Origin of the sequence: Erythrobacter ani, assembly GCF_019204025.1 — a bacterium.
In the GTDB taxonomy this organism is placed as follows: Bacteria; Pseudomonadota; Alphaproteobacteria; order Sphingomonadales; family Sphingomonadaceae; genus Erythrobacter; species Erythrobacter ani.
Genome location: NZ_JAGSPB010000002.1, coordinates 800,730 through 854,382, shown reverse-complemented (window position 1 = coordinate 854,382; position 53,653 = coordinate 800,730). Strand labels below are relative to the sequence as shown.

Sequence of the window (53,653 nt, the reverse complement as noted above, 5' to 3'; positions counted from 1 at the left end):
GAAGCGGGGCCTCCCAACTTGGTTTAGTCGACCACTTCGACGAGATGCGGGATCTTGGCGATCGCGCCGCGAACTTCAGGGGTATCCTGACGCTCGACGACTTTGTGCATCTTGTTGAGCCCAAGACCGATAAGGATCTTGCGCTGGCTTTCGGGACGACGGATCGGCGAACCGATCTGTTTGATTTTGACGGTTTTCTTGGCAGCCATTGGTCTTACTCCACAACTGCTGCGGCATCGGCCTCAGCCTCTGCCTTGTCTGCGCCGCCGCGGCCCAGGAGGTCGGCGACTTTCTTGCCGCGACGCTGTGCAACCGACTTCGGCGAAGTCTGGTTGACGAGCGCGTCAAAGGTGGCGCGGATCATATTGTACGGGTTGGACGTACCGACCGACTTGGTGACCACGTCGGCAACGCCGAGGCTTTCGAACACGGCACGCATCGGACCGCCGGCGATGATGCCGGTTCCCGGAGGCGCGGTACGAACGGTAACCTTGCCGGCACCGAAGCGGCCGTTGGCATCGTGATGCAACGTACGGCCTTCTTTCAGGGCGACGCGGATCATGTGCTTACGTGCAGCAGCGGTTGCCTTGGTGATGGCTTCAGGCACCTCGCGGGCCTTGCCCTTGCCGAAGCCAACCCGACCCTGGCCGTCACCGACGACGACGAGCGCAGCAAAGCCGAAACGTTTACCACCCTTAACCGTCTTGGAAACGCGGTTGATGTGCACCAGCTTTTCGATGATTCCGTCATCTTCCTCTTCGCGGCGACCGCCACGGCGATTGTCACGTCCACCGCGGCCACGGCCTCCGCCGCCACCACGATTGTCACCGCCGCGGCCACGACCACCACGGCCCTGTTGCCTGGGCTGTTCGGTCGGCTGAGCGCTCGGTTCGGCAGCGGCAGACTGATTGTCGGCAGCTTCCGAAGGTGTCTCTGCAACGGCTGGAACCTCGGCATCGGCTTTGGCAGCCGCTGCTTCGGGCGTTTCCGTTACTTCCGGCGCAGCCTGCGCTTCGGTGTTTTCTTCTGGTTTCTTGTCGTCGGCCATCATCAGAACTCCAGCCCGCCTTCGCGAGCGGCATCGGCCAGCGCTTTCACGCGGCCATGGAACAGGAACCCGCCGCGATCGAACACGACAGTGGTCACGCCAGCCTTCTTGGCAGCATCTGCGATGTCCTTGCCAACCTGAACGGCGGCATCGACATTCGCACCCGAGGACTTTGCCCCCAGTGTCGACGCGGCAGCGACGGTGCGGCCTTCGGCATCGTTGATAATCTGCGCATAGATGTGGCGGCCGGTGCGGTGCACCGACAGGCGCGGCTTGCCACCGGAGCGAGCGCGGAGTGCGCTGCGGACACGGCGACGGCGACGTTCAAAGAGAGAGAGCTTTGCCATCTTACTTCTTCTTCCCTTCCTTGCGGAAGACATATTCGCCGCGATACTTGATGCCCTTACCCTTGTAAGGTTCAGGCTTGCGCCAGCGGCGGATTTCCGCGGCAAACTGGCCAACGGCCTGCTTGTCGATGCCGGAAATTTCGACCGTGGTCTGATCGGGCGTTTTCACTTCGATACCTTCGGGCACTTCGAGATCGACATCGTGGCTGAAGCCGAGTTCGAGCTTCAGGGTCTTGCCCTGCGCCTTCGCACGGTAGCCGACGCCGGAAATCTCGAGTGTCTTGGAAAAGCCTTCGGTGACACCTTCGACCAGGTTCGACACCAGCGTGCGCTGCATGCCCCAATAGGAACGCGCCTGCTTGCTGTCGTTGGCCGGATTCACTTGGATCTCGCCCTCTTCGACCTTGTAATCGATGAGGTCGGACAGACCCAGTGTCAGCGTGCCCTTCGGGCCTTTCACGCTGAGCATGCCGTTTTCGATATTGGCCGTCACCCCGTTAGGGATCGCGACCGCTTTTTTACCAATGCGGCTCATCAGAAGACCTCCGCGAGCACTTCACCGCCGACATTGCCCTCACGCGCTTCGTTGTCCGAAAGGACACCGCGCGGGGTGGAGACGATGGTGATGCCAAGGCCATTGCGCACGATCGGGAGTTCTTTCGAACCCGAATAGACGCGGCGGCCCGGCTTGGAAACGCGGCTCACATGCTTGATCGCAGGTTCGCCTTCGAAATATTTCAGTTCGATCCGCAGCGCTTTGTGCTTGCCGGTTTCGTCTTCGCTGTAGCCACGGATGTAGCCTTCGCGCTGAAGTACCTCGAGCACGTTTGCACGGAGTTTCGAAGCGGGCGAAAGGACGCTGTCCTTCTTCGCCTGCTGTCCGTTGCGGATGCGGGTGAGCATATCACCCAGTGGATCGGTCATAGCCATTCGTCAGATCCTCACCAGCTCGACTTGGTCAGGCCTGGAATCAGGCCCTTGTTGCCGAGGTTGCGCAGTTCAATACGGTTGATGCCGAACTTGCGATAATAGCCGCGTGGGCGGCCAGTGGTGGAACAGCGGTTGCGCACGCGGGTTGGGTTCGCGTTGCGCGGAATTTCCGCCATTTTGAGACGCGCGATCAGACGCTCGGCTTCGTCGAGCGACTTGTCGTCGGCGATCGCCTTAAGCTTCTCGTACTTCGCTGCGTACTGCTTAACGAGCTTCTTGCGACGCTCATTCTTGTTGATGGAACTCAGTTTCGCCATTGGACTTAAGCTCTCTTACCTTCTGTTTCGGTCATGAAACGGCTCACGCCGCTTCTTTCTGTTCGCTCTTGGCTTCGCCCTGGAAAGGGAAGCCGAAAAGACGCAGCAATTCGCGCGCCTCTTCATCGGTGTTCGCGGTCGTGGTCACGATGATGTCCATGCCGCGAACTTTTTCGATCTTGTCGTAGCTGATCTCCGGGAACACGATCTGTTCCTTGAGACCCATCGCGTAATTGCCGCGACCGTCGAACGACTTCGGGTTGAGCCCGCGAAAGTCGCGGATGCGTGGCATTGCGATGGTTACGAGACGATCCATGAATTCGTACATGCGGTCGCGGCGCAAGGTAACCTTGCAGCCGATCGGCATGCCTTCGCGCAGCTTGAACTGTGCAATCGACTTCTTCGCCTTGGTGATAACCGGCTTCTGACCGGCGATCAGCGCCATTTCCTCAGCAGCGATCTGGACCTTTTTCTTGTCCTGGCTCGCTTCGCCCACACCCATATTGAGAGTGACCTTCTCGAGGCGCGGGACCTGGAGACGGTTGGTGTAACCGAACTTTTCAGTCATCGCCTTGACGATCTCGTCCTCAAAGCGGGACTTCATGCGTGGAGTGTAATCAGCCATCGATGGTCTCCCCACTCTTTACGGCAACGCGCACCTTCTTGCCGTCCTTCATTTCGAAGCGGACACGGGTGGGCGCATCATCCTTGGGATCGGCCACAGCAACCTTGGCGATGTGCATCGGGGCCGGAAAACGGTCGATGCCACCTTGTGGGTTCTGCTGGCTCGGCTTGCGGTGACGAGCGACGACATTGATGCCTTCGACAACGATCTTGCCATCTTTCGGCAAGACCTGCTGGACGGTGCCGGTGCGGCCCTTGTCCTTGCCCGAAAGCACGACAACCTTGTCGCCCTTCTTGATCTTAGCGGATGCCATCTTAGAGCACCTCCGGTGCGAGCGAGATGATCTTCATGAAGCCGCGGCCGCGCAGTTCGCGCACAACCGGGCCAAAGATACGAGTGCCGATCGGCTCTTCGCTCTTGTTCACGAGGACCGCAGCGTTGCTGTCAAAGCGGATCACGCTGCCATCGGGACGACGAACGTCCTTCTTGGTGCGAACGATCACGGCGCGATGAACATCGCCCTTTTTGACCTTTGCGCGCGGTTGAGCTTCCTTCACGGAAACCACGATCACGTCGCCAACGGAGGCAAACCGGCGCTTCGACCCACCCAGCACTTTAATGCACTGGACGCGCTTTGCGCCGCTGTTGTCCGCGACGTCGAGATTGGATTGCATCTGGATCATTGATCCGTTCCTTCTCTTGGCTTTCCGGGACTTGCTTTGGGCCTTAGAGACCGAAAACCCGCCCGGGAGTTCCTACGTCAAATTACTCGGCACCACCGGGGGTGGCTTCGGCGACTTCGAGATCGGCCTCGACTGCCTGCGTACCGCCGGCAACTACCCGATCCTTCACAGCCCAAGTCTTGGTCTTGGAGATCGGCTTGGTCTCCTCGATCCGGACGATGTCGCCCATGGAAAATTCGTTCTTCTCGTCGTGAGCGTGGTACTTCTTCGAACGGCGAATGATCTTCCCGTAAAGCGGGTGTTTCACCTTCCGTTCGACCAGCACGGTCACGGTCTTGTCGGTCTTGTCGGAGGTGACAGTCCCGACGAGGATACGTTTCGGCATTGTCTGCTCCTTACGCCTTTTCAGCGGCGGCTTTGACCGCACGCTCGTTTTGCAGCGTTTTTATCTGCGCGATATTGCGGCGCACCTCGCGAATACGCGAAGGCTTCTCCAGCTGGTTGGTCGCCGACTGGAAACGCAGGTTGTACTGCTCGCGCTTGAGCTCGGTCAGTTCCGTGCTCAGCTGATCATCGGTCTTCGTGCGAAGATCTTCGATATCGGCCATCATTCGCCTCCCAGGTGGCTGGTGTCACCCAGACGGGCGACGACTTTGGTCTTGATCGGAAGCTTCATCGCGGCGCGCTCGAAAGCGGCTGCTGCGATCGGTCCCGAAACGCCGTCGAGCTCGAACAGGATCCGGCCCGGCTTTACCCGAGCAGCCCAGTATTCGACCGAGCCTTTGCCCTTACCCTGACGAACTTCGGCAGGCTTCTTGGACACGGGCACATCCGGGAACACGCGGATCCAGAGACGACCCTGACGCTTCATGTGACGCGTGATCGCGCGGCGAGCCGCTTCGATCTGGCGTGCGGTGATCCGCTCCGGTTCGAGAGCTTTCAGACCATAGGAGCCAAAGTTCAGCGTGGTGCCGCCCTTTGCGTCGCCCTTGATCCGGCCCTTGAAGGCCTTGCGGTACTTGGTTTTCTTCGGTTGCAGCATGGCTTTTTCCTAATCCTGCAATCAGCGAGCCGGACGAACGCCGGAGGTCTGCGATTCCATCATCAATCGGTCCTGTGCGGTCGGATCGTGAGCGAGAATTTCGCCCTTAAAGACCCAAACCTTGATGCCGATGATGCCGTATGCAGTCAGCGCTTCGGTTTCAGCGTAATCGATGTTGGCGCGCAGCGTATGGAGCGGAACGCGACCTTCGCGGTACTGCTCGACACGGGCGATTTCAGCACCGCCGAGACGGCCGCCGCACACGATCTTGATGCCTTCCGCACCGAGACGCATGGCCGACTGCATGGCGCGCTTCATCGCGCGACGGAAAGCCACACGGCGAACCAGCTGGTCAGCGATACCCTGAGCGACGAGCTTCGCATCGATTTCCGGCTTGCGGATTTCGACGATGTTCAGCTTCACTTCGCTTTCGGTCATCGTGGCAAGCTTCTGACGCAGCTTTTCGATGTCTGCGCCTTTCTTGCCGATGATGACACCGGGGCGAGCCGCGTAGATCGAGATGCGGCACAGCTTGGCCGGACGCTCAATCACAACCTTCGAAATCGCTGCCTGTGTCAGATTCTCGACGATGTACTTGCGGATCTTGATATCTTCGCTGAGCAGCGCGGCATAGTCACGCCCTTCGGCGTACCAGCGGCTGTCCCAGGTGCGGTTGATCTGCAGGCGCAGACCGATCGGATTGCTCTTCTGGCCCATCTTACGCCTCTTCTTCTTCCTGTTCGCGAACCACGATACGCAGCTTGCTGAACGGCTTCAGGATACGGGTCGACTTACCACGGCCACGTGTGTGGAACCGCTTCATGGTGATCGCCTTGCCAACCGAAGCCTCGGCCACGACGAGCGCGTCGACATCGAGATCGTGGTTGTTTTCCGCGTTGGCGATCGCCGATGCGAGAACCTTGCTGGCATCCTTGGCCATCGCCTTCTTGGAGAAGGAAAGGATGTTCAAGGCTTCTTCGGCCTTCTTGCCGCGAATCAGCTGCGCAACGAGATTCAGCTTCTGCGCCGAACCGCGAATCTGCGTACCGACAGCCAGAGCCTCGTTATCCGCAACGCGGCGTGGTGATTTTGCCTTGCTCATTAGCGCTTGCCCTTCTTGTCGGCAGCATGACCGGGGAAGCTGCGCGTTGGCGCGAATTCACCGAGCTTGTGGCCGACCATTTCTTCCGAAACGGAGACGGGAATGAATTTCTGTCCGTTATAAACGTTGAAGGTCAGCCCAACGAACTGCGGCAGGATTGTGGAGCGGCGCGACCAGGTCTTGATCGGCTTGCTGCTGCCAGCTTCCTGTGCGTCCTCTGCCTTTTTGAGCAGGCTGAGCTCGACAAACGGACCTTTCCATACGGAACGTGCCATCGTGTCTTACCTCTTCTTCTTCGCGTGACGCGAACGGATGATCATCTTGTCCGTCTGCTTGTTCTTACGAGTGCGGGCACCCTTGGTCGGTTTGCCCCACGGGGTCACCGGATGACGGCCACCTGACGTACGACCTTCACCACCACCATGGGGGTGATCGACCGGGTTCTTTGCGACACCGCGTGTGAGCGGACGGCGACCCTTCCAGCGGGTGCGACCGGCCTTGCCGAAATTCTGGTTCTGGTTGTCGGGGTTCGAAACCGCGCCAACCGTTCCCATGCAATCGGAACGCAGATAACGCTGCTCGCCCGAGTTCAGGCGGACGATAACCATGCCGCGGTCACGGCCGACGAGCTGGACATAAGTGCCAGCACTGCGAGCGATCTGGCCGCCCTTGCCCGGCTTCATCTCTACATTGTGACAGATGGTGCCGACCGGCATCTGGCCCAGAAGCATGGCATTGCCCGGCTTCGTATCGACCTTCTCGCCGGCAAGAACAGTATCACCGACAGCGAGACGCTGCGGGCAGAGGATGTAAGCCAGTTCGCCGTCTTCGTATTTCAGAAGAGCGATGAAAGCCGTGCGGTTCGGGTCGTATTCGATCCGTTCGACAGTCGCGGGAACATCCCACTTGCGCCGTTTGAAATCGATGAAGCGGTACTTCTGCTTGTGACCGCCGGCGATACCACGCGAGGTGACATGGCCTTTATTGTTACGACCGCCCGTCTTGCGCTTGCCTTCAGTGAGCGACTTGACCGGTCCACCTTTGTGGAGACCGGACTTGTCGATCAGGATGAGGCCGCGGCGCGCGGGGCTCGTTGGTTTATAGTTCTTGAGTGCCATGATCCGCCTCAAATACCGCTGGTGATGTCGATCATCTCGCCATCAGCGAGCCTCACGACAGCCTTTTTGAAATCCGAACGCTTGTAGGGCTTGCCCCTCCAGCGCTTCGTCTTGCCTTTGGTGAGAATGGTGTTCACCGCGACGACCTTCTTGTCGTAGATCGCCTCAACCGCTTCTTTGATCTGCGGCTTAGTCGCGTCATTCGCCACCTTGAAAACCACCGCGTTGTTCTCCGAAGCCATAGTCGACTTTTCGGTGATGTGCGGGGCCAGGATCACGTCGTAGTGACGCGCATCGATGCCATCTTTCTTAGCCATTGAAGCGCGCCTCCAGCTTTTCGACAGCGTCCTTGGTCAGGACCAGCGTGTCGTGGTTGAGAATGTCGTAGACGTTGGCACCCGCTGCCGGGAGCACGTTCACGCCCGGAAGGTTGCCGGCAGCCTTCTTGAAGCCGTCGTCAACACTTTCGCCGTCGATCACGAGCACCTTGCCGGCAAAGCCGTGCTTGGCGAGGTGACCTTTGAGCGTCTGCGTCTTGGCTTCTTTCAGCGTGAGGCTGTCGAGGACAACAAGGCCGTCCTTCGCCTTGCTCGAAAGCGCCATTTTCAGACCGAGTGCGCGGATTTTCTTGTTCAGCGACTGGTTGAAATCACGCTTCCGCGCGCCATGGGCCTTACCGCCGCCGATAAAGATCGGAGCGCCGCGATCGCCGTGACGAGCGCCGCCCGAACCTTTTTGCGGGCCATATTTCTTGCCGGTGCGGGCAACGTCCGAACGCTCACGCGTGGGACGTGCGGTCGCACGGCGGTTTTCGAGCTGCCAGGTGACAACACGGTGCAGGATGTCTGCGCGCGGCTCGACGCCGAATACGGCATCGCTCAGCTCGATGTCACCCGACGCCTTCCCGTCGATTTTCTGGACCTTCACCTTCATGGCTTAGTCTTCCTTCTTCTCGTCGCCGGCGGGAGCGTCGGCTGCCGGGGCGCAATCGCCTGCGGCTGCTTCTTCGCCCTGCGACGGGGTTTCGATGGTCTCGCCTTTCGGAGCCTCGGCTTCGGTCTGCGGCGCAGCCGTTTCGACGAGCGCTGCCGGGAACGGAAGATCGTCAGCGGCGGCAAGCTTGATCGCGTCGCGAACCAGCAGCCAGCCATTCTTCGAACCAGGGACCGAACCCTTTACGAAGATCAGGCCGCGGTCAGCATCGGTACGAACCACTTCGAGGTTCATCTGGGTACGCTGGCGATCACCCATGTGACCGGCCATTTTCTTACCCTTGAACACACGCCCTGGATCCTGACGGTTACCCGTCGAACCGTGCGAACGGTGTGAGATCGAGACGCCGTGCGTTGCGCGAAGACCACCAAAGCCCCAACGCTTCATGGCGCCGGCAAAGCCTTTACCCTGGGTGTGACCGGTGATGTCAACTTTCTGGCCGGCAACGAAGTGATCGGCGCTGATCAGAGCACCGACTGGCGGCAGCCCTTCTTCGCTTTCGACCCGGAATTCTGCAACGCGCTTCTTCAGCCCGACACCGGCCTTGCCGAAATGCTCGCGCTGCGGCTTCGCCACGTTTTTCTGTTTTGCTTCGCCTGCACCCAGCTGGACTGCGAAATAGCCGTCCGTATCTGCGGTGCGGTGCGAGACGACCTGGCAATCTTCCAGAGCGAGAACCGTAACGGGCACGTGCCGTCCGTCCTCCTGAAAGAGGCGGGTCATCCCTACCTTCTTTGCGATCACGCCTGTGCGCATCGTCTAAACTCCTACACAGAGGCACCAAGGGACCATCCCAAGGTGCTTGCCAGCCCAAATTGTCATGCATCGCCCCGTCCGGGCTGAGTGCCGCCCCGCCCTGTCGGGCAGTTTGGCTAGACGGGGGACGCAGCCCGGTTAGAACCGGCGGTATCCCAATGTCTTGCCGATCCGGTTTCAGATCGACGGGGCCGTTGGAGCCCCGAAATCGCCTGGCGGTTTAAGGTCCGTCCAGAAAGACCGGTCGAAAAAGCGGCTTAGGCCAGCTTGATCTCGACGTTGACGCCTGCAGCAAGATCGAGCTTCATCAGCGCATCGACCGTCTGGGCGTTCGGCTGCACGATGTCGAGCAGTCTTTTGTAGGTGCGCACCTCGAACTGCTCGCGCGACTTCTTGTCGATGTGCGGACCGCGGTTCACAGTGAACTTCTCGATACGCGTCGGCATGGGAATGGGGCCACGAATAAGAGCACCCGTACGACGCGCTGTGTCTGCAATCTCTCCAGTAGCCTGGTCGAGAACGCGATGGTCGAACGCCTTGAGGCGAATACGGATATTCTGTGCTTCCATTACCTATACCGATGCGAAAGAGCCAAGGAGCGTTTTACCGCTCCCAAAAATAAAAGGCCCACCCTGTTTCCCCGGTTTCCCGGACGGGAGGCCCCATGAATTTCGTTGCAACGGAAACGAATCCCCGTTGGCTTGGTCGCGCATATACGTAGACGTGGAGATTCTGGCAACCCCGAAAGCCTACGAATTTCGCGCTAATCTTGCGAGGCGCCCGATACCGCTATGGGTAAAACGCGCCTCACATAAATTGGGGCCCGGCTCTCAGGTGAGAACCGGGCCCCGAATTTAATGCGCTCCGAAAGGAACGGCGACTTACTTCGTGATCGAGCTCACAACGCCCGAACCCACGGTACGGCCGCCTTCGCGGATTGCGAAGCGAAGACCTTCGTCCATGGCGATCGGTGCGATAAGCTTGACGTTGATCGTTACGTTGTCGCCCGGCATCACCATCTCGGTACCGTCGGGAAGGATTACTTCGCCGGTCACGTCGGTGGTGCGGAAGTAGAACTGCGGACGGTAGTTCGCGAAGAATGGTGTGTGACGGCCACCTTCGTCTTTCGACAGAACGTACACTTCTGCGCTGAACTCGGTATGCGGATTAACCGAACCTGGTTTCGCGAGAACCTGACCACGCTCGACATCTTCACGGCCGACGCCGCGGATCAGAGCGCCGATGTTGTCGCCAGCTTCACCCGAATCGAGCAGCTTGCGGAACATTTCAACGCCGGTAACGGTCGTTTTCTGCGTGTCCTTGATGCCGACGATTTCAACTTCGTCGCCAACATTGACCTTGCCGGTTTCGACACGGCCGGTGACAACCGTACCACGACCCGAGATCGAGAATACGTCTTCGATCGGCATCAGGAAGTCTTTGTCCACCGGACGATCGGGCTGCGGGATGTGGTTGTCGACAGCATCCATCAGTTCGCGGATCGACTTCTCGCCGATTTCTTCGTCGCGGCCTTCGAGAGCGGCGAGAGCCGAACCCTTGATGATCGGAATGTTGTCGCCATCGAAATCATACGAGCTGAGCAATTCGCGAACTTCGAGTTCAACGAGTTCGAGGATTTCCTCGTCGTCGACCTGGTCAACCTTGTTCATGTAAACGACCAGCGCCGGAACACCGACCTGACGGGCAAGCAGGATGTGCTCGCGGGTCTGCGGCATGGGGCCGTCGGCAGCGTTCACAACCAGGATCGCGCCGTCCATCTGAGCGGCACCGGTGATCATGTTCTTCACGTAGTCGGCGTGACCCGGGCAATCGACGTGCGCATAGTGACGTGCGTCGGTTTCGTATTCGACGTGAGCCGTCGAAATCGTGATGCCGCGCTCGCGCTCTTCGGGAGCCTTGTCGATGTTTGCGAAATCGACAGCCGAACCCATGACCTTGGTGATGGCCGCAGTCAGCGTGGTCTTGCCATGGTCAACGTGACCGATGGTGCCGACGTTTACGTGCGGCTTGTTCCGCTCAAATTTTTCCTTCGCCATTTCGAAAATAACCTCTGTTAGAAAATGAAATCGTGCGGGAGAAAGGCGGTGCCCGCTGAATCAGGCGCCGCCCCTATACCGGCTTGCTCGCTTAAGCAAGCTTCTCCTTAACCTCTTGCGCCACACTTGCCGGGACTTCGTCGTAGTGGCTGAACTGCATCGTGTACTGGGCACGGCCCTGTGTGAACGAACGCAGCTCGTTAACGTAGCCGAACATATTGGCCAGCGGCACGAATGCTTCGACTGCCTGGGCATTGCCGCGGCTGTCCGTACCCTGGATCTGGCCACGACGGCTGTTCAGATCGCCGATGACATCGCCGAGGTAATCCTCAGGCGTGACAACTTCAACCTTCATCACCGGCTCAAGCAGCTTGATACCGGCCTTCTGAGCCGCTTCGCGCATTGCACCACGACCGGTGATCTCGAACGCAACCGTGCTCGAGTCGACGTCGTGGTATTTGCCGTCGATCAGGCGAATGGTGAAATCGATGATCGGGAACCCGACCAGGAAGCCACTTTCAGCCTGCTCGCGCATCCCTTTTTCCACAGACGGGATGTATTCGCGCGGAATGTTACCGCCCTTGATCTCGTCCTCGAAGATGATGCCCTGGCCGCGCTCGCCCGGTGTCACGACAACCTTGGCTTCACCGAACTGACCCGAACCACCCGACTGTTTCTTGTGGGTGTAGGTGAGCTCGACTTCGCGGCCGAGCGATTCACGGTACGCCACCTGAGGTGCACCGACATTGGCTTCGACCTTGAATTCGCGCTTCATACGATCGACCAGGATGTCGAGGTGAAGCTCGCCCATGCCCTTGATGATCGTCTGGCCCGATTCGTGATCGGTCGTGACACGAAAGCTGGGGTCCTCGGCAGCAAGGCGATTGAGCGCGACGCCCATCTTTTCCTGGTCGGCCTTGGTCTTTGGCTCCACGGACAGCTCGATAACCGGATCCGGGAATTCCATCCGCTCGAGGATGATCGGCTTGGACGGATCGCACAGCGTATCACCGGTCGTCGTTTCCTTGAGACCCGCAATCGCGACGATATCACCGGCAAATGCCTCATCGATGTCCTCGCGATTGTTCGAGTGCATCAACAGCATGCGGCCGATCTTTTCCTTCTTGTCCTTTACCGAGTTCAGGACGCCACCCTTGGACAGCTGACCGGAATAGATGCGGGTGAAGGTGAGCGAGCCGACGAACGGGTCGTTCATGATCTTGAACGCGAGTGCGGAGAACGGCGCGTCATCGTTCGATTCACGCGTGTCTTCTTCGTCGCTATCGGGCTTTACACCCTTAATCGCAGGAACGTCGAGCGGGGAAGGCATGTAATCGACCACTGCATCGAGCAGCGGCTGAACGCCCTTGTTCTTGAACGCCGAGCCGCACAGCACCGGCACGAATGCGCGGTCCATTGTGCCTTTGCGGATAAGCCGCTTCAGCGTCGCTGCGTCTGGCTCTTCGCCTTCGAGATAGGCTTCCATGACATCGTCATCCTGCTCGACGACGGTCTCGATCAGCTTTTCGCGATACTCGGCAGCCTTATCGGCAAGGTCGGCCGGGATATCGATGTAGCTGAACTCGGCGCCAAGGCCGTCGTTTTCCCAAACGATGCCGCGATTGTTGACGAGGTCGACCACACCCTTGAGATCTGCTTCCGTACCGATCGGAAGATAAAGGACTAGCGGCGTCGCGCCGAGGCGATCGATGATCGACTGAACGCAGTAATAAAAGTCCGCACCGGTCCGATCCAATTTATTGACAAAGCACATGCGAGGCACGCCGTACTTGTCGGCTTGGCGCCATACGGTTTCGGATTGCGGCTCAACTCCGGCCACGCCGTCAAACACCGCGACCGCGCCGTCGAGTACGCGCAGCGAACGTTCGACTTCGATCGTGAAGTCCACGTGTCCGGGCGTATCGATGATGTTGATGCGGTGCTTTGGACCCTGACCGTCTTCGGCGGACCAGAAAGTCGTGGTCGCAGCCGAGGTGATCGTGATCCCGCGCTCCTGCTCCTGCTCCATCCAGTCCATCGTCGCGGCGCCATCATGCACCTCGCCGATCTTGTAGGACTTTCCGGTGTAGTACAGAATACGCTCTGTCGTGGTGGTCTTGCCGGCATCGATGTGAGCCATGATGCCGATATTGCGATAGCGCTCCAGCGGATACTCGCGGGCCATAATTTATTCCTTAAGCGTCAGTGGGGGCCGCCTGCGAAGCGGGTCGGCTCCCCATATAGTGACGATTGTGACGGGCGAAAGACGTGGCCAGGACCAGCCGCTCGCCCATCCACAATCTTACCAGCGGTAGTGCGAGAACGCGCGGTTCGCATCGGCCATGCGGTGCGTGTCTTCGCGCTTCTTCACGGCGTTGCCGCGGTTGTTGGCGGCATCCATCAGCTCGCCCGAGAGACGCGCGCTCATGGTCGTTTCAGGACGACCGCGCGCGGCACCGATGAGCCAGCGGATGGCGAGAGCCTGGGCACGCTCGGGGCGAACCTCGACCGGCACCTGGTACGTCGCACCACCGACACGGCGGCTGCGCACTTCGACCTGCGGCTTCACATTGTTGAGCGCGTCGTGGAACAGCTGCACCGGATCGGTCTTGGCCTTGGCTTCGACCGTTTCGAACGCGCTGTACACGATACCTTCTGCAACGGCTTTCTTGCCGTCCAGCATCAGGTTGTTCATGAACTTCGAAAGAACCTGATCACCGAACTTGGGATCAGGAAGGATAACCCGCTTTTCGGGCCTACGACGACGTGACATATTTCTAAACTCCTTCGGAGTGTCCGCTCATATCCATGAGCGTCCTGGCTGTGCCGGCCCTCTCCCCCGCCCTTCCACCCGGAGATTATCCGTGATGGCAGAAGGGCGGAGGAGAGGCCCGTCACAGCGCCTCAATTACTTCGGACGCTTGGCGCCGTACTTCGAGCGGGATTGCTTGCGATCCTTGACCCCTTGCGTATCGAGCACGCCGCGAAGGACGTGATAGCGAACGCCGGGAAGGTCGCGAACACGGCCGCCGCGGATGAGCACAACAGAGTGCTCCTGCAGGTTGTGGCCTTCGCCCGGGATGTAGGAGATGACTTCGCGCTGGTTCGTCAGGCGCACCTTGGCGACCTTACGCAGAGCGGAGTTCGGCTTCTTCGGCGTCGTGGTGTAGACGCGCGTGCAGACACCGCGCTTCTGCGGGTTCTGCTCCATCGCAGGGACCTTGGACTTGGCCTTCTGCGGAGTGCGGCCCTTGCGGACCAGCTGGTTGATCGTCGGCATAAGTTACTCTTCACCGTTATATTGGCGGCGACTTGGGAGTGATATGCGTGGAGGAAGCTTGGCAGAAGCGCCCTCGCCTGCACGGGCAAAGCCTGTGCGCGGGGCCATTCGACCAAGCTGAAACGCTCCACCCAGATCGGACCCTTCGGCCACCGGGTTACTTTGACGGATGCCCTACCAAGCGCGCCTTCGTGAGAAGGTTCGCCCCAATAGAAAAGGCTTTGCTTCTATGGGCAAAGCCTGCGGGACAGGACCGGCAATGTTCAGCTCTATTGTCTCAAGGGGACTCGCGAGGGGTCCGCTTGGATTGGGCGCAGATAGGGGAGTGTTGGATTTGGGTCAAGGACCTGGAGGCCAGCTTTTTTCGCGCTGTCACTGCGCAAACCCATGCTAATACACTCCCATGCAGCGACCGCGTGCCCAACCCCTGCAAATCGAAACCCGGCTGGAGAACGGCAGTCCGGTCTGCATCCGCACCATTCGCGAGGAGGACCGCGAGCTGATGCGCGTCGGCATCGAGAAAATGTCGCAGCGGTCGCGCTATCTTCGGTTCTTCTCCGGCGCGCGCTCCGCCCCCGAATGGGTGATAGAGCGCCTTGTCGCAGCCGACGGGCACGATCACATCGCATGGGGCGCGCTCGACATGGCCGGGGATGACAAGCCCGCGATCGGCGCAGTCCACGCGTTTCGCGACGAGGAAGACGACGATTGCGCCGAATTCTCGGTCGCCGTGCTGGACGAGTATCACGGCCTGGGCCTTGGCAAGCTGCTGACGGCGACCATCCTGCTCGATGCACGGGAAGAGGCAATCACCGAATTCGAGGTCAACATACTGGCGGACAATGCCGGCGCAAAGGACTTCACCCGCTCGCTGGGCGGGCGGTTGGTCGACAGCGATCGTGATGTTCTCGAATATGTACTCGACGTGGAAACCGCGATTGTTCGGCTGAAGGCGGATTGCGACCCGCCCGGCATTACAGAGGTCTTCAAGGCTTTTGCGTGAACGGCGGAAAAAGCTTGCCTGCATAGCGCCGCCCGAAAATATGAGGCCTTGCTTGTGACAGCAAGACCTGCGGGACAGGACCGGCAATGTTCAGCTCTATTGTCTCAAGGGGACTCGCAAGGGGTCCGCTTGGGCGGGGCGCAGGTCGGGGAACGGGGGGATCAAGGGTGAAGATCGTCGAGGTCAGTACCAAGTTTCGTTAACAAGTTCTTTGTTTTGGCTATGAAACTATTTCCCAGAGGAACATACTCACCCTTTGCCAGCATTTCTTGAAAGAATCGCTGTATTTGTTTTTTGTTGGGCTTCTTTGTTAGACGAAGGTGATCGCGAATTTTTTCACGCGCACGTTCATCGAGAAGGCTCTCTATATCTTTTGCGCCCGGCACATAATCTTGGATAGTTCTGAGCGCGTCCGACCTTGCTCCAAAATCACTGGAATAGCGCGCCTTTTCCTTGAGTCCTGCCCCATCAGAGTCCAACATGAAAAGGAACTTGGTGCCCCAACCAACGCTGAGGGAGATGAGAGCGCTGAAGGTCCCTGATCCGGTCGCTGGCAAGAGCCTCAAATCGTCAGGACCAAATCTTCTTCGTACATATTCGAGCAAGTGATAATCAGACTTTCCCTCAACAACAATGCTAGGCAGGGAATAATCGAATCGCGACGGAACCACGTCAAGACGATCCTTGATCGGCTGAAAATAGCTCGTGTCACTTGGGTTCTCATTGAGGAAAGCGCGGTACCTTGCAGCTCTAATGTCGAGAGCTTCATCATCAATTAGCGCGTTCCCAATTATGCTGCCATCAGGTGCGTCGGCTCTGTTCGTAACGATGAAGCACTGCTCAAGCCAAGCTGGGTCAATCATATAGTGGCTATGCGTGCTGTAGATGAGCATATTGTTGCCGGTCGCAATTTCAGGGAAGCTCTCTATCAGCTTTTGCTGAGCAGCGGCATGAAGGTTTGATGCGGGCTCATCGAACAAAAATAGGAGAGGGCGGCCGGACGCACTCGACACTCGGAACTGCGTAAAAAGCAAGAATGCGAAGAACCAACGAAATCCAAGCGAGCGATCATTCACCTTAAATCTTCGCGAACCATCCTTGATTTCAAACCAAACATAAATGTCATGTAGATCACTTGGCTCCAATGACTTAGTTTCTGCATTATATTTTCGGCCTTCCTCCAATTCATACTCGACCGCGACTTCTTTGCCGCTTGCATCTTCACCGAAAATCTTATTCCATTTTCCGAGCACCACGTGGGTCATAGATGCAGATGCGCGATCAACGATCTGCTTAACCTTTGCCCTTGAATCGCCCATCGTCCACTTGGGGAGGAACTCACTCCACGCCATAAGCAATTCGGGCGCACGCACGCGTCGAATTATGTCATCAGTCGTGTATCCTTGCCCGTCATTTGATAGAACATCGGCAAAGACTGATTTATAGAATCGACTAAAAGAACCACGCCGAGGAGTGAGGTAAATCCGGTCAGGAAAATCGAATATGAATGTGGGATAGTAAGCAATGGCTGGAACGTATGCATAGAAACAATTCCATATTAGCGATATATCTTCTGGCGTTTGTTTCCTAAAGTTTCTTTGCTTTTTCTTTTTTACCTTCGGAAGAAAGTCCATTTCGACGAAATCACCCTCGAAATCACCGCGGTCGAAGCGGTGGATCTTGTTGATAACGATTCTATCAGGAAAATCCCCTTTCTCAATCTGAAGATCGTATTCATCCAACGCATACTCGCGGATTTTCTCTTCATCGCCATCCTGCAGCACAACCGTTGCCTCAACTGAGACATCACCGGAAAAATTGGCAAGCTTGTGCCTTGGAACTCGAGCCTGGGCTATCGTGGCATCTTCTTCACTTTCCGCAGTAATCAATTTCCCGGATAGATCGTCGGGAGCAAAACTATGGATCGCTTCGAGCAGTGTGGTCTTCCCGCTTTCATTCAAGCCGACTAAGGAAAATACATTCACGTTAGTCAATGAACGAAGATCGACTGTCGTATCTTTGATACCTTTGAAGTTCTTTATCGAAAACTTCTCATAGCGCATACACTAGCTTCTCATATTTTAATTCATCTGCTGGCCAACCCTTATAATTACCCACGCAAACTGCAAATTTCATGGATGAGTTTTCCGCGCATAATTTTGCCTGAAGCAAGTCGCCTATCCGAATGGCAAGCTCGGAGATTGATTTTCCTACTTCACCGGAATGTGCATGTTCCCGCCGAGCCATGACCAAGCTCACCAACCATCGGAAGACCCCCCGCGAGGCCACCTCCGCCGTCGCCTTCTCCGCCGACCCGCCTGCGCCTGACGATCCGCTGCTTGACTTCGCACCGGTTCCGCACAAGCGGCCGCGTCGCAACTCGATCACGCCCGATCTCCAGCGCGAATTCATCGCGCATCTCGCCGCCACCGGGATCGTCACCTCCGCAGCCAGGCATATCGGCAAGTCCAAAGAGGCGATCTACAAGCTTCGCGAGCGGCCCGGGGCAGAAGAGTTCAACGCGGCGTGGGACGAGGCGCTCACCTGGGGCGTGCTGCGGCTGGAGGATTGCGCGATCGAGCGCGCCATGGCCGAGGGGCTTTACAACACCAGGGCGAATTCGATGCTCGCCTTCGTGCTCAGCTACCGGGGCCGCTACCGCGTCGACATGCGCGAGATCGTGCCCGGCCATCCGCTGTACGAGGATATTCGCGAGGAGGTGCTGGAGGACGCGCAGGCGGAGGGCTGGCGCCCCCCGGTCTAACGCGCGGGCGGAGCGGCCTTGTCCCGCTCGCTTCTGAGCAAGCCGTACCAATACACGTCGCACAGCCCGATATGGCTCGTCTCGTGCTCGCGAAAATGCGCCTCGCGGGTGAAGCCGAGGTCGTCGAGCAGGCGGATCGAGGGCCGATTGCGCGTGTCGACCTCTGCGGTGAGCTTGCGTGCGCCGCCTTCGTTTGTGGGAAGCGCGAACAGGTGTGCGACCAGGGCGGCTGTGCACTCGCGCGCGATGCCCTCGCCCTGACGGTCGCGGCACACGATGTAGCCGATCTCCACGAAACCGCTTTCATGCGCAGGGGAAGCGACGAAACGCCCGGCGACGGCGCCGCCTGCATCCTCGGCGATCCAGGTGCGGCCTGGCCATTCGGGATCGGAAAGCCAGCTCCACAGCTCCTCTTCATCGGCAAACGCCTCGCGCGTGAGATACAGGCACTGCTCGGGGTCGGACAGCGTGGGCAGCAGCGCGCCCGCATCCCCGCGCCGCAGCGGGCGCATGGTGAATCGGTCGGTAGTGAGGACAGGAACGTCGGTCATGCCCGCGCTGATACGCGAGGCAAGGCAGAGTGCAAGACTGGCCGGGTGCGGCGAAGCTACGCGGTGAGGAAGGCGACGAGCGCTTTCACCTTCTTGCTGCGCCATTGCGGGGTCGGCGCGACAAGCCAGTATGCGCGGCGGCTCTCTTCCGGATCGCCCTGCGCGAGCAATGTCCCGCTTTCGAGCGCGTGGGCGACCAGCGGCCGGGGCAACACCGTGCGCCCCATCCCGGCGAGCGCAGAGGACAGCGCCTGCCCGGCGCTCCCCGCTTTGATGCACGGCTTCACCCCTTCGGGAAGCGCTGCGCCGGGCCAGTCGATCCACGCATCGCGGTGCTGTGGCGCGGCGACGGTGACGCGCTCTGCCGGGGCGAGCTGGACCCCTTCGAGATCACCCGGCCCATCGACTAGGCGGATCGCGAGATCGAGGTTCGCTTCGGTAAAATCGGCGTTCTCATCCGCTACGAAGCTGTAGAGCACGCCGGGCGTATCGTTCTGGAACACGGCGAGGCGCGGGGCGAGCCATTCGGCGTAGAACTCGCGCGGGGCCGCGATGGTGTAGCGGTCTGAGGATTGCCCAGCCTGCATGGACTGCACGCTCTCTTCGAACCGCAGGAAACCCTCGCGCAAGGCATCGAGCCCGGCTTCGCCTTCCGGCGTCAGTTCCAACCCCTTGCTCGTGCGGCGAAACAGGACCACGCCGAGGTGATCCTCCAAGGCGCGGATTTGCTGCCCCACCGCTGCGGGCGTCACCGCAAGCTCATCCGCCGCGCGGGTGAAGGAGAGGTGACGAGCTGCCGCGTCGTAGACGCGCAGGGCATTCAAGGGGAGGTGCGTGCGTTTCACAGCGGCCTGCTTTAACGCGCTATGCGATCATCGCAAGCCACTGCGATGCGACCGGTCGCCGCGGCGTCCGATCAGCGGCGTAGTCAGCGGTTGTCGTCGGCGGTTTCTGGCGCAGCGAGCGGGAAAAACGGAATGCGCACCTCCAGCGGAGATCCATCGCCCCGCAGGAAAGTGTAGAACCCTTCCATCGAACCGTGCGGTGTCGTCAGCGGGCAACCCGACACGTAATCGTGGCTTTCGCCCGGTTGCAGCATTGGCTGCTCACCGACAACGCCCTCTCCATCGACATGGTTCACCATGCCGCGCGCATCGGTGATACGCCAATGGCGGGTGCGCAGCTGCAACGGTTCATGCGAGCCGTTCTCTATGCGGATATGGTAAACCCAAAACCACTTACCCGCCTCCGGATGGGATTGCTCGGGCAGAAAGTTGACAGCGACCCGAACGGTAACCCCGTCGGTCATGGCAGCGTGTTGGAACAGCTCTTTCATAGCAAACTCAAGGTAACGATTCTCTTTTGCGTAACAAGAGCACCAACCCGGTTAATCCCCGCTGTATTCCCAATCCGTTGAAATTTCGCCGAGGAATGAAGCCATCAATGTCCGCCAAGCCGAAGCGATCTTTTCGCACTGACGGATGCCGTCTGACGGGCTCTACCCCTTGGCCAGTTCTTCTTCGACCTGGCCTAGCCGTTCCTTACCAAAGAACATTTCGTAACTTGCTTCATCCGCGCCGTTCTTGCCGACGAACATGGTGGGTATGCCGAAGGCTCCGCGCTCGACTGCTTTGTCTGTGTTCGCGGCGAGGCCCTGTTTGACTTCGTCCGTTTGCGAGCGGGCGAAAAGGTCAGCCGCGTCGAAACCGGCAGCGGCGATCACCTCGCCCAGAGCCTCGGGATCGGCGATATCGACACCGTCTTCCCAGATTGCAGGCAGCAGGCTCTCTGCGAACTGGACGCCGCGCCCGTCCTGATCGGCGGCGAAAAGCATGCGCTGGAGGAGGATCGAATTGAACGGAAATTGCGGATGAAGCTTGTATTTGCTCAGCCCGTGCGTGGCGATGAAGCGCTGCATTTCGAGCATCGCGTACTCATTCTTGCCCTTCACTTCCGCGTCGCGAACCATTGGCGGCGCGTTGCCTGTAATGCGATGCATCCCGGCGAGAAAGACAGGCACGATATCGAGCTCTGCCCCGGTACGCTTGATTACGTTGCGCAGTGGCCACCAGACGAGGTAGGCGTTTGGGCTGACGAAATCGAAAATCAGCTCGACACGGTCGGCCATTTGCATTTTCTCCCGAATGAGCGCGATGACTTGCACGCGCGGAAGCAAAGAGCAAGGCGGGCGCGGCTCGGTTTAAACGCCAATGGGGTGAGACTCTTATTGGACGTCTGCGTTGAATTCGCCCAGACCGAAAGCGGACTTTCCACTTGCGACCCCAGTGTCAGACGCCAATATCAACAAGCCTACCTGACGAAACCGGACAGAGCTTTTGTGGGTGACATTTCTACATGTTCGTTTTGCATCTTTGGTAACTCTTGCTTGATACGTAGTAGGCCAATCTTGTTTCTTGCTGGGTAGTACGATGACCCGAGCGTACGAGTTCGACATCCGTGTATCTGCGAAAAGCAGAGCCCTGACTCGCTTGTTTATCTCTTCGGTGTTCGCGACGGGACTCATTATCTCTGGTCTCTATTTGCTTCCCAGATTTACGGTCTGGGACTCCTTAGCAAGCGCGCTGGCGACAGGGGACGGATGGGCATTTTTAGGACTCATCATGGTTGCTTTTGGCATTTATGCTGGCGTCAAAGTGGCCGTATTCGCCATAAAAAGCCTAGGTAAATCTGGATATTGGCATTTCCGATTGGCCGACGGCCATTTAAGTTGGGATGTGCCAGACCACATGCATGGCGAAGAAATAGGCTTTCGCTCAGCTTTGTCCGAAATCAGCTCAATCGAGTGCCGTACGATTGAAAGATGGGAGCAGGCAAATATCCGCGAGTATTGGCTTCACTTTCACGACCGCTACTCGATTCAACTCCAATCCTATTCAGGGGTCTCGCTGTCATGGCTGGCATTTCAAATCCGGGATGCCGGAATCGAGTACCGCGATACGACTATAGAAGGCTGACATACGCCCATGGGTTCGTTCAGTACTGAGGTGGGTCATTGGGTTCGCGAAGTTTACCGGAACCGGATAAAACGAAAGCCATCAAAAGCACGAAAAAACTACGTCCGTTTCCACGCTGCACAGCCAAAAACAAGACCGTCCGCTTCCCACCCCTTGTCGGACATATCCCAGCGATGATCGTGGCTCCGAAAGCGGCCGCTTTGAATGCAGCGCTCAGGCATGGACGACCAATCCGCTCAAACCGACTTCATCGGCGCCAGGCCCAGCTCGATCCCCGTGCGGTCCTCCAGCGCGAACCTGTCGAACAGGTCGGCGCTTGCCGAATTCAGGCCCACGACCCGCGTATGGCGGCCGTTGCGGCGCATGCGCTCGATCACCTTTTCCAGCGCGCCAATGGCAGAGATATCCCAGAAATGCGCCTTGCTCACGTCGATAACGACATGGTGCGCGGCATCCTCATAGCGGCTTTCCGGGCCGAGCATCTTCATGAACTTGTCACCGCTGGCGAAGAAAATCTCTCCGGTCACGACATAGACGGCGCTATGCGGGCGGCGGATACGCTCGACCGTGAACATATTGCGGACCTTGCCGGCGAAGAAGATGCCTGAAAGCAGCACACCGACGAGCACACCCAGTGCGAGGTCGTGCGTCCAGACAACCACGATCACCGTCGCGATCATAACCGCAGAACTCGTTGGCGGGTGGCGGCGCAGGTTGGGGATCGAATTCCAGCTGAAAGTGCCGATGCTGACCATGATCATCACGGCAACCAGCGCGGGCATCGGAACCTGGCCAACATAAGGGCCGAGCACCGTAAGCAGGAACAGCAGGAACGCGCCTGCGGTGAAGGTCGACAAACGCCCGCGCCCGCCCGACGCCACGTTGATGACCGACTGGCCGATCATCGCGCAGCCGCCCATCCCGCCAAAGAACGCCGCCGCGATATTGGCGACGCCCTGCCCGGCGCTTTCGCGTTGTTTGTTGCTGTCGGTGTGGGTCATGTCGTCCACGATCTGCGCGGTGAGTAGGCTTTCGAGGAGGCCAACCGCGGCCATGGTCAGCGAGAAAGGGGCAATGATACGGAGCGTTTCCCATGTGAGGGGAACGTCGGGGATTGCGAAGAAAGGCAGGCCATCGGGCAGCTCGCCCTCGCCAGCGACATTGTTGACCGGCAGGCCCCAAACCATCGCGGCGGCTGTCAGCAACACGATCGCGACCAAGGGGCTCGGCACGGCTTTGGTGATGCGCGGCAGCAGATAGATGATACCGAGACCGATTGCGACCATCGCATAGGTATACAGATTGACGCCATCCTGCGACGGATCGAGCTGCGGGATCTGTGCCATGAAAATGAGGATTGCGAGCGCGTTGACGAAACCGGTGATGACACTGCGGCTGACGAACTGCATGAGCAGGTCGAGCCGTAGGATCGCCGCTATGCCCTGGAAAACACCCATCAGGATCGTCGCAGCAAACAGGTATTCGACACCATAATCGCGCACCAGCGGGATCACGACCACGGCCACAGCGGCGGTCGCAGCCGAAATCATTCCCGGACGCCCGCCGGTTAGCGCGATGACCATCGCGATCACGACCGAAGCATAGAGACCAACGCTCGGATCGACACCGGCGATCAGCGCAAATCCGATCGCTTCGGGGATAAGCGCGAGCGCGACGACCACCCCTGCCAGGATGTCCGCCTTCGGTTGGCCGAGCCAGTCACGCCGCAACGTGGCCGCAAAAGAGCGGTCTGCAATCATATTCAAGTTCCAGACTATACCCGTCGAGGGTGTGCAGGACGGGTCCCGCAAGGAGAGTTAAGGTGTCACTAGAGATCAATGCTGCAATGCACAACAACGCAGTTGAGCTACGGCGATCATGGTAAACGCGGCGTTTCCTGCGATTGGACCGGTTCCGTTAGGAAAGGACCGGTATAAACTCACGTGTCTGCGGCGCATAGAGCCCGTAGTCATCGCAATTCAAAGAGGGTGGTCCCTCGCATTGAACCGTTCCGAACGGCCCCCGAGAGAATACGCACGAAGCGGGGCCGATGTGCATGAAGCCGGGTATGCTCCCACAGGAGTGACCCGGCTTTTTGCGTGTTGGGCCAAGCATTAACACATGCGGGTCCCGTGCATGATATGCTCAGATCATGGTAAAGGCGCTCTCCGCATCTGCCTTCAGCGCGATCATCGCGCTAGGACTGGCTTCGATACCGGTATCGGCGGTGATCGCGCACCCCGGCGGACTCAATGCGGAAGGCTGCCACAACAACCGCAAGACCGGCGAATACCATTGCCATCGAAATCCGCGCGCAAGCAGGCCGGTACAAGAAGCCCAGTCGATCCAGGGCGATGTGTATTATCGCAATTGCGATGCCGCGCGAGCGGCTGGGGCGGCGCCGATATATCGCGGACAGCCAGGCTACAGATCGGCGCTCGACCGCGACAATGACGGGGTGGCGTGCGAGCCGTATCGCGGTAGGCGCTAGATCCCTGCCGCAGCCAAGGCCCGGTCCATGTCCTCGGTCAGGTCGGCGATATCTTCTAGTCCGACATTGATCCGCAGCAGCCCTTCGGTCACGCCCATTTCAGCGCGGGCGTCTTCTCCCATATTCGCGTGGGTCGTGCTTGCCGGATGGCACATCAGGCTCTTGGAATCGCCAATATTGTTCGAGATATCGATCAGCTCCATCGCATCGAGGATCGCGAAGGCCCGTTCCCTCGTCCCGACATCGAAGGCAAAGATCGGTCCCGTTGCATCCATTTGCGCGAGCGCAAGATTGTGGCGCGGATGGCTCGCAAGGCCGGGATGGCGCATTTCCCCCCCGACTTTCACGATGCGCGGTTCTAGCAATTCGCCCAGCGCTACAGCGCTTCGGCTCTGGTGATGGGCGCGCAGCGACAGCGTCTCCAGCCCCTTGTGAACAACCCATGCGTTAAACGGTGAAAGCGTCGGCCCGGTGTTGCGCTGGAACGGCATCAGCGTTTCGGTGATCCATTCCTCGGAGCCGCAAATTGCCCCAGCCAGCACCCTGCCCTGCCCATCCATCAGCTTGGTCGCACTGTAGGCGATTATGTCTGCGCCGAATTCCATCGGGCGCTGCAAGGCGGGCGAGGCGAAAGCGTTGTCCACCACGCTTGTAATACCGTGCGCCTTCGCGAGATCGCAAACATGCTTCAGGTCGACGACATCGAGCGTCGGGTTTGCCGGAGTCTCGAAGAAAAACACCTTGGTGTTGGGCCGGATCGCGGCTTCCCATTGAGTGTTGTCGGCGCTGTCGATCACGGTCGTTTCGATTCCGAAGCGCGGCAGCAGGTTATCCACCAGCCAGCGGCACGAACCGAACGCCGCTCTCGCCGCAACGCAGTGATCCCCCGCCGATAGCTGGCAAAGCAGCGCCGCTGTCATCGCTGCCATTCCACTTGCCTGTGCGCGGCACGCCTCTGCGCCTTCGAGCAAGGCAATGCGCTCCTCAAGCATCGCTACCGTCGGGTTCTGAAGGCGTGAATAGGTCATGCCTTCCGCATCGCCCGCGAACCGATCAGCGACCGTCTGCGCGTCGTCATAGGTATAGCCCGAGGTGAGGAACATCGCTTCGCTTGTCTCGCCATGTTCGCTGCGCCAGGTTCCGCCGCGCACCGCCTGTGTGGCGGGACGCCATTTGCGCGTAGCGGCGCGGTCCATTCCGGTGGTTTTCTTCATGCTCGCACGATTAGGGCGGTTAGAGCTGGCCCGCAACCAGCCCGTCGCTCGCCGTGCGCTCGTGCCCGACGACGCCCAGCATCAAGGTGCCTTCGAGCAGCGTCATCAGGAAACGAGCGCCGCCCGCAGGATCGGGATCGTCTGCCGGCATTTGCGTCTCCAGCCAGGCGAGCTGCTTGGTCATCATCTGATCTGCCGCCTCGCGATAGCCAGCTACTCCGCGCGCCGCGCCCGCGACGATTTCCCACCACAGGACAAGAAAATTCTGCATTCCCGGCTGGCGGCCCTGCTCGAGGATTCGCTCGAAGCACTCCTGCCGGGTTTTGGGCCGATCCGGCCCGATGGCCATGTCGAGCGCGGTAGAATACACACCAGCAATGTACTCGAGCAGGTCGATGACGAGCTGCTCCTTGTTGCCGAAATGATAGATCAGCATGCGATCGCTCGTGCCCGCCGCCTTGGCCAGCGGGCGCAGACTCGCTCCGCCTAAGCCATGCTCGAGCACATGCGCCGCCAGCTTGGGCAGCAGGGTTTCGCGGGAGAGAGCAGGATTTGCCATTTTTCCTCTTGTAGCAATTGCTACATTGCGTTACCAGTGTGCGTAGCAACTGCTACACAACGAGCCGGAGAACGATCCATGGACATCCTGCAAACCCTCTTCATCATAACCGCGGCATTCGGCGGAATCGCCCTGATCTATATCCTTGTCGCCAAGCCAACAACCGGGAATGCCACGCTCGCCGCGATGCTTTCCGCCGGATTCGGCGCGTACACCGCTGTGCAGATCTGGCAGGAGGGCGTCGTCATGTTCTGGACCAATCACACCGCCAACCTCACCGGCATCCAAGTTTGGTGGGACCTGATAATGTGCGTGATGATCGCGCTGTTCTTCATCGCGCCTCGCGCGAGAGCGGCCGGTATGAACGTGCTGCCATGGGCGCTGTTCGTTGGCTGCACCGCCAGTATCGGCCTGCTCGCAATGTGCGCCCGGCTCTTCTGGCTGGAGCGCGGCGTCGAGGGACAGGCAAAACCCTCGCCGGCGTAATCGCACTTGCCGCCCGCCACGCGCTTTCCTAAGCGCTGGCGGCATATGTCAGAGGCACCCGCCCAGCCCATTCCTGCACGTTTGCATGAACCCTCAGCGCCGCCCGAGCATCCGCGCGATCCCTGGTTCTGGTGCATTACCATTCCGCTCGTCTTTGGCGCGCTAGCGGCAATACGGCTTACGATTCCCAGCGCGCCATATTTCGACGAGGTGCACTATCTTCCCGCCGCGCGCGAGATCATCGCCATTTGGGGAGATGGCAGCAGGTATATCAACCGCGAGCATCCGTTGCTCGGGAAGGAAATCCTGGCGCTCGGCATTGCCATGTTCGGAGACAATCCGCTCGGCTGGCGGATCATGCCCCTGCTGGCCGGGATCATCACGATTTTCGCAGGCATGCGCGCGATCTGGCATGCAAGCCATGAAAGGTTCGCGACCGCGGCTTTTGGCATCTTGCTGGTGACGGGTTTCCACGTTTTCGTCCACGCCCGCATCGCCATGCTCGATATCTTCATGGCCGCGTTCATTGCACTCGCCGCATGGCAGTTTGCTACCGCGATCCGCGAGCCAGAACGCGGACGGAAGCGATTGGCGCTGACCGGTATCGCGATCGGCTGCGCGATGGCATCGAAATGGAATGCCGTACCGCTCGCCATGTTGCCCGGAGTGGCCTTCTTCGCCGCGCGTCTTTCTGCTGGACGGCGGCGTCTGATCACGAGCAGGCGCGGCATTCCGGTCCCTGGTGTCTCACTGGCCGAGGCGTTCCTCTGGCTCGGTCTGATCCCGGTCATGGTCTACGCACTGACCTTCGCACCGGGATATTGGCTCGGCGATGAATTCCATCCCTCCCCGCTATCGGAAGGCGGACTGTTTGCCTTGCATCAGGAGATCTTGCAGCTGCAAAGACAGGTCATCGCCCCGCATTCGTATCAAAGCAGCTGGCCGCAATGGGTGATGAACATACGCGGCATCTGGTATTTGTACGAGTTCACCGACGGTGCGCAGCGCGGCGTGCTGTTGATCGGCAATCCATTGACGATGCTGCTGGGGCTGCCTGCGCTGCTCTGGTGCACGATAACGGGTTTTTGGAGGAGCGACTGGGCGAAAGTCGCTGTGGTTGCCGGATACGTGATGAGCCTTGGTCTCTGGCTCATCGCACCGAAACCGGTGCAGTTCTATTACCACTATTTCATCCCGAGCTGTTTCCTGCTCGCCGCCTTCGCCCTCACGCTTTCGGATATTCACCGCAGCGAGCAATATCGCTGGATCAGCTATGTCGCATTGGCCGGGTCCGGAGCGGTGTTTGCAGTGTTTTTCACGATCCTGAGCGCTGGTGCGCTCGAGGGGCCGATGAGCTTCGCCAAGTGGACGTGGCTTGCAGGATGGCGCTAAAACCGTCCCCAAACGAACCGGCTCGATAATGCGTAATTCCAGACCGACCCGATGAGGATGCCGGCGAGCGCCGCAAGGGCCCAGAACACGCCCTGGCTTTCGAGCAAGGTGGCGACCGCGACATTGGCGAAACCGCCCACGGCACAGGTGGCGCAGAACCCCACCCATCCTCGCAGGAGAGCTGCGAACCCCTTGAGCCGTTTATCGCGGTAAGTCAGCCAGTTATTCAGCCAGAAATTGAAGCTCATCGCGATGAGCACGGCGAGCGTATGCGCTTTCCAGAAGGTCGCGGTCATTCCCGGAAACAGCGCACCGAGCACTGCGTAGTGAACGATCACGCCCAGTCCGCCGACCGTCCCGAACAGCGCGAAACGCGTTGGGATCACATGCCCAAGTGTCTTGTCGTACAATGCTGCGAGAAAATCGAAGAGGATCGCCCGGTCCAGCTTGCTCTCGCCCTCGCGCCGCGCCGCGAAGTTCAACGGAAACTCTCTGACCCGCAGGGGCGTGGCAGAAGTGGCCAGCAGATCGAACAGGATCTTGAATCCTATGCCGGACAAGCGCGGCGTCATTTCCAGCGCCTGTGATGTGCGAAGCATGAAATACCCGCTCATCGGATCGCTCATCTTCACACCGGTAATCAGACGCGCCGCGCGATTGGCCATTCCGGACAGGCGTTGGCGTTCCGGTTCAGCCCAGTCTTCTGTGCTTGCCCCCTCCGCAAAACGGCTGGCGACGCAGATATCGGCCTCATCCCCCTTGAGCGCACTCAGCATATCCGGCAGCAGCGCGGGATCGTGCTGATGGTCTGCATCCATGACAGCAACGAAAGGCGCGGCGGTCGCGCAAAACCCCTCGATCGCCGCACTGGATAATCCGCGCCGCCCGATCCGCTGGATGATCCGCACCCGGCGGTCGGTCCTCGCCAGATTTCGGCCCTCTTCCGCGGTCCCATCCGTGCTGTTGTCATCGACGATGAGGATTTCCCAACCATCTTCGCCAATGACTGGTCGCAACACATCCGCAATTCGCTGGATCAACGGGCCGAGATTGCCGCGCTCGTTCAGGGTCGGCAGGATGATCGCTAATTCAAGCGGCATGGGCCTTCGCCAGTGTCAAAGGCGTTCGCGGACCGCAGCGCCGATTTCCTTGCAGCCGTGCTCCCCGCCAAGATCACCGCCGCGGATGCCGTCTGCCAACGCCCTGCCTACCGCGGCTTCGATGGCCGCCGCCTCCGCCTCGCGGCCAAAGGAATGGCGGAGCATCATCGCGGCCGAAAGGATCGTCGCCATCGGGTTGGCCCTACCCTGCCCGGCAATGTCGGGCGCGCTGCCGTGGATCGGTTCGTACAGGCCGAAGATACCGTGCGCCGTCTCACGCGCTCCCATCGAAGCACTGGGCAAAAGGCCGATGGAACCAACCGCCGCGCTGGCAAGATCGGACAAAATATCGCCGAACAGATTGCCCGTCAGGATCACGCCGAACTGCGCCGGTTTGCTGATGATCTGCATCGCGGCATTGTCGACATACATATGTGTCAGGTCGATATCGGGATGCGATCCTGCGGCCTCGATCACGGTGTCGCGCCAGACCTGGCTGGTTTCGAGGACGTTCGCCTTGTCCACGCTGCACACGCGGCAATTGCCAGCTCGCGCGGCGCGGAATGCGACCTGCGCAATGCGGCTGACTTCCTTCGCAGAATAGGACATCGTGTCCCAACCTTCCCGGCTGCCGTCGATGCCGATGCGCTCGCCCTTTTCGCCGAAATAGACGTCGCCGGTCAGCTCGCGCACGAACAGGATGTCGAAATCGGCGGCAATCTCGGGCTTGAGCGGGGAGAGATGCTCCAATCCCTTGAAAACCTTGGCGGGTCGCAGGTTAGCAAACAGACCGAGCTCCTTGCGCAGGCCGAGCACCGCCTGTTCGGGCCGCAAATGCCGCTCCAGTCCGTCACATGAGGGATCGCCCACCGCGCCGAACAGAACCGCGTCGCACTCGCGTGCCATTGTCAACGTTTCTTGCGGAAGTGGATGACCGTGGCGGCTATAAGCGACGCCGCCGACATCGCCGTCAAACAGAGTGAGCCCGGGAAGGTCGAGCGCCTCGAGCACCTTTACGGCCTCCCGCGTTACCTCAGGCCCGATCCCGTCGCCGGGTAGTACCGCGATTTTCATCCGCCCATCACTCCACCATCCGCACCAACCGCTCACCGAGCGCAACACGTGCGGCCATAACATCCGTTTTGGCGTCGGCAAGCAAGTAGCGCGCAATCGGGGTGTGAAGATCGCGAAAGGCCTGGATCTGCACCTCGAGGTCGCCCGCCATGTCGGGCTTTGCACCGCCATAGCCGAGCTCGCGCAGCAACATCGCTTCGTAAGTGACCATTGCCGCAAGCCAGCCGCGCGCGGACGGGGCATGGCAGATCGCCGTCAGCAGCGCGTCGAGCGCCTGATAGAGCGAAGGATACGGGTTCCGCTCTGGCAAGGTGCTGGCAGTGAGCGCGCAGCCCCATGTGATCGCAGCTGCGGGTAGCGGCTCTGTCATCCACGGGCCACGGCTTTCTTGTAGTTCTAACCGGGCGAAGGGCAATTGGCTGTCGGATTTTGCGCGCAGATCCATCGCCACGCGGTTGCCGGGAATCATGATAGGTCGAAGCTGGCGTCCACGCCCGCCAGCGACATAACCTGCAACAAGACCGTGTTCTTCAGTGAGAAGCCGCGCGATCGTCCCTGTTTCGCCGTGAGCCCGTGATGCGACGAGTATCGCCGGAGCGCGGATGATCACGGACGCACCCTCATCGGCGCGGCGGTTACTTGCCGGCCAGCTTGGCTTCGAGCTCGGCGACTTTCGCTTCGAGGGCGTCGGCCTGCTCGCGTGCCTTTTGCGCCATCGCTTTTACCGTATCGAATTCTTCACGGCTGACGAAATCCATCCCGCCCATGGCCTCGCGCAAGCGTTCGCGTGCGCCCTCACGGGCTTCGCGCGTCATGCCGGCCATGGTTCCGGCGGCGCTGTTGGCGAGTTTGACGAAGTCGGCGATGATCGGATTTTCGCTTTGCATGGGCGCTATTTGGTCATGCCGCAGCGCTTTGTCCAGACCGATCTCTACAGTGTGATCTCTACTGCGGCGCCGCTTTCATCGTCCACGCCGCCATCCGGGTTTTCAGCGATGAACTGGTAATTGAGCGCGGCCGCGAAACAGACCCAGCAGAAATACGGGACCAGCAGCAGCGCCGCTGTCCGCCGAACCTTCCAGAACAGTACGATCACGATCAGCAAAGTGATCGCAGCGTACATCAAGACGTAAAGCGCACTCGTCATGTCCTGTAGGCCGAAGAATACCGGCGTCCACGCAAGCGTGCCGAGGAAATGAAGCGCAAAAGCGATAAGCGCGATGCCTCTGCCCCGCGCGCCCCAGGCGCTTGCGACCAAGGCGACGGCGAACCCGATCATCAACCACAATACCGTCCATACGACCCCAAAGATCGCGGGCGGCGGGAAAATCGCAGGTTTCGTGAGACCCTGAAACCATTGTGTCGAAGGATTGCCCAATTGGCCTGATATGAAGCCGAGCAATACGATGAGAGGCACGAGAAAGAGGGCCCACCTCAAGAAACTCGCTCGCAATTGCTCTTTCGAAGCCAGAATGTTCATTCGCTCTCCTGCAAGGGACGGGCTGATGCGCGTCGCAGTATTCTGCGCGTGCGATTAAGTCAGATTTGCGTGCGACCCCGTATCTGAGACAGTGCGATTCGTATGAACGTCACTGCATTCGCCCAATACATGCTGTTAACCTGAGTGCCAATTTTCCCACGCTTGGCCTCGAGTCAAGCACTCAAAATCGCAGATTTCAGGCGAATTCAGCTATTCGAGATTAAAGGCGTGTGCGTTTCCCAAGCATTGTGATAGCTTCGCCACATTCTTGCCGCGATTCGGGACGCACCTCGGCAAGATTCATCCACCCGCGCGTCCCACCTTATGTAAGGGCTCGATGGGAGCTCATATTGGGGAACGATTTAATGAAAAAGACCAATTTCGCTTCGATGCTTGCAGTCGCTGGCGGTCTCGCTGTTGCAACCTCCGCTTGCTCGGCCCCCGCTGACGACGCTGGCACCGCTGCTGACGAAACCGCTCTGAGCGCATGTGCCGCTGCTGAAGAAGTTGCAGAAGCTGCTTGCTGCGCCGCTGCTGAAGTCGCTTGCTGTGCCGCTGAAGCTTGCTGCGCCGCTGGTTGCTGTGCAGCTGCTTGCTGTGCCGCTAGCTGCTGTGCCGCAGACGGCTGCTGCGGCGCTGCATAAGCCTCGCACAAACGCTTAAATGCATTCGGCCGATGGCAACACCTGTTGCTGTCGGCCGTTTTGCTTTCTATCTCCAGCATCATGAACCAGATCGAAGCCGCGCAGACCGTCATCGAAACCATCACCGCGATGGCGCAGGAACAGAAACCGCTGATGCTGCGCGTCGTGCCGGAAGACAATGTGACGTTCTGGTCGCATTATCCGCCCAAGGATGCCCGTGATGCCGATTGCCAGTCGCGCTGGTACTATCATGTTCACGCTGCAGGCAGCCGGGACAAGGACGAGCACGGCCATTTCCACCTCTTCCTGCACCGCACCCAACTGCCCGAAGGGTTGGAGCCGAAAGTCTGGCCGCCGCAGGGCGAAGAGGCGAAAGCTCATGTTACGCACCTGATCGGACTATCCATCGACACCGTCGGCATCCCGCGCGCGTGGTTCACGGTGAATCGTTATGTCACGAACGAATTTCTGTATCCGGCAGACGTCATGATTGAGCACTTGCCCGCCTTCAATGTCGACAAGACCAAGGAAGACGGCCTCGTCAATCGGTTCGTCACCGCGATGGTTGCACTTTATCGCGAAGAGATTGCCGAGCTTTTGCGGCAGCGTGACGCCAAGCACGCGGAGCTCATCGCCGAACATGGCGAAAAGGCGTATGAAAAAGAAAGCGGAGTAGAAGTGCTTTCGCAGATTCCGATTGATCTCGACGAAAAGATCAGCAGCCTCGAAATGGCCTGACCATCAGCCGCGAGCTGCGCTGATCAGAAATTCCACATTGCCTTGTGGGCCGGTTATCGGGCTTTGCGCGATACCCTGAATGTCCCAGCCGAGCCTTTCGAGCCATTCGCGAACTTCTTTGCAAACGCGCTCGTGCAAGGCTGCGTCGCGCACCACCCCGCCCTTGCCCACCTCCTCGCGCGCGACCTCGAATTGGGGCTTGATGAGCGCAACCAAACGGCATCGTGGTGCCGCGAGTTCAAGCGGACGCTCGAGCACTTTCGACAGGCTGATGAAGCTTGCATCGCAGACCACCCAGTCGATCGGTCGGTCGAACTGTTCCGGCTTTAGAATGCGGGCACTGGTCTGCTCGTAGACCGTGACCCGGTCATCCTGCCGCAATTTCCAGGCGAGCTGGTTGGTGCCGCTGTCGACCGCGAAGACATGGGAAGCTCCCTTGGTCAGTAGCACATCGGTGAAACCTCCGGTGGAACTGCCGACATCCATAGCCACAGCGCCAACCGGATCGAGCCCAAAATGATCGATCGCGTGAGCCAGCTTTATCCCGCCGCGGCTTACCCACGGATGGTCCCGCCCGCGCACTTCGAGCGGCGCGTCTTCGGCGAGCTGCTGGCCGGGTTTTTCGATCTTGCTCTCGCCGGAAAACACGGTGCCCGCCATGATGAGCGCCTGCGCGCGGGTCCGGCTCTCGACCAAATCACGCTCGACGAGCAGATGGTCGGCGCGTTTCTTTTTCGATGGTTTTTGTGTTTTCGTCATGGACCCAAAAGGCGTTAGCGCGCATTGAAGTCGCATGAAAGCAGTCTACTTCCACGCCGCAGGCGCGATCGCCCTAACCTTTGGCATCGCTGCCTGCATCCCTTCAGTCGATATCCCGACACAGACCGCCAGCACGGCACCTGCGACCTCGATTCCGGCACCGCAGCCCTCACCACGGCCAAGGCCCGAGCAAGCGCCTGCGCCTACTCCCGCTCCGAGAGCTGCACCCGCTCCAACTCCGGCTCCCATGCCGGCAGCGCAGGAGCCGGAATATACGAATTATCTCGACGCTCCGGCGACCAATGGGACCTGGACCTATGTCGACGAGCAAAGCGAATCCCTGGCCATATTCGGTCCGAACACGGCGAATCCTGCTCTTATCATCCGGTGCGACAAGGGGAGCGGAAATATCGGCATCGCCCGTATTGTGGAAACGTCCGAGGCATCGCCGCGTGTCATGCGGATTGAAACGGAGACGACCGAACGATCAATGCAGGCTGACCCGATCGATAGTCGCCGCCCTATGCTCGCCGCGATCCTGTTTGCGGGCGATCCCCTGCTCGATGCGATGGCGATCACCAAGGGACGCTTTGCAGTCCAGACCCAAGGGTTGCCGACGCTCTATGTCCCGGCATGGGTCGAAGTCGGCCGCGTGATCGAAGACTGCCGCTAGATCGCGGCCCCCGGCGAGAGCATCGCCGATTCTTTTTCGGCTTTCCACAGTATCGACAGAAGCGTGCGGCAATCCCGGCCCGGAAACACCAACGCCCGGGGTTTCCCCTCGGGCGCAAAATCGTCGCGGCGGCGCAACGGCGTTCCATACTGACGTGGGAAAAGTTTTTTTCAAGTCTTGTGTTCGTGCCCCATACGACTCAATTATGTGCATGAGGTTAGCGGCGAACGCGAACTTCGGCCCCCGGTGATACGGTGCGGTCTTGGCTTTCAAGCGCGAAAGGAGGTGATCCGATGTCTCATGGTTCAGTAGCGAGGTCGGTGAAGATCCCTACGGAGCATATTCGGTAACATTTTCCTTACCGAGTGAGGTTTCGTGAGCGGCACTTCCGGCCGCTGACCATGAAAGGGCGGTTCTCCTACGGGCGAGAGCCGCCCTTTTCATATCTTGCCCCTTTCCCCGCGCCGCATTATCTGCGCACCCCATGGAATTCACCCGCATCCCTCACCCCTCGCCGACGCCGGACGATGTTCGCGAAGCGAGAATTGCCGATCCCGGATTCGGCACGGTCTTCACCGATCACATGGTCACGATCGATTATGACGAGGCGAAGGGCGGCTGGCAGACACCGCAGATCGGCCCTCGGGAGGCGATCCCGATGGATCCTGCCTCCAGCGTCCTGCATTATGCGCAGGAAATTTTCGAAGGCATGAAAGCCTTCGCGCATGCAGATGGCGGTCTGGCGCTGTTCCGGCCCGAGGCGAATGCAGCGCGTTTCAATGACAGCGCGCGGCGCATGGCGATGCCGGAAATCCCGGAAGAGACCTTCCTCGCCGCCGTGCGCGAGGCGGTCCTGACCGACGCCAAGTGGATGCCCCCGATCGAGGGCGGCTCGCTCTATATCCGGCCCTTCATGTATGCCTCGGAAGCCTTCTTGGGCGTGCGTCCGGCAAAGCAGTACAAGTTTGTCGTGATCCTCGTCTCTTCGGGCAATTACTTCAAAAACGGGGTTAACCCGGTCAAGATCTGGGTCAGTCAGGATTATGTTCGTGCAGCCCCCGGCGGCACCGGCGCGGCCAAGACCGGCGGAAATTACGCCGCGAGCCTGGTTCCGCAAGCCGAGGCCATTTCGAAGGGCTGCGATCAGGTTGTGTTCCTCGACGCCATCGAAAACAAGTGGGTCGAAGAGCTCGGCGGCATGAACCTGTTCTTCGTGCGCGCAGACGGCAGCGTCATCACCCCGCCCCTTACCGGCACAATCCTTCCCGGCATCACGCGCGACAGCCTGATCGCGATGCTGCGCGAGGAAGGCCTCGAGGTGCGCGAAGAGCAATATTCGATAACCCAGTGGCGCGAAGAGGCGGAAAGCGGCGAACTGCTCGAAACGCTCGCCTGCGGAACCGCAGCGGTGGTGACCCCCGTCGGCACGGTCGCTTCACCTTCTGGCGAGTTTACCATCGGCACCGGCGGTATCGGCCAGATGGCCGCGAAGATGCGCGAAAAACTGGTCGGAGTGCAGCACGGCAAGGTCGATGATAAGCACGGCTGGGTCATGCGGATTTGAATGCTGGCCACTGATCCCAATGCCCGCCGGAATGAGGCGACTGGCTACTGGGGCAGAGAGCTTTGCCGCAAAGCAGTTGCGAAGGGGATTTTTCAGCTGCATGAAGCCAACGCGCCGCCAGAGGCAGTGAACCCTCATGGCCACACACATGCCCATATCGTCTTCGTCACCAGCGGGCCTTATGTAACGCCGATCACTGGCGAGAATGGTTTTATCGACCGCCCGGTTGCGGTGCTCAATCCGCCCGGCACCTATCACCGCGATCATTTCGTCACCGGGCGCGGTTCCTTCATGGCAATCGATCTGAACATCGAAGGGCTGGCGGAGAATCATGTGCGGCATGCCCTCTCGGCTCCGGTCCTGCAATTCTGCCACCGGCTCGCCCGCGATCTCAACGCAAAAACCGCGTTCGAACTTGAAGACGACCTGGCCGCGCTCGCGACGCTGTTCGAATGTGAACGCCCACAGGATCTCGACGGGATACCCGCCGGGATTGAGCGTGCCTTCGATGCGATCCGGCAATCGGGCGAGCCGTGGGCGCTGACCATGGCCGATCTCGCACGCATCGCCGACGTTCATCCAAACCACTTGCCGCGCGCCTTTCGCACGCGGTTCGGCTGTTCGCCTTCGCAAATGGCAAATGCGCGGCAGATCGAGCTTTGCGCCGTGGCAGTCACCGCCTGCGACGAGCCGCTCGTCGACCTCGCTGCGCGCTTCGGCTTCTACGATCAGGCGCATATGAGCGCGCGCTTTCGCAAGGCCATGGCCTGCTCGCCCGCGCAATGGCGGCTCCGAAATCGCGGGCAGGGTTAGATTTTTCCAAGACCGGCCCCGCGCGCCGCGCTAAGAGTATTGCATGAACAACACACCATGCCTTGCAGCTTTTGGCTGCGCCGCCGCGCTATCGCTGAGCGCCCATTCCGCAAACGCCGAGCCTGCTGCGAACTGGTCGGCCCTGGACGACATCGTTGCTGCCAACGAATATGGCATGATCAGCAGCATCGTCGTCAGCCGCGATGGCGAGATCCTCCACGAAAATTATTTCGACGATGAACCCGATGCACTTCGCAACACGCGATCGGTGACCAAGACAATCACGGGGGCGTTGATTGGCCTGGCGATCCAAGAAGGTCATATCGGAACGGTAGGGGAGCCGGTGCTCGATCATATCCTTCACACACCGGCCAACCCCGATCCGCGCAAGGACGCAATGACGATCGAAGCGCTGCTCACCATGAGCGGCCCGCTGGAATGCGACGATTCCAATCCCGCATCGCGCGGCAGGGAAGATCGCATGTATATAATCGAGGATTGGGTCGGCTTTTTCCTCGACTTGCCGGTCCGCGGGTTTCCCGCCTGGGTGCCCAAGCCTGAAGACAGCCCTTATGGCCGGTCCTTTTCCTATTGCACCGCGGGAACGGTAGCGCTGGGTGCCGTGATAGAGAGCGCAACGGGTGAGCCAATGGAGGATTTTGCGCGCCGCACCCTGTTCGACCCACTCGGGATAGGCGCGGTAGAATGGCAGTTCAGCCCCTTGGGCCTCGCCATGGGCGGCGGGGGTCTGGGCCTTACAAGCCGCGACTACGAGAAGGTTGGCAGGCTCTACGCCAATGGTGGGTCGTTTGAAGGGCGACAGATTCTCACACCTGACTGGGTGGCGCAATCGATCAGTCCCAAGGCCGACGTCACCGGACAGGACGGGGTGGAATACGGCTATTTATGGTGGCTGCGCGATTACAGCGCCAATGGACAGAGCTATCGCGCCGCGCAGATGAGCGGCTTTGGAGGCAACAAGGTGATCATAGTTCCCGACCTGGGCCTTGTGACCGTGATAACCAAGATCGACTTTGGCCAACGCGGCGCGCACCAGCAGGCGGAGGAGGTGTTCGAGAAGCATGTCTTGCCACTTGCGCTTGCGGATAGCGAATGAGGTGAGAGGAGCCTTCGACGTCGACATTGCCCTTGCCGTGCTGTCACACTAAATCGCGTGACCTATGGTCCGTGAGAATAAGAACAAATCGACGAAGCCTCCCAAGGTCTGCGTGGCCGCGCTTTACCAATTCACGCCATTTGACAATCCTGCCGCGCTTAAAGATCCGCTTGCGAAGCTGTGCAAAGCGAACAGCATCGGCGGCACGTTGCTGCTGGCAAAGGAGGGCATCAATGGCACAATCGCAGGTTCGCGCGCGGAGGTGGACGCTGTACTCGGCCATATCCGGGCCTTGCCCGGTTGCGCTGACCTTGAGGTAAAATTCTCGGCCGCGCAGGAAATGCCTTTCAACCGCATGAAAGTCAGGCTGAAGCGCGAGATTGTCACCATGGGACAGCCCGACATCGATCCGACGTCGAGCGTCGGCCAATATGTTTCTCCGGACGACTGGAACGATCTGATCTCCGATCCGGACACCGTCGTGATCGACACGCGGAATGATTACGAAGTGGCCATTGGCACCTTCAAGGGAGCGGTCGATCCTGAAACGCAGAGCTTTGGCGAGTTTCCTGAATGGTTTCGGGAGCACCGCGAGGCGCTGCTCAGCGGCAAGAAGAAGGTCGCGATGTTTTGCACCGGAGGTATTCGATGCGAGAAATCGACCAGTTTCCTCAAGTCCGAAGGCGTGGAGGATGTCTTTCACCTGAAGGGCGGCATTCTCAAATACCTCGAAACAGTGCCGGAAGACGAAAGCCTGTGGGAAGGCGACTGCTTTGTGTTCGACGAACGCGTTGCGGTGAAACACGACCTCGAAATCGGGGAATATTCGCTGTGCCGCGCGTGCCGCAGGCCGATCAGCGCCGAGGATATTGCCAGCAAGCATTTCGAGGAGGGGATCAGCTGCCCGCATTGCATCGAGGAGCGCACTGATGCGCAGCGCGCCCGATATCGCGAGCGACAGAAGCAGGCCCGCTTGGCGCGCGAGCGCGGCGAAAAGCATGTCGGAACGCTGCCCGCATCGGGCGGTTGATCAGCCGTGAGCGAGATCCCCATCCTCTACAGTTTTCGCCGCTGCCCTTATGCGATGCGCGCGCGAATGGCGCTCTGGATTGCGGGAATCGCTGTGGAACTGCGCGAAGTGAAACTCTCGGACAAGCCGCCCGAACTGGCTGAAACATCACCTAAGGCAACCGTCCCAGTTCTGGCCATGGCTGATGGAACAGTCGTGGACGAGAGTATCGCTGTCATGCGCTGGGCATTGAAAAGGTGTGACCCCGAAGGATGGATGAAGGGCGACGAAAACGCGCTGATCGAGCGCAATGACGGGCCGTTCAAACACCACCTCGACCGCTACAAATATCCAAACCGCTACGAATATGAAGCAGATCACGGCAAGGTCGATCACCGCGCCGAAGGGCTTGCGATACTAGAGGACCTCGACGCGCGGCTGGAGGAGCGCGAGCAGCTCTGTGGTGAGAAGCCTACCCTAGCCGACATCGCGCTATTTCCATTCATCCGGCAATTCGCCAACACCGATCGTGCGTGGTTCGATGCGCAGGACCTTCCGCACCTCCAGACATGGCTTGATGGCCACCTGTCCTCGGACCTGTTCAAATCGATCATGCCGAAATTCGCGCCTTGGAAAGCCGGAGACGAACCCATCGTGTTTGGCCCAGGGTAGGTCAATCTTAAGTATTCGCGCGTATGTCGGTATTCATGTCGACTCTCGCGCCCGTCCATTCAATTTCAGTCGATCTCGACCATGCCGAGCTGCACTTCGCAGTCGGCGGTTTCTGGACGCCGGAGGCCATGGGCCAATTTCTCACGGATCTGGCCAAGGCCGCGTCGCCTTTCCTCAAATCGCGCGAACCCTTCACGGCGCTGGGTGATCTTCGCGAATTCGTGCCGCAGAACCGCGAAACGGCCGCTGCAATCCGTGACAGCCTGCTGATGGGACAGAAAAACGGCCTGACGCGGTTCGCTGTTGTCTCGGCCTCGCCTCTCGTAAAACTGCAATATCAAAGGATTACGGACGGCGTCGAAGTCGAATTCTTCGATGCGCCGAAGGACGCCGAACAGTGGCTACGCGCCTCAGCCTGAAGGCACCCTAATCCTGCAAGCCATCCCTGAAAGCATCGATCAGCCAGCTGGCCGCTGGACCCAGTCGGTCATCGCGGCGCCATAGCGCGCTGAGCGGATAGAGGTCGCCCGGTTTCTCCGGAATGTCGAGTTCGACCAGCCGACCCGCGGCAATGTCCTCCGAAACCTGATGGCGAGGCATATTGCCCCACCCCAGCCCCTCTTTCAGCAGCGAATGCTTCGCACCGAGATCGCCGAGTCGCCACGTTAGCGGGCTCAGCACGGAAAACTCGCGGCCTTCGGTCAGGTCCGACCTGTCAGCGAGAACCAGCTGCAGGTGCTTCCGGCTTTCGCCTGGCTGCACGCCTTCCGCCGCCAGGGGGTGCGTGGGGGCCGCAACTGGCACCAGTTCGATCTCGCCTATCACCTGCCGCTCCAAGGCGGGGTGATCGCCAATGACCGGGCCACCGATTGCTAGCTGTGCGCGATCATCCAACAGGCATTCCGCAACCGCACCAAGCCCCTCGACATTGAGCGTCAGCGCGACAGTTGGAAACATGCGGCGAAATTCGCCGAGAACTTTGGCCGTCAGCTCGCCGGGAACCATCACGTCGATCACGATCCCGACACCGCTTTCCAGTCCCGCATGCAGCGATCGCGTCTTTGCGAGCAGAGCGTCCACGCGGTCCGCTACTCCTCGTGCCTCGGCGACCAAGCCCTCGCCTGCTTCGGTCAGGATCGGCTTGCGTGACCCTTCACGCTCGAACAGCGAAACCGCCAATTGCGCTTCCAACTGTGCGATACCGTAACTGATCGCGGAGACCGCGCGGCCAGATGCTCTCGCGGCGCCGCCGAAACTGCCTTCTTCCACCACGGCGAGGAAGATGCGAAGTTGATCGAGAGTGGGATCACCGAGCCTCATGCTACGATATTCAGATTTTCCGAACATTTTGGCAAGTTTTATCTCACTTATATAAACGAACTGACTGACCTATCTCCTACTCAACAGAGCGACACACCCCTCGGATCGCTCGCACTGGAGATACGAAATGATCGAACTTCGTCCTTTCAACAGCCTCGGCAGCGCCAACCACGGATGGCTGGATGCGCATCATCACTTCTCATTCGCTGGCTATCACGATCCGGCACGGGTCAACTGGGGCAGCCTGCGAGTGTGGAACGATGACACCATCGCCTCCGGAACCGGATTCCCGACACACCCGCACAGCGACATGGAAATCATCACCTACGTCCGCAAAGGCGCCATCACTCACCGCGATAGCATGGGCAATGAAGGCCGCACCGAGGCAGGCGATGTCCAGGTTATGAGCGCGGGCGCAGGAATTGAACATTCTGAGTATAATCTGGAAGACAGCGACACGCAGATCTTCCAGATTTGGATCATCCCCGATGAGCGCGGCGGCAAGCCGACGTGGGGTGCCAAGGAGTTTCCCAAAGGCGAACGTGCCGGGCAATTCGTACCGCTTGCGACCAGTACGGCTAACGACAACGATCGTGATGAAGGCGCACTACCTATCAGGACCGATGCCCGCGTACTGGGCGCGACGATCAAGGCTGGTGAAAGTGTGACCTATACGCCGAGTGCAGCACACCGTCACCTTTACCTCGTCCCGGCGACCGGCGCGGTGAGGATCGATGACGTCGAAGCACATGCGCGTGACGGGGTCGCCATCACCCAGCTCGAAGAGGTGACGATAACCGCAATCGAAGACAGCGAAATCATCCTGGTCGACGCCGCCTGACTTTCACCCCGGGGCCGGCCTCCCCCTCATCCCGGTCGGCCCACCTCATTTGGATTTCTATTTTCTTCAAGGAGTACAATATCATGGCCAACATTCTTCACATCACCGCCTCAATCCGCGGCGCGGAAAGCGTCTCCACCAGCATCGGCACCAAACTGGTCGAAGGCTTGGCCAGCAATGGCGGAGCAAGCGTTACCACCCGCGATCTTGCCAGGAACGACCTTCCGTTCGTCAGCGAAGATCGCTTCGCGGCTAACCTCGCCCCTTATGCCGAACGCTCGCCCGAACAACAGGAGCTCGCCACGATTGCCGACACGCTGATCCAAGAGCTGAAGTCCGCCGATACGATCGTCATCAGCAGCCCGGTCTACAATTTCGGAGTGCCCGCAACCGTGAAGGCATGGGCCGATCTCGTCGCTCGCGCAGGAACGACTTTCAAATATACCGAGAACGGCCCGGTTGGCCTGCTCGAAGGCAAGAAGGCCTATATCGCAGCTGCATCTGGCGGCACGCCGATTGGCAGTGAAATGGATTTCATGTCGAGCTGGCTCACATTCTTCCTCGGCTTTCTGGGGATCAAAGACGTCGAGGTGGTCGCCGCTGACGGCATAATGAGCCAGGATGGCGATGCCAAAATTGCCGCTGCCCACGACCGGGCCGAAAAGATCGCAGCCTGACCGGCACGTCAGTCTTATTCAGGAGAGCACTATGAACACTGTAACTCGCAACGAACTCGGAACCGGGCAATCGGCCGCCATAGGACACGATGGTCTGGCGCTGGTCGCCCGCCTCCTCCTCGCCGCGCTATTCATCCTCGCCGGCGTCAACAAGCTGAGCGGGATGGAAGGAACGGTTGGCTACATCGCATCGGTAGGTATGCCGTTTCCGGAGATCGTATATTTCGGCACGGTCGCGCTTGAACTCATTGGCGGGCTGATGCTCGCAGCAGGTTTCAAGGCTCGCTATGCGGCTGGCGCGCTCGGTATCTTCACGTTGCTGACCGCGGTCGTGTTCCACAACGACTTTTCACAACAGATCGAGATGACCCTGTTCCTGAAAAACCTCGCCATCGCGGGCGGCATGTTCGCCATCGCGGCATTCGGGCCGGGACGGCTGTCGATCGACCGCGGCTGACCAAAACAAGCCCGACAAGGGTCGCATTCGGCCGGAGCTTCAATGAGAGCTCCGGCCGTTTTTCGTCAATCGGAAGGAAGCGTGCCGTCAGGCAGGCTGGTACGCAGTTCCTCAAGCCAGACATCCGCCACCGAGTCGGATGGAGCGCGCCAGTCACCGCGCGGCGAGAGCGCGCCGCCCGAACTGACCTTCGGACCGTTCGGCATGGCGCTGCGCTTGAACTGGCTGAAGGTAAAGAACCGCTTCAGGAAGCTTTCCAGCCAGCGTGCGATCTCGCCGAGATCGTATTCATTCTTGCGGTGCTCTGGGAAACCCGCAGGCCATAGCCCGGCACTTGCCTCACGCCACGCATGATAGGCAAGAAAAGCGACTTTTCCCGGTCGCTGACCATAGCGAATGGTATGATGCAGGAAGAAATCGTTCAGTTCGTACGGGCCGATCATGCTCTCGGTCGATTGCATCTCACCATCTTCGCCCGCTGGCACGAGCTCTGGTGAAATCACCGTGTCGTAAACCGCCTGGAGCACTTCACAGCAAGCATCGCTGAATTGACCCGTTTCGATCGTCCAGCGGATCAGATAGCGGATCAGCGTCTTGGGGACGCCCGAGTTTACGCCGTAATGGCTCATGTGATCGCCGACACCGTAGGTGCACCAGCCAAGCGCCAGCTCCGACAGGTCGCCCGTCCCGATGACAAAGCCGTTGTGATGGCCGGCAAGTCGGAAAAGGTAATCCGTGCGCAGACCGGCCTGCACGTTTTCGAAGGTCACATCGTAATGCGGTTCACCCCCGGCAAAGGGATGGTTGATATCATCCAGCATCAGCTTTGCCGCCGGTTTGATATCGATCTCTTCCGCCGTGATGCCCATCGCTTCCATGAGCTTCCAGGCGTTGGATCTGGTTGTATCCGAGGTGCCGAAACCTGGCATCGTGTAACCGCGAATGGTGGTGCGCGGCAGTCCGAGTCTGTCGCATGCCTTGGCTGCGACGATCAGGGCATGCGTGCTGTCGAGCCCGCCAGAAATACCTAGGACAAGGCTTTCGGGCTTGGTCGCCTGGATCCGCCGCATCAGCGCATCGACCTGGATGTTGAAAGCCTCGTAGCAATCCTCGTCCAGCGTCTTCGCGTTGTCCGGCACGAACGGGAAGCGGCGCACCGGCCGCATCAGACCGATATCGCCTTCTTTGTATGCGTGCTCAAAAACGATCCGGCGGAAGCTGTCCTCAGGCCGGTCATGCGCCTCGGCCGCATCGGAAAAAGTCTGGTTGCGCATCCGCTCGCCCGCGATCTTGTCGGTATCGATATCGACGATGCAGAGCTCGGGCGAGAGATCGAAACGGACGCTTTCGGCGAGAAGTCCGCCCATTTCGTAAACAACGCCCTGCCCGTCCCATGCGAGGTCGGTCGTGCTTTCCCCGTGACCGCTCGCCGAATATACGTAGGCGCAGATTGAGCGCGACGAGCTGGAACGGCAATGCAGGTGGCGATCTTCGGCGCGTCCGATCGTAATCGGGGAAGCGGAAAGGTTGCAGAGGATGTGCGCTCCCGCGAGCGCGGCCAGCGTTCCGGGAGGATTGGGCGACCAGAAATCTTCGCAAATTTCAACGCCGAATGTGAAGCCGGGCAGGTTGGATGCGGCAAAGACCTGATCGGTCCCGAACGGCACTTCCTCCCCCGCGACAGCGATCCAGAGATCCTGGCAGTTGCGGCCATGCGCGAAATAGCGTTTCTCGTAGAATTCGCGGTAATTCGGCAGATAGCTTTTCGGGATCACGCCCAGCAGTTCGCCGCCAGCAATTACAAGCGCGCAATTATAAAGCTTCGAATTGCGGCGCAGCGGAGCGCCCACGACCAGAACCGGGGTCAGGTCTGCCGATGCTTCGATCACTTCGCTGACAGCCTGTTCGACCCGGTCCAGCAGCGCGTTCTGAAGGTGCAGGTCGTCGATCGCGTAAGATGACAGACAAAGCTCCGGATACACCAGAAGATCGACCTTGCACTGGTGAGCCCGCTTCGCTTCGGAAATCACGCCTTTGGTATTGTAAGCGACATCGCCGGTGCGAACGCACGGTGTGGACGTCGCGACGCGGACAAAACCGTGCGCGTGCATATCGTAAAAGCGGTGCGAAGTGTCGGCCATGCGTGCGGGGGCTCCTGCTTGTGATGAACCGAACCTCTAGCGGCTATCGCACCCACTTCCTAGGCAGCTAATAGCTGCTCGGCCGGCGGCCCTTCTTCGAGAAGGTCGAGGAACCCCCGCTCGGTCCGGGTCAGCCACTTCGTCGAGCGCGGCAGGCGCAGATTTTCGCGCCATTCCGCTTGGTCCGAAACCCGCTCGATAACGGCGGGATGGATATAGCTCTTGCGCGCTGTTGCCGGCGTATTGCCTAGTTTCGCCGACACTTCGTCGAGAATATTGCCGATCGTCAGATGTTCACGGGCTTTCGCCAGGCTCTCATATGCGAACACACTCGCGTGCCACGTGCGGAAATGCTTGGCGGAAAAATCCTCGCCCATCGTTTCCTGAATATAAGCGTTCACCGCGTCTGACGTTACGGGCTGAACGGTGCCCGCATCATCGCGGTAACGGAACAGGTGTCGCCCTGCTCCCTTGCCTGGCAGGTCTTTCATCCGGCGAACCGCATTGGCCAAACGGTTATCGGTCAATTCCACTTCGCGTTCCCTGCCGCCCTTGCCGTTGAAATTGAGGTAGATGGAGTTCGCGGAGATCTCCGCATGCCGGGCGCGCAGGGTGGTCGCGCCAAAGCTTTCATTCGCTTCGGTATATTGTTCGTTGCCGACCCGGATCGCGCTCAGATCGAGAAGGCGCACGACGCAGGCGACTGCTTTCGTCATGGTCATTTCCGGCTGAAAAAGATCGTCGTCGATCCTCGCACGGATAAGCGGCAGCTTATGGCCGAATGCTGCGCAGCGATCGAATTTGTCGCCTTCGCGCATGCGCCGGAATTCAGGGTGATAGCGATATTGCTTGCGACCGCGGTCGTCATATCCGGTGGCAAGGATGTGGCCATTCGGCGCGGGGCAAAACCATTCATCGCTGTATGCCGGCGGCAATGCCACGGCGTTCAGCCGCGCACGCTCCTGAGGATCGCGGATCAGCTTTCCTTCGGGATCGTAATACGCGAAGCCGGTGCCCGCGCCCTTGCGCGTGATGCCCGGCAGGCTGTCATCGACATAGATAAGCTTTTCCATCTCAAAGGAAATGCGCCGCACCGTCGCGGGGTTCCGGCTTGCGCTTTCTCAAGCGAAACGCCAACTCGTTTTGCAAGGGTCAGATTGACAAACAATCCCTCCAGAAAAGGAGACACGAAGAATGGCAGATCCTACATACACTCCCCCCGAAGTGTGGAGTTCCGACACCGAATCCGGTGGACGTTTCGCCAACATCAATCGCCCGACTTCCGGCGCGCGGGAGGACAAGGCACTACCCTCCGGCAACAATCCGTTCCAGCTGCATTCGCTCGCAACGCCCAATGGAGTGAAGGCCACCATCATGCTCGAGGAGCTTTTGGAAAAAGGGCACACCGGCGCCGAGTACGACGCGTACACGGTCAATATCGGGGAAGGCGAGCAATTCAGCAGCGGCTTCGTCGCTATCAACCCGAACTCGAAGATCCCCGCGCTGATCGATGCGAGCGGCGACAAACCTTTCCGGGTTTTCGAAAGCGGCGCGATCCTGGTTCACCTCGCCGAGAAGTTCGGCGAATTCCTCCCGAGCGATCCGGCTGGCCGCGCTGAAGTTCTAAGCTGGGTGTTCTGGCAGGTCGGAACCGGACCCTTCATTGGCGGTGGATTCGGACATTTCTACGCCTACGCGCCGGAAAAGTACGAGTATCCGATCAACCGCTACGCCATGGAAACCAAGCGGATCTTCGACGTCGCGGACAAGCAACTCGGCAAGACCCGCTTCCTTGCCGGCGACGAATACACGATCGCCGATATAGCGAACTTTCCCTGGCTGGCACCGTTCGTTTTCGGCGTAATCTACAACGAGGCGAAAACCTTCCTGTCGATCGACGAGTACAAAAACGTCGCGCGCTGGGTGCATGAGATCAATGCCCGTCCCGCCGTCAAGCGTGGCCGGATCGTCAACAAGGTTTGGGGCGACGACGAAGCGACCCAGATGCGCGAGCGTCATTCCGCGGCAGATTTCGAGGGCAAGAAACTCGGTTGAGCGCTGCTCGATAGACAAGATGCGGCGCGGTCGAGTTCGCGAAAGCTTGACTTGCCGCGCCGCCTCCCGTCCTCTCTCAATATGAGGACAAGAGACATTGGCTGAGACCGGCCGGAACCGTGTCGGCGTGGGCGAGAAGCTCGGGTACGGCATCGGCGATCTTTCCGCCGGGCTGATCCTCAATTTCTTCGGTTTTTTCCTGCTGTTCTATTTCGTCGATCTCGGCGGGCTTGCGCCTGCCGCAATCGGATTGATGCTGCTTCTGACCAAGTTGATCGATGCGTTTACCGATCCCATGATGGGCGCGCTTGCGGATCGCACCCGCACGCGCTGGGGCCGCTATCGCCCCTACCTGCTATTCGGTCCAGTGCCGCTCGGGATAGCGATCGTACTCATTTTCGCGGCCCCCGGGGGATTGAGCGACAGCTGGCTGCTTGCTTGGGCCTACATCACGTACACGCTCAGCATGCTGGCCTTTACGGCGGTGAATGTGCCCTATGGCGGGCTCCTCGGCGTGATCTCTCCCTCGTCCGAGACCCGCGCAAGCGTGACCGCCTACCGGATGTTCTTCTCCGCGCTGGGCGGCATCCTGGTCGGCGCGTTGGGCACAACGCTGGTGCGCGAGCTGGGCGGCGGAGATGATGCGCTCGGCGTGCTGCTCACCATATCCTGCATCGCCGCCGTCTCGGTGTTCTGCCTGCTCGTGACCTTCTTCACTACGAAAGAACGGATTCCATTTGCCGATACCAATGGATCGCTGTCGGGCGATCTGAAAGAGCTCCTCACAACCGGCCCCTGGATCGTCGTCGCCATTGCCGCGATCCTCGGGGTGACGGCCATCGCGGCCCGGGCCGGCTCGGCGCTGTTCTTCTTCAAATATGTCGTGGGCGACGACGGTTCGCCGGTGTTCCTGTTTTTTGATCGGCCCGCATTGTTCTTGACGGCCTTGGCGCTCGGCCAGATCACCGGTGTGATAGTTGGCAACCTTCTCCAGAAAACGTTCGAGAAATCACACCTCCTGATCGCGGCAGGCGGGCTGAAAGTGGCGATGATCGTGCTCTTCTACTTCCTGCCGCTCGACGCCATCTGGCCGCAGACCGTGGTACAATACCTGGTCGGGATCGGGTTCGGCATGCTGATGGTGCTGTCTTATTCGATGTTCACCGATATTGCCGAATTCATCGATTGGAAATCAGGGCGACAGATGACCGCACTCGTAGTTGCTGCATCGGTTTTCGCGGTGAAGGCAGGTATCGCTTTCGGATCGGCCATCCCCGGCTTCACGCTCGATCTGACAGGGTTCGTCAATGGAGCGCAGCAGAGTGAGACAGCGCTGATGGGCATCCAGATCGCGTTTGCGGCAATCCCTGCGGGCGTGATGATCCCGGCCCTGATTGCGTTGATGTTCTACGGGATCAACCGGCAGGTCATTGCTGAGGTAGAGCGCGACCTGTCCACACGCCGCGCCGCACCGGCTTAAACTTTGCGCCGATTGTGCGGATACAGCCCCTTCACATCCGCGTCAGACCCGTTATATGCCCGCCATCTGCTGGGGTGTAGCCAAGTGGTAAGGCACTGGTTTTTGGTACCGGCATGCGCAGGTTCGAATCCTGCCACCCCAGCCAGATATTCTCCGAAGTTCTACCATCCGGATCTTTGCGGCGACGCTCGCTAGCTTCCCGCCGATGGTTTGCCCGACGCCTGCATGCACTGGCCCGTTACCCACGCGCTTGCAGGCGAGACAAGGTACAGCACCAAAGCGGCAATGTCTCGCGGCGTGCCCAGCCGGCCCGCAGGAAGCGCCAATTGCTCCAGCAGCGGCGCGAAATCCTCATCCGACATATCGAGCGCCTTCTTCACCGTGTCGGTGGGCACAAAGCCAGGCAGAACCGAATTGACACGCGTTTTGGGACCAAGTTCCATCGAAAGCGTGCGCGTCAGCATATTCACTCCGGATTTCGCCGCGCTGTAATGCGCACTGCCGGGAAACGGCTCCACCGCCGCGAGAGAGGAGATGTTCACCATCGCGCTGCCCTCCCCGAAATGCGGAACCGCAGCCTGCACGCTGTAGAAAATCGAGGAAAGGTTCACGGCCAGGGTCTTGTCCCACTCAGCTGGATCGAGCTCGGCGAGCGGCGCAGAGACGAGCGATCCGCCGGCATTGTTGACCCAGATATCGAGCCCGCCAAACTCGTCGACCGCTCGCGCGGCAAGGGCCATCATGTCTTCGCGGCTGGAAACATCGGTTTTCAGCGTTATCGCGCGTCCACCGTGATTGCTGCCGTTGATGACTTCCGCAGTATGCTCGATCTGGTCGGTCGACCGGGCTGCGCAAACGACATTCGCGCCCGCCTCGGCGAGCAGTGCCGCAATGCCTTCACCGATCCCGCGCCCGGCGCCAGTGACGACAGCGGTTTTACCAGTAAGATCGAACAGGTCCTGCATTGATCATCTCCCCGATTGGACGCCCGGGAGATAGAGACGGAGCGACAGATCAGTCCACTAGCTGTTCTGCGGGAGCGAGCACCTTTTCGGCGAGCGCCACGCCCGATAGCCAAGCGCCCTCGACCCGCGGAGAATGCAGGTAATCGCCTGCAATGCCGATAGAGCTTCCCTCATCGAAGCGCGCTTCCTCCCCCGCCACCGGCTCCGCCATGGCGTAAAGCCAACGGTGCACGGCAAGATGGATCGGGGCGGCGCATTCCGCACCGGTCTGCGAGAAAAAGTCGTCGAGCAAAAGCGGCCCGACCTCTTCCTTCGGATGGTCGAGCAATTCGCGGCTTCTGCCCGGGCTCGCGTGGATGACCCAGCACTCTCTGCCCGCGCGCGCCGGTTTGGCCGAATTGCGCGCTGCCCACGATATCGCCGCATCCGCGTCCCGTATCATATCGTTCTCGATACCCAGCGGTTCGGCAAAGGCCGCCATCACAGCCCAACACGGAGCGGACCGGGCCTGTGCCGCAACGGCGGCCAGACCGGGCGCGGGTTGCTGCAAGAGCGCGTGTGCCTGTTCCGCCGGAATGGCGACGACGACGGTCTTCGCGGTGAAGACATCTTCACCGGCCTCAACGCGCCACTCGCCCTGCTCTCGCCGCAGAGCCTCGGCGCGCGTGTTCCAGCGCACTTTCAGGCTTTGCGCCATTCCTCTGATCGGCCCGTTCATGCCTGGAATGCCGACAAAGGCATCGTCGCCCGCGGCGTCCCACGGCGCGACGACGCCGAGCGTCTGCCACTGCTTCACAGCGGCGCGAAAATCTTCGTCACGGGCGGTGAAGTATTGTGCGCCATGATCGAACGAGACGACTTCGCCGCCGATCTCTGCACGCCGTGCCGCCATCCGGCCACCCGGACCGCGGCCCTTGTCAATGATATCGATGATCAGCCCGGCTTCCGCCAGGCGTTTCGCGCAGGCTAGCCCGGCCATACCAGCACCGACCACGCAGATGTCGCTGTGATGTTGTCCCATGTGCGCTCAACGCGCGACACGAAACGAAGTTTCGTCGCTCCTGCGAATTACTCTCAGGGCGCGCTGCGCTCGGGCCTTGCCACTGCGAGAATGAGTGAAAACCGATTTTCGCTGTCGAGCCAACGCGCCTGAGGTTCCCAGCCTGCGGCGAGCAGAAGCATATTGGATGTCCGGCGATTGAACTTGTGACTGTTCTCTGTGTGGATCGTCTCACCTGATTTCATTCGGAAGCTGCGGTCATAGACGGAAAACTCGATATCGCGGCCCGCGACCAGATGCATTTCAATCCGCGCAAAATCGTCTTTCCAGCGCGCTTCGTGCGTCAACGCATCGAGCGGAATGTCACCATCAAGCTCGCGGTTGATGCGCCGCACAAGGTTGTAATTGAACTCAGCGGTGACACCGGCAGCGTCATCATAGGCCGCCACGAGCACGTTTTCATCTTTGATTAGATCCATGCCGATCAGCAATTGCGCGCCTGTTCCCAGTGTTTCGCGCATATTGCGCAGCAGGTCGACGGCAGTCCGGGCGACCATGTTGCCGATGGTCGATCCGGGGAAAAAGCCCAGATTGGGGAGATCGTCGATTTCGCCGGGCAATTCGACCTTTCGCATGAAGTCGGCCTCCACCGGATAGACCGGAAGACCGGGGAATTTCGCTGCCAGATCGCTGGCTGCCGCTCGTAGGAAGTCGCCCGAAATATCGAGCGGAACGTACGCAGTCGGTTCGATCGCAGAGAGGAGCAGCGGCGTCTTGACCGAACTTCCCGAACCGAATTCGACGACCGCCCGCCCCGGTCCGATCATGGCCGAGAACTCTTTTGCACGGCCGCGAAGGATTTCCGTCTCCGCACGGGTCGGGTAATATTCCGGCAGCTGAGTGATGTCTTCAAAGAGCTGCGATCCGGCATCGTCATACAGCCATCGGGCCGGTATCGCCTTTTGGGGTTGGGACAGACCATCGAGCACATCGCTGCGAAAAGCCGTGTTTACACCCTCTTCATCGCGCTCAACCAGCTTCAGACCCTTTTGTGTCGTCATAATCTCAAATGTCCTTGGCCAGTCTCAGGCCCGTGAATTGCCAGCGTTGATGCGGATAGAAAAAATTGCGGTAGGACGCGCGCGAATGGCCACGCACGGTCGCGCAGCTCGCGCCTTTCAGCACGAATTGCCCGCTCATGAATTTGCCGTTGTATTCGCCAACCGCGCCCGCGGCGGGCTGGAAGCGCGGGTATGGCAGATAGGCAGAGCGAGTGAACTGCCAGCAATCCCCGAACAAGGCCTCTCCCCCATGCGGCATCGGCGCTTCGGCACGATCGAGCTGGTTCCCTGACGATGCGTCGTGCGCAGGCGCCTGACCTTCCTGACCGCGCGCAATCGCTTCCCACTCGAATTCGGTTGGCAACCTTGCCCCGGCCCAGGTCGCAAATGCATCGGCTTCGAAATAGGAGATATGCGTGACCGGCGCATCCGGATCGCGGTCCTGCCAGCCCTGGTGAGTGAAAGCCTCGGCTCCGCGCCAGTAAAGCGGCGCGGCGATCCCATTATCCTTGACCCATGCCCAGCCGTCAGACAGCCACAAAGCCGCGTTGTCATAGCCGCCGTCGGCGATAAACGCCGCCCACTCGCGGTTGCTGACCAATCGTCTGGCGATCGCAAACGGTTCTAGCAATACGCGGTGGCGCGGCCCTTCGTTATCGAATGAAAAACCGCCCTGCTCCGATCCGACCAGCGCAATTCCGCCAGGGTGTGAGTGCCATCCGGCCTCGCCCCCGCCTGCGGACATCGCTGGTTCGGCCGATCCTTCGAACATGGCTGCGCCCATCGGGTTCCGGAACAATGCGTGCTTGATATCGGTCAGCAGCAATTCGATGTGCTGCTGCTCGTGCGAAATCCCGAGCGCGATCATGTCCGTATGTTCGGGATCGTCCAGCAACGGCTCCATCGCCGCATTCACAGCGGCGCGCCATTCGAGAATTTCATCGAGCGTCGGACGCGACAACATCCCGCGGGAAAACCGCGAAATCCGCTCTCCCTCGGCTTCATAATAGGAATTGAACAGAAACGGGTAGGCTTCGTTGAAAAGCTGGTAGCCGGGTGCGTGGTCGCGCAGAAGAAACGTTTCCCAGAACCAAGTCGTGTGCGCCAAATGCCATTTCGCGGGTGAAGCGTCTTCCATCGACTGGATCGTGGCATCGGCGTCGCTGAGCGGTTCGACCAGCGCCTCGGTCAGCGACCGCGTGTCCCGAAAATCAGACCTTATCCTGTCGCAATCCAATGCGTTTGCCCGCTGGTGCCGCTCGGTTCGAGGCACTGCCTTCTCCTTTTACGCCGACCAGTGCATTGCCGACTGCGAGGGCGTTCATGGCCTATCGAAATGACAAATGGAAGGCGCGCCAGTGACTTAATTGCGCGACTTGTCGTCGACTTCACTCACGCCGCCATACGGACCTGATTGCGGCCTGCGTGCTTGGCATCGTACAATGCACTGTCGGCGCGGGCAAAAAACGACAGGGACGTGTCGCCCGGCACCAGCTCTGCAATGCCGGCGCTGATAGTCACCGCGGGGACGACGTCGGTCGCGCTTTCGGTCGCCACGCAATGACGCAAGCGTTCGGACATGACCCGCGCAGCACTCTCATTCGCGCCCGGCACAACCCAGACGAATTCCTCGCCGCCGACCCGCGCCATTATGTCGGCATCGCGCGCTTGATCGGACGAGATACGGGCAATCGATTGCAGCACTTTGTCGCCCGCAAGATGACCGTAGGTGTCGTTCACCGATTTGAAGTGATCGATGTCGAAAACGATAAGCACCAAGGGTTTGGACGTCCGGCGCGCTTGCAGGATCATTTCATCCAGCTGCGCCATGAGGCTTCGGCGATTGGCCAGACCGGTCAGCGCATCGGTCTCCGCCAGTTCGCGCGCGCGGCTCGCCTCTCGCACGGCAATGGCCCGCGAAAACTCGAGCTTTCTGACCTGTTCGATCTGGTCCGTCACGTCACGAACGACCGCAACGACGCGGACGGTCTTACCTGTATCGTCGTTCAGGTTGCACGCTTCCACGGCCAGCGCGCGTGCGCAGCCTTCAAAATCGCGGATGTCGAACCTCAGTTCGTACGGGCTCTCCTCAGCTATCCGCTCTTTGATGGCACCGACCAGGTCGACATTGTTGGCGAGCAACAGCGTTTCGGCGTCACCCTCCAGAAACGGCTCATCGCCGGGTACTCCGAAGATGCGGCGCAGTCCGCTCGACCATTGCTGTGCGCCCGAGGCGGGATCGTATTGCCAGATACCCAGCCCGGCGATGTCTTCCGCCAG

At 59.7% G+C, this 53,653-nt stretch carries 65 protein-coding genes and 1 tRNA gene (1 of these 66 running past the window's edge); 20 read left to right on the top strand and 46 right to left on the bottom strand.

Annotated elements, in window-relative coordinates; genetic code table 11:
- Positions 1 to 23: 23 nt before the first annotated feature.
- The 24 genes from rpmD to rpsL all read right to left on the bottom strand — a co-directional run bounded on the left by rpmD (position 24) and on the right by rpsL (position 14,298).
- Positions 24 to 209 carry a 50S ribosomal protein L30 gene (gene rpmD / locus KCG45_RS11100; protein WP_152434960.1) on the bottom strand — a complete coding sequence of 62 codons (186 nt, stop codon included), beginning with the start codon at positions 207 to 209 and terminating at the stop codon, positions 24 to 26.
- Positions 210 to 214: 5 nt separating this feature from the next.
- On the bottom strand, positions 215 to 1,051 hold the full coding sequence (rpsE, locus tag KCG45_RS15510; RefSeq protein WP_255548137.1) for a 30S ribosomal protein S5: 837 nt from the start codon (positions 1,049 to 1,051) through the stop codon (positions 215 to 217).
- Positions 1,051 to 1,395 carry a 50S ribosomal protein L18 gene (rplR, locus tag KCG45_RS11090; protein WP_218317281.1) on the bottom strand — a complete coding sequence of 115 codons (345 nt, stop codon included), beginning with the start codon at positions 1,393 to 1,395 and terminating at the stop codon, positions 1,051 to 1,053. The genes rpsE and rplR overlap by 1 nt, the downstream gene beginning before the upstream one ends.
- Position 1,396: 1 nt before the next feature.
- A complete protein-coding gene (rplF, locus tag KCG45_RS11085; protein WP_218317280.1) occupies positions 1,397 to 1,930 on the bottom strand; it encodes a 50S ribosomal protein L6 in 534 nt (177 codons plus the stop codon).
- Positions 1,930 to 2,325, bottom strand: a complete 396-nt coding sequence (gene rpsH / locus KCG45_RS11080) for a 30S ribosomal protein S8 (protein WP_218317279.1) — start codon at positions 2,323 to 2,325, stop codon at positions 1,930 to 1,932. Before rpsH ends, rplF begins: the two co-directional genes overlap by 1 nt.
- Positions 2,326 to 2,336: 11 nt before the next feature.
- Positions 2,337 to 2,642 (bottom strand): 30S ribosomal protein S14, encoded by a 306-nt coding sequence (gene rpsN, locus KCG45_RS11075; RefSeq protein ID WP_190786975.1) that lies wholly within the window; start codon positions 2,640 to 2,642, stop codon positions 2,337 to 2,339.
- A 43-nt stretch (positions 2,643 to 2,685) separates the two neighbouring features.
- Complete coding sequence (gene rplE, locus KCG45_RS11070) at positions 2,686 to 3,267, bottom strand: 50S ribosomal protein L5 (protein WP_218317278.1); 582 nt, start codon at positions 3,265 to 3,267, stop codon at positions 2,686 to 2,688.
- The gene (gene rplX, locus KCG45_RS11065; protein ID WP_218317277.1) at positions 3,260 to 3,580 is read right to left on the bottom strand and encodes a 50S ribosomal protein L24; all 321 of its coding nucleotides are present in this window, start codon (positions 3,578 to 3,580) and stop codon (positions 3,260 to 3,262) included. Before rplX ends, rplE begins: the two co-directional genes overlap by 8 nt.
- A gap of 1 nt (position 3,581) precedes the next feature.
- A complete protein-coding gene (rplN, locus tag KCG45_RS11060; RefSeq protein ID WP_010411138.1) occupies positions 3,582 to 3,950 on the bottom strand; it encodes a 50S ribosomal protein L14 in 369 nt (122 codons plus the stop codon).
- 82 nt (positions 3,951 to 4,032) lie between these two features.
- A complete protein-coding gene (gene rpsQ / locus KCG45_RS11055; RefSeq protein ID WP_218317276.1) occupies positions 4,033 to 4,335 on the bottom strand; it encodes a 30S ribosomal protein S17 in 303 nt (100 codons plus the stop codon).
- A 10-nt stretch (positions 4,336 to 4,345) separates the two neighbouring features.
- The gene (gene rpmC, locus KCG45_RS11050; protein WP_218317653.1) at positions 4,346 to 4,558 is read right to left on the bottom strand and encodes a 50S ribosomal protein L29; all 213 of its coding nucleotides are present in this window, start codon (positions 4,556 to 4,558) and stop codon (positions 4,346 to 4,348) included.
- Complete coding sequence (rplP, locus tag KCG45_RS11045) at positions 4,558 to 4,992, bottom strand: 50S ribosomal protein L16 (RefSeq protein WP_190786970.1); 435 nt, start codon at positions 4,990 to 4,992, stop codon at positions 4,558 to 4,560. The genes rpmC and rplP overlap by 1 nt, the downstream gene beginning before the upstream one ends.
- 21 nt (positions 4,993 to 5,013) lie before the next feature.
- A complete protein-coding gene (gene rpsC / locus KCG45_RS11040) occupies positions 5,014 to 5,709 on the bottom strand; it encodes a 30S ribosomal protein S3 (protein WP_218317275.1) in 696 nt (231 codons plus the stop codon).
- Position 5,710: 1 nt separating this feature from the next.
- On the bottom strand, positions 5,711 to 6,094 hold the full coding sequence (rplV, locus tag KCG45_RS11035) for a 50S ribosomal protein L22 (protein WP_218317274.1): 384 nt from the start codon (positions 6,092 to 6,094) through the stop codon (positions 5,711 to 5,713).
- Complete coding sequence (rpsS, locus tag KCG45_RS11030; protein ID WP_190786967.1) at positions 6,094 to 6,369, bottom strand: 30S ribosomal protein S19; 276 nt, start codon at positions 6,367 to 6,369, stop codon at positions 6,094 to 6,096. Before rpsS ends, rplV begins: the two co-directional genes overlap by 1 nt.
- 6 nt (positions 6,370 to 6,375) lie before the next feature.
- The gene (rplB, locus tag KCG45_RS11025; protein ID WP_218317273.1) at positions 6,376 to 7,212 is read right to left on the bottom strand and encodes a 50S ribosomal protein L2; all 837 of its coding nucleotides are present in this window, start codon (positions 7,210 to 7,212) and stop codon (positions 6,376 to 6,378) included.
- An 8-nt stretch (positions 7,213 to 7,220) separates the two neighbouring features.
- Entirely contained in the window at positions 7,221 to 7,529 is a 309-nt protein-coding gene (locus KCG45_RS11020; protein WP_190786965.1) for a 50S ribosomal protein L23, read from the bottom strand.
- On the bottom strand, positions 7,522 to 8,145 hold the full coding sequence (gene rplD, locus KCG45_RS11015; RefSeq protein WP_218317272.1) for a 50S ribosomal protein L4: 624 nt from the start codon (positions 8,143 to 8,145) through the stop codon (positions 7,522 to 7,524). Before rplD ends, KCG45_RS11020 begins: the two co-directional genes overlap by 8 nt.
- Positions 8,146 to 8,148: 3 nt before the next feature.
- Positions 8,149 to 8,961, bottom strand: coding sequence for a 50S ribosomal protein L3 (gene rplC, locus KCG45_RS11010; RefSeq protein WP_218317271.1), 813 nt, complete (start codon positions 8,959 to 8,961; stop codon positions 8,149 to 8,151).
- 257 nt (positions 8,962 to 9,218) lie between these two features.
- Positions 9,219 to 9,530 carry a 30S ribosomal protein S10 gene (gene rpsJ, locus KCG45_RS11005; RefSeq protein WP_006831877.1) on the bottom strand — a complete coding sequence of 104 codons (312 nt, stop codon included), beginning with the start codon at positions 9,528 to 9,530 and terminating at the stop codon, positions 9,219 to 9,221.
- A gap of 312 nt (positions 9,531 to 9,842) precedes the next feature.
- Positions 9,843 to 11,018, bottom strand: coding sequence for an elongation factor Tu (gene tuf, locus KCG45_RS11000; RefSeq protein WP_218317270.1), 1,176 nt, complete (start codon positions 11,016 to 11,018; stop codon positions 9,843 to 9,845).
- A 91-nt stretch (positions 11,019 to 11,109) separates the two neighbouring features.
- Complete coding sequence (fusA, locus tag KCG45_RS10995) at positions 11,110 to 13,203, bottom strand: elongation factor G (RefSeq protein ID WP_218317269.1); 2,094 nt, start codon at positions 13,201 to 13,203, stop codon at positions 11,110 to 11,112.
- Positions 13,204 to 13,320: 117 nt separating this feature from the next.
- On the bottom strand, positions 13,321 to 13,791 hold the full coding sequence (gene rpsG, locus KCG45_RS10990) for a 30S ribosomal protein S7 (protein ID WP_218317268.1): 471 nt from the start codon (positions 13,789 to 13,791) through the stop codon (positions 13,321 to 13,323).
- Positions 13,792 to 13,926: 135 nt separating this feature from the next.
- Complete coding sequence (gene rpsL / locus KCG45_RS10985) at positions 13,927 to 14,298, bottom strand: 30S ribosomal protein S12 (protein ID WP_007164630.1); 372 nt, start codon at positions 14,296 to 14,298, stop codon at positions 13,927 to 13,929.
- A 403-nt stretch (positions 14,299 to 14,701) separates the two neighbouring features.
- Between rpsL and KCG45_RS10980 the strand changes: the two genes are divergently transcribed.
- On the top strand, positions 14,702 to 15,301 hold the full coding sequence (locus tag KCG45_RS10980; RefSeq protein WP_255548136.1) for a GNAT family N-acetyltransferase: 600 nt from the start codon (positions 14,702 to 14,704) through the stop codon (positions 15,299 to 15,301).
- A gap of 161 nt (positions 15,302 to 15,462) precedes the next feature.
- Here KCG45_RS10980 and KCG45_RS10975 read toward each other — a convergent pair whose 3' ends face one another.
- Positions 15,463 to 17,364: an ATP-dependent nuclease gene (locus tag KCG45_RS10975; RefSeq protein WP_218317267.1), complete on the bottom strand. Its 1,902-nt coding sequence runs from the start codon at positions 17,362 to 17,364 to the stop codon at positions 15,463 to 15,465.
- 182 nt (positions 17,365 to 17,546) lie between these two features.
- On the opposite strand from KCG45_RS10975, the gene KCG45_RS10970 reads away from it, so the two are divergent.
- Entirely contained in the window at positions 17,547 to 18,065 is a 519-nt protein-coding gene (locus tag KCG45_RS10970) for a hypothetical protein (protein WP_218317266.1), read from the top strand.
- Here KCG45_RS10970 and KCG45_RS10965 read toward each other — a convergent pair.
- From KCG45_RS10965 to KCG45_RS10950, 4 genes are all read right to left on the bottom strand, one after another.
- Positions 18,062 to 18,616, bottom strand: coding sequence for a GNAT family N-acetyltransferase (locus tag KCG45_RS10965; RefSeq protein ID WP_218317265.1), 555 nt, complete (start codon positions 18,614 to 18,616; stop codon positions 18,062 to 18,064). The genes KCG45_RS10970 and KCG45_RS10965 overlap by 4 nt on opposite strands.
- A gap of 56 nt (positions 18,617 to 18,672) precedes the next feature.
- Positions 18,673 to 19,461 carry a LysR family transcriptional regulator gene (locus KCG45_RS10960; RefSeq protein ID WP_218317264.1) on the bottom strand — a complete coding sequence of 263 codons (789 nt, stop codon included), beginning with the start codon at positions 19,459 to 19,461 and terminating at the stop codon, positions 18,673 to 18,675.
- Between the two features lie 83 nt (positions 19,462 to 19,544).
- Positions 19,545 to 19,952, bottom strand: a complete 408-nt coding sequence (apaG, locus tag KCG45_RS10955; protein ID WP_218317263.1) for a Co2+/Mg2+ efflux facilitator ApaG/CorD — start codon at positions 19,950 to 19,952, stop codon at positions 19,545 to 19,547.
- Between the two features lie 162 nt (positions 19,953 to 20,114).
- Positions 20,115 to 20,744, bottom strand: a complete 630-nt coding sequence (locus KCG45_RS10950) for a 2-hydroxychromene-2-carboxylate isomerase (RefSeq protein WP_218317262.1) — start codon at positions 20,742 to 20,744, stop codon at positions 20,115 to 20,117.
- 301 nt (positions 20,745 to 21,045) lie between these two features.
- Between KCG45_RS10950 and KCG45_RS10945 the strand changes: the two genes are divergently transcribed.
- Positions 21,046 to 21,591 carry a hypothetical protein gene (locus KCG45_RS10945; RefSeq protein WP_218317261.1) on the top strand — a complete coding sequence of 182 codons (546 nt, stop codon included), beginning with the start codon at positions 21,046 to 21,048 and terminating at the stop codon, positions 21,589 to 21,591.
- Between the two features lie 236 nt (positions 21,592 to 21,827).
- Here the strand turns inward: KCG45_RS10945 and KCG45_RS10940 are convergent, their stop codons facing one another.
- Positions 21,828 to 23,351: a SulP family inorganic anion transporter gene (locus KCG45_RS10940; protein WP_218317260.1), complete on the bottom strand. Its 1,524-nt coding sequence runs from the start codon at positions 23,349 to 23,351 to the stop codon at positions 21,828 to 21,830.
- Positions 23,352 to 23,743: 392 nt separating this feature from the next.
- On the opposite strand from KCG45_RS10940, the gene KCG45_RS10935 reads away from it, so the two are divergent.
- Complete coding sequence (locus KCG45_RS10935; protein ID WP_218317259.1) at positions 23,744 to 24,082, top strand: excalibur calcium-binding domain-containing protein; 339 nt, start codon at positions 23,744 to 23,746, stop codon at positions 24,080 to 24,082.
- Here the strand turns inward: KCG45_RS10935 and KCG45_RS10930 are convergent.
- A complete protein-coding gene (locus tag KCG45_RS10930; RefSeq protein WP_218317258.1) occupies positions 24,079 to 25,296 on the bottom strand; it encodes a trans-sulfuration enzyme family protein in 1,218 nt (405 codons plus the stop codon). The genes KCG45_RS10935 and KCG45_RS10930 overlap by 4 nt on opposite strands.
- A 19-nt stretch (positions 25,297 to 25,315) precedes the next feature.
- Positions 25,316 to 25,855: a TetR/AcrR family transcriptional regulator gene (locus KCG45_RS10925; protein ID WP_218317257.1), complete on the bottom strand. Its 540-nt coding sequence runs from the start codon at positions 25,853 to 25,855 to the stop codon at positions 25,316 to 25,318.
- Between the two features lie 78 nt (positions 25,856 to 25,933).
- Between KCG45_RS10925 and KCG45_RS10920 the strand changes: the two genes are divergently transcribed.
- Together KCG45_RS10920 and KCG45_RS10915 are read left to right on the top strand one after the other, a co-directional pair.
- The gene (locus tag KCG45_RS10920) at positions 25,934 to 26,341 is read left to right on the top strand and encodes a hypothetical protein (RefSeq protein ID WP_218317256.1); all 408 of its coding nucleotides are present in this window, start codon (positions 25,934 to 25,936) and stop codon (positions 26,339 to 26,341) included.
- A gap of 45 nt (positions 26,342 to 26,386) precedes the next feature.
- Positions 26,387 to 27,733: a phospholipid carrier-dependent glycosyltransferase gene (locus KCG45_RS10915; RefSeq protein WP_218317255.1), complete on the top strand. Its 1,347-nt coding sequence runs from the start codon at positions 26,387 to 26,389 to the stop codon at positions 27,731 to 27,733.
- Here KCG45_RS10915 and KCG45_RS10910 read toward each other — a convergent pair.
- From KCG45_RS10910 to KCG45_RS10890, 5 genes are read right to left on the bottom strand one after another with little or no spacing between them, the layout of a single operon-like run.
- Positions 27,730 to 28,833, bottom strand: a complete 1,104-nt coding sequence (locus KCG45_RS10910; RefSeq protein WP_218317254.1) for a glycosyltransferase family 2 protein — start codon at positions 28,831 to 28,833, stop codon at positions 27,730 to 27,732. The genes KCG45_RS10915 and KCG45_RS10910 overlap by 4 nt on opposite strands.
- Positions 28,834 to 28,848: 15 nt before the next feature.
- The gene (gene leuB, locus KCG45_RS10905; RefSeq protein ID WP_218317253.1) at positions 28,849 to 29,907 is read right to left on the bottom strand and encodes a 3-isopropylmalate dehydrogenase; all 1,059 of its coding nucleotides are present in this window, start codon (positions 29,905 to 29,907) and stop codon (positions 28,849 to 28,851) included.
- Between the two features lie 7 nt (positions 29,908 to 29,914).
- Complete coding sequence (gene recO / locus KCG45_RS10900) at positions 29,915 to 30,517, bottom strand: DNA repair protein RecO (RefSeq protein WP_218317252.1); 603 nt, start codon at positions 30,515 to 30,517, stop codon at positions 29,915 to 29,917.
- Between the two features lie 25 nt (positions 30,518 to 30,542).
- Positions 30,543 to 30,794, bottom strand: coding sequence for an accessory factor UbiK family protein (locus tag KCG45_RS10895; protein WP_218317251.1), 252 nt, complete (start codon positions 30,792 to 30,794; stop codon positions 30,543 to 30,545).
- Positions 30,795 to 30,838: 44 nt separating this feature from the next.
- Positions 30,839 to 31,387, bottom strand: coding sequence for a TspO/MBR family protein (locus KCG45_RS10890; protein ID WP_218317250.1), 549 nt, complete (start codon positions 31,385 to 31,387; stop codon positions 30,839 to 30,841).
- 689 nt (positions 31,388 to 32,076) lie between these two features.
- On the opposite strand from KCG45_RS10890, the gene KCG45_RS10885 reads away from it, so the two are divergent.
- On the top strand, positions 32,077 to 32,769 hold the full coding sequence (locus KCG45_RS10885) for a DUF6969 family protein (protein WP_255548135.1): 693 nt from the start codon (positions 32,077 to 32,079) through the stop codon (positions 32,767 to 32,769).
- Between the two features lie 3 nt (positions 32,770 to 32,772).
- On the opposite strand, the gene KCG45_RS10880 is transcribed toward KCG45_RS10885, so the two are convergent.
- Positions 32,773 to 33,528, bottom strand: a complete 756-nt coding sequence (locus KCG45_RS10880; protein WP_218317249.1) for a TlyA family RNA methyltransferase — start codon at positions 33,526 to 33,528, stop codon at positions 32,773 to 32,775.
- A 34-nt stretch (positions 33,529 to 33,562) separates the two neighbouring features.
- Between KCG45_RS10880 and KCG45_RS10875 the strand changes: the two genes are divergently transcribed.
- The 7 genes from KCG45_RS10875 to KCG45_RS10845 all read left to right on the top strand — a co-directional run bounded on the left by KCG45_RS10875 (position 33,563) and on the right by KCG45_RS10845 (position 39,795).
- Positions 33,563 to 34,201 (top strand): hypothetical protein, encoded by a 639-nt coding sequence (locus KCG45_RS10875; protein WP_218317248.1) that lies wholly within the window; start codon positions 33,563 to 33,565, stop codon positions 34,199 to 34,201.
- Between the two features lie 484 nt (positions 34,202 to 34,685).
- Positions 34,686 to 35,765, top strand: coding sequence for a branched-chain amino acid aminotransferase (locus tag KCG45_RS10870; protein WP_218317247.1), 1,080 nt, complete (start codon positions 34,686 to 34,688; stop codon positions 35,763 to 35,765).
- Entirely contained in the window at positions 35,766 to 36,578 is an 813-nt protein-coding gene (locus KCG45_RS10865) for a helix-turn-helix domain-containing protein (protein ID WP_218317246.1), read from the top strand.
- Between the two features lie 43 nt (positions 36,579 to 36,621).
- A complete protein-coding gene (locus KCG45_RS10860; protein WP_218317245.1) occupies positions 36,622 to 37,695 on the top strand; it encodes a serine hydrolase domain-containing protein in 1,074 nt (357 codons plus the stop codon).
- Between the two features lie 64 nt (positions 37,696 to 37,759).
- The gene (trhO, locus tag KCG45_RS10855) at positions 37,760 to 38,725 is read left to right on the top strand and encodes an oxygen-dependent tRNA uridine(34) hydroxylase TrhO (protein ID WP_218317244.1); all 966 of its coding nucleotides are present in this window, start codon (positions 37,760 to 37,762) and stop codon (positions 38,723 to 38,725) included.
- 6 nt (positions 38,726 to 38,731) lie between these two features.
- A complete protein-coding gene (locus KCG45_RS10850; protein WP_218317243.1) occupies positions 38,732 to 39,376 on the top strand; it encodes a glutathione S-transferase in 645 nt (214 codons plus the stop codon).
- Positions 39,377 to 39,411: 35 nt separating this feature from the next.
- The gene (locus KCG45_RS10845; protein ID WP_218317242.1) at positions 39,412 to 39,795 is read left to right on the top strand and encodes a hypothetical protein; all 384 of its coding nucleotides are present in this window, start codon (positions 39,412 to 39,414) and stop codon (positions 39,793 to 39,795) included.
- A gap of 7 nt (positions 39,796 to 39,802) precedes the next feature.
- Here KCG45_RS10845 and KCG45_RS10840 read toward each other — a convergent pair whose 3' ends face one another.
- Positions 39,803 to 40,696 (bottom strand): LysR family transcriptional regulator, encoded by an 894-nt coding sequence (locus KCG45_RS10840; protein WP_218317241.1) that lies wholly within the window; start codon positions 40,694 to 40,696, stop codon positions 39,803 to 39,805.
- Positions 40,697 to 40,823: 127 nt separating this feature from the next.
- On the opposite strand from KCG45_RS10840, the gene KCG45_RS10835 reads away from it, so the two are divergent.
- From KCG45_RS10835 to KCG45_RS10825, 3 genes are all read left to right on the top strand, one after another.
- Positions 40,824 to 41,537 (top strand): pirin family protein, encoded by a 714-nt coding sequence (locus KCG45_RS10835; protein ID WP_218317240.1) that lies wholly within the window; start codon positions 40,824 to 40,826, stop codon positions 41,535 to 41,537.
- Between the two features lie 83 nt (positions 41,538 to 41,620).
- Positions 41,621 to 42,214 carry an FMN-dependent NADH-azoreductase gene (locus KCG45_RS10830; RefSeq protein WP_218317239.1) on the top strand — a complete coding sequence of 198 codons (594 nt, stop codon included), beginning with the start codon at positions 41,621 to 41,623 and terminating at the stop codon, positions 42,212 to 42,214.
- 31 nt (positions 42,215 to 42,245) lie between these two features.
- The gene (locus KCG45_RS10825) at positions 42,246 to 42,671 is read left to right on the top strand and encodes a DoxX family protein (RefSeq protein WP_218317238.1); all 426 of its coding nucleotides are present in this window, start codon (positions 42,246 to 42,248) and stop codon (positions 42,669 to 42,671) included.
- A gap of 65 nt (positions 42,672 to 42,736) precedes the next feature.
- On the opposite strand, the gene KCG45_RS10820 is transcribed toward KCG45_RS10825, so the two are convergent.
- Complete coding sequence (locus tag KCG45_RS10820; protein ID WP_218317237.1) at positions 42,737 to 44,812, bottom strand: NAD(+) synthase; 2,076 nt, start codon at positions 44,810 to 44,812, stop codon at positions 42,737 to 42,739.
- 59 nt (positions 44,813 to 44,871) lie between these two features.
- A complete protein-coding gene (locus KCG45_RS10815) occupies positions 44,872 to 45,885 on the bottom strand; it encodes a DNA topoisomerase IB (protein WP_218317236.1) in 1,014 nt (337 codons plus the stop codon).
- 121 nt (positions 45,886 to 46,006) lie between these two features.
- On the opposite strand from KCG45_RS10815, the gene yghU reads away from it, so the two are divergent.
- The 3 genes from yghU (at position 46,007) to KCG45_RS10800 (ending at position 48,492) form a co-directional block, all read left to right on the top strand.
- Entirely contained in the window at positions 46,007 to 46,867 is an 861-nt protein-coding gene (gene yghU, locus KCG45_RS10810) for a glutathione-dependent disulfide-bond oxidoreductase (RefSeq protein ID WP_218317235.1), read from the top strand.
- Between the two features lie 97 nt (positions 46,868 to 46,964).
- A complete protein-coding gene (locus KCG45_RS10805) occupies positions 46,965 to 48,347 on the top strand; it encodes an MFS transporter (RefSeq protein ID WP_218317234.1) in 1,383 nt (460 codons plus the stop codon).
- Positions 48,348 to 48,417: 70 nt separating this feature from the next.
- Positions 48,418 to 48,492 (top strand) — tRNA-Gln (locus tag KCG45_RS10800).
- Positions 48,493 to 48,538: 46 nt separating this feature from the next.
- Here the strand turns inward: KCG45_RS10800 and KCG45_RS10795 are convergent.
- The 5 genes from KCG45_RS10795 to KCG45_RS10775 all read right to left on the bottom strand — a co-directional run.
- Positions 48,539 to 49,312, bottom strand: coding sequence for an SDR family NAD(P)-dependent oxidoreductase (locus tag KCG45_RS10795; RefSeq protein WP_218317233.1), 774 nt, complete (start codon positions 49,310 to 49,312; stop codon positions 48,539 to 48,541).
- A gap of 49 nt (positions 49,313 to 49,361) precedes the next feature.
- Complete coding sequence (locus tag KCG45_RS10790; RefSeq protein ID WP_218317232.1) at positions 49,362 to 50,333, bottom strand: NAD(P)/FAD-dependent oxidoreductase; 972 nt, start codon at positions 50,331 to 50,333, stop codon at positions 49,362 to 49,364.
- A 53-nt stretch (positions 50,334 to 50,386) separates the two neighbouring features.
- Positions 50,387 to 51,373, bottom strand: a complete 987-nt coding sequence (gene egtD / locus KCG45_RS10785; protein WP_218317231.1) for an L-histidine N(alpha)-methyltransferase — start codon at positions 51,371 to 51,373, stop codon at positions 50,387 to 50,389.
- 4 nt (positions 51,374 to 51,377) lie between these two features.
- Positions 51,378 to 52,610 carry an ergothioneine biosynthesis protein EgtB gene (gene egtB, locus KCG45_RS10780; protein ID WP_218317650.1) on the bottom strand — a complete coding sequence of 411 codons (1,233 nt, stop codon included), beginning with the start codon at positions 52,608 to 52,610 and terminating at the stop codon, positions 51,378 to 51,380.
- A gap of 155 nt (positions 52,611 to 52,765) precedes the next feature.
- On the bottom strand, positions 52,766 to 53,653 hold the 3' portion of the coding sequence (locus tag KCG45_RS10775; protein WP_218317230.1) for a GGDEF domain-containing protein. It continues 249 nt past the right edge of the window; 888 of the gene's 1,137 nt are visible here — the last part of the coding sequence; its start codon lies beyond the right edge, outside the window; it ends in the stop codon at positions 52,766 to 52,768.

What these genes read in the sequence shown, in the direction of transcription:
- rpmD (WP_152434960.1), bottom strand. Translation starts at nt 209, where the DNA reads ATGGCTGCCAAGAAAACCGTCAAAATCAAACAGATCGGTTCGCCGATC.
- rpsE (WP_255548137.1), bottom strand. Translation starts at nt 1,051, where the DNA reads ATGATGGCCGACGACAAGAAACCAGAAGAAAACACCGAAGCGCAGGCT.
- rplR (WP_218317281.1), bottom strand. Translation starts at nt 1,395, where the DNA reads ATGGCAAAGCTCTCTCTCTTTGAACGTCGCCGTCGCCGTGTCCGCAGC.
- rplF (WP_218317280.1), bottom strand. Translation starts at nt 1,930, where the DNA reads ATGAGCCGCATTGGTAAAAAAGCGGTCGCGATCCCTAACGGGGTGACG.
- rpsH (WP_218317279.1), bottom strand. Translation starts at nt 2,325, where the DNA reads ATGGCTATGACCGATCCACTGGGTGATATGCTCACCCGCATCCGCAAC.
- rpsN (WP_190786975.1), bottom strand. Translation starts at nt 2,642, where the DNA reads ATGGCGAAACTGAGTTCCATCAACAAGAATGAGCGTCGCAAGAAGCTC.
- rplE (WP_218317278.1), bottom strand. Translation starts at nt 3,267, where the DNA reads ATGGCTGATTACACTCCACGCATGAAGTCCCGCTTTGAGGACGAGATC.
- rplX (WP_218317277.1), bottom strand. Translation starts at nt 3,580, where the DNA reads ATGGCATCCGCTAAGATCAAGAAGGGCGACAAGGTTGTCGTGCTTTCG.
- rplN (WP_010411138.1), bottom strand. Translation starts at nt 3,950, where the DNA reads ATGATCCAGATGCAATCCAATCTCGACGTCGCGGACAACAGCGGCGCA.
- rpsQ (WP_218317276.1), bottom strand. Translation starts at nt 4,335, where the DNA reads ATGCCGAAACGTATCCTCGTCGGGACTGTCACCTCCGACAAGACCGAC.
- rpmC (WP_218317653.1), bottom strand. Translation starts at nt 4,558, where the DNA reads ATGGCCGATATCGAAGATCTTCGCACGAAGACCGATGATCAGCTGAGC.
- rplP (WP_190786970.1), bottom strand. Translation starts at nt 4,992, where the DNA reads ATGCTGCAACCGAAGAAAACCAAGTACCGCAAGGCCTTCAAGGGCCGG.
- rpsC (WP_218317275.1), bottom strand. Translation starts at nt 5,709, where the DNA reads ATGGGCCAGAAGAGCAATCCGATCGGTCTGCGCCTGCAGATCAACCGC.
- rplV (WP_218317274.1), bottom strand. Translation starts at nt 6,094, where the DNA reads ATGAGCAAGGCAAAATCACCACGCCGCGTTGCGGATAACGAGGCTCTG.
- rpsS (WP_190786967.1), bottom strand. Translation starts at nt 6,369, where the DNA reads ATGGCACGTTCCGTATGGAAAGGTCCGTTTGTCGAGCTCAGCCTGCTC.
- rplB (WP_218317273.1), bottom strand. Translation starts at nt 7,212, where the DNA reads ATGGCACTCAAGAACTATAAACCAACGAGCCCCGCGCGCCGCGGCCTC.
- KCG45_RS11020 (WP_190786965.1), bottom strand. Translation starts at nt 7,529, where the DNA reads ATGGCTAAGAAAGATGGCATCGATGCGCGTCACTACGACGTGATCCTG.
- rplD (WP_218317272.1), bottom strand. Translation starts at nt 8,145, where the DNA reads ATGAAGGTGAAGGTCCAGAAAATCGACGGGAAGGCGTCGGGTGACATC.
- rplC (WP_218317271.1), bottom strand. Translation starts at nt 8,961, where the DNA reads ATGCGCACAGGCGTGATCGCAAAGAAGGTAGGGATGACCCGCCTCTTT.
- rpsJ (WP_006831877.1), bottom strand. Translation starts at nt 9,530, where the DNA reads ATGGAAGCACAGAATATCCGTATTCGCCTCAAGGCGTTCGACCATCGC.
- tuf (WP_218317270.1), bottom strand. Translation starts at nt 11,018, where the DNA reads ATGGCGAAGGAAAAATTTGAGCGGAACAAGCCGCACGTAAACGTCGGC.
- fusA (WP_218317269.1), bottom strand. Translation starts at nt 13,203, where the DNA reads ATGGCCCGCGAGTATCCGCTGGAGCGCTATCGCAATATCGGCATCATG.
- rpsG (WP_218317268.1), bottom strand. Translation starts at nt 13,791, where the DNA reads ATGTCACGTCGTCGTAGGCCCGAAAAGCGGGTTATCCTTCCTGATCCC.
- rpsL (WP_007164630.1), bottom strand. Translation starts at nt 14,298, where the DNA reads ATGCCGACGATCAACCAGCTGGTCCGCAAGGGCCGCACTCCGCAGAAG.
- KCG45_RS10980 (WP_255548136.1), top strand. Translation starts at nt 14,702, where the DNA reads ATGCAGCGACCGCGTGCCCAACCCCTGCAAATCGAAACCCGGCTGGAG.
- KCG45_RS10975 (WP_218317267.1), bottom strand. Translation starts at nt 17,364, where the DNA reads ATGCGCTATGAGAAGTTTTCGATAAAGAACTTCAAAGGTATCAAAGAT.
- KCG45_RS10970 (WP_218317266.1), top strand. Translation starts at nt 17,547, where the DNA reads ATGACCAAGCTCACCAACCATCGGAAGACCCCCCGCGAGGCCACCTCC.
- KCG45_RS10965 (WP_218317265.1), bottom strand. Translation starts at nt 18,616, where the DNA reads ATGACCGACGTTCCTGTCCTCACTACCGACCGATTCACCATGCGCCCG.
- apaG (WP_218317263.1), bottom strand. Translation starts at nt 19,952, where the DNA reads ATGAAAGAGCTGTTCCAACACGCTGCCATGACCGACGGGGTTACCGTT.
- KCG45_RS10950 (WP_218317262.1), bottom strand. Translation starts at nt 20,744, where the DNA reads ATGGCCGACCGTGTCGAGCTGATTTTCGATTTCGTCAGCCCAAACGCC.
- KCG45_RS10945 (WP_218317261.1), top strand. Translation starts at nt 21,046, where the DNA reads ATGACCCGAGCGTACGAGTTCGACATCCGTGTATCTGCGAAAAGCAGA.
- KCG45_RS10940 (WP_218317260.1), bottom strand. Translation starts at nt 23,351, where the DNA reads ATGATTGCAGACCGCTCTTTTGCGGCCACGTTGCGGCGTGACTGGCTC.
- KCG45_RS10935 (WP_218317259.1), top strand. Translation starts at nt 23,744, where the DNA reads ATGGTAAAGGCGCTCTCCGCATCTGCCTTCAGCGCGATCATCGCGCTA.
- KCG45_RS10930 (WP_218317258.1), bottom strand. Translation starts at nt 25,296, where the DNA reads ATGAAGAAAACCACCGGAATGGACCGCGCCGCTACGCGCAAATGGCGT.
- KCG45_RS10925 (WP_218317257.1), bottom strand. Translation starts at nt 25,855, where the DNA reads ATGGCAAATCCTGCTCTCTCCCGCGAAACCCTGCTGCCCAAGCTGGCG.
- KCG45_RS10920 (WP_218317256.1), top strand. Translation starts at nt 25,934, where the DNA reads ATGGACATCCTGCAAACCCTCTTCATCATAACCGCGGCATTCGGCGGA.
- KCG45_RS10915 (WP_218317255.1), top strand. Translation starts at nt 26,387, where the DNA reads ATGTCAGAGGCACCCGCCCAGCCCATTCCTGCACGTTTGCATGAACCC.
- KCG45_RS10910 (WP_218317254.1), bottom strand. Translation starts at nt 28,833, where the DNA reads ATGCCGCTTGAATTAGCGATCATCCTGCCGACCCTGAACGAGCGCGGC.
- leuB (WP_218317253.1), bottom strand. Translation starts at nt 29,907, where the DNA reads ATGAAAATCGCGGTACTACCCGGCGACGGGATCGGGCCTGAGGTAACG.
- KCG45_RS10895 (WP_218317251.1), bottom strand. Translation starts at nt 30,794, where the DNA reads ATGCAAAGCGAAAATCCGATCATCGCCGACTTCGTCAAACTCGCCAAC.
- KCG45_RS10890 (WP_218317250.1), bottom strand. Translation starts at nt 31,387, where the DNA reads ATGAACATTCTGGCTTCGAAAGAGCAATTGCGAGCGAGTTTCTTGAGG.
- KCG45_RS10880 (WP_218317249.1), bottom strand. Translation starts at nt 33,528, where the DNA reads ATGACGAAAACACAAAAACCATCGAAAAAGAAACGCGCCGACCATCTG.
- KCG45_RS10875 (WP_218317248.1), top strand. Translation starts at nt 33,563, where the DNA reads ATGAAAGCAGTCTACTTCCACGCCGCAGGCGCGATCGCCCTAACCTTT.
- KCG45_RS10870 (WP_218317247.1), top strand. Translation starts at nt 34,686, where the DNA reads ATGGAATTCACCCGCATCCCTCACCCCTCGCCGACGCCGGACGATGTT.
- KCG45_RS10865 (WP_218317246.1), top strand. Translation starts at nt 35,766, where the DNA reads ATGCTGGCCACTGATCCCAATGCCCGCCGGAATGAGGCGACTGGCTAC.
- KCG45_RS10860 (WP_218317245.1), top strand. Translation starts at nt 36,622, where the DNA reads ATGAACAACACACCATGCCTTGCAGCTTTTGGCTGCGCCGCCGCGCTA.
- trhO (WP_218317244.1), top strand. Translation starts at nt 37,760, where the DNA reads ATGGTCCGTGAGAATAAGAACAAATCGACGAAGCCTCCCAAGGTCTGC.
- KCG45_RS10845 (WP_218317242.1), top strand. Translation starts at nt 39,412, where the DNA reads ATGTCGACTCTCGCGCCCGTCCATTCAATTTCAGTCGATCTCGACCAT.
- KCG45_RS10840 (WP_218317241.1), bottom strand. Translation starts at nt 40,696, where the DNA reads ATGAGGCTCGGTGATCCCACTCTCGATCAACTTCGCATCTTCCTCGCC.
- KCG45_RS10835 (WP_218317240.1), top strand. Translation starts at nt 40,824, where the DNA reads ATGATCGAACTTCGTCCTTTCAACAGCCTCGGCAGCGCCAACCACGGA.
- KCG45_RS10830 (WP_218317239.1), top strand. Translation starts at nt 41,621, where the DNA reads ATGGCCAACATTCTTCACATCACCGCCTCAATCCGCGGCGCGGAAAGC.
- KCG45_RS10825 (WP_218317238.1), top strand. Translation starts at nt 42,246, where the DNA reads ATGAACACTGTAACTCGCAACGAACTCGGAACCGGGCAATCGGCCGCC.
- KCG45_RS10820 (WP_218317237.1), bottom strand. Translation starts at nt 44,812, where the DNA reads ATGGCCGACACTTCGCACCGCTTTTACGATATGCACGCGCACGGTTTT.
- KCG45_RS10815 (WP_218317236.1), bottom strand. Translation starts at nt 45,885, where the DNA reads ATGGAAAAGCTTATCTATGTCGATGACAGCCTGCCGGGCATCACGCGC.
- yghU (WP_218317235.1), top strand. Translation starts at nt 46,007, where the DNA reads ATGGCAGATCCTACATACACTCCCCCCGAAGTGTGGAGTTCCGACACC.
- KCG45_RS10795 (WP_218317233.1), bottom strand. Translation starts at nt 49,312, where the DNA reads ATGCAGGACCTGTTCGATCTTACTGGTAAAACCGCTGTCGTCACTGGC.
- KCG45_RS10790 (WP_218317232.1), bottom strand. Translation starts at nt 50,333, where the DNA reads ATGGGACAACATCACAGCGACATCTGCGTGGTCGGTGCTGGTATGGCC.
- egtD (WP_218317231.1), bottom strand. Translation starts at nt 51,373, where the DNA reads ATGACGACACAAAAGGGTCTGAAGCTGGTTGAGCGCGATGAAGAGGGT.